56 protein-coding genes and 1 riboswitch (2 of these 57 only partly in view) are annotated in these 55,904 nt (G+C 69.0%); of the genes, 25 read left to right on the top strand and 31 right to left on the bottom strand.

Annotated elements, in window-relative coordinates; genetic code table 11:
* A protein-coding gene (locus tag AVL48_RS13420) for an epoxide hydrolase family protein (RefSeq protein WP_061983302.1) crosses the window boundary here: on the bottom strand, positions 1-185 show its 5' portion. Its footprint begins 973 nt before the window's first position; 185 of the gene's 1,158 nt are visible here — the first part of the coding sequence; the start codon lies at positions 183-185; its stop codon lies beyond the left edge, outside the window.
* 67 nt (positions 186-252) lie between these two features.
* Here AVL48_RS13420 and AVL48_RS13415 point away from each other — a divergent pair, with 67 nt between their 5' ends.
* The gene (locus AVL48_RS13415) at positions 253-645 is read left to right on the top strand and encodes an NUDIX hydrolase (protein ID WP_061983301.1); all 393 of its coding nucleotides are present in this window, start codon (positions 253-255) and stop codon (positions 643-645) included.
* A gap of 5 nt (positions 646-650) precedes the next feature.
* Here the strand turns inward: AVL48_RS13415 and AVL48_RS13410 are convergent, their stop codons facing one another.
* Entirely contained in the window at positions 651-1,859 is a 1,209-nt protein-coding gene (locus AVL48_RS13410) for an MFS transporter (protein WP_061983300.1), read from the bottom strand.
* A gap of 80 nt (positions 1,860-1,939) precedes the next feature.
* On the opposite strand from AVL48_RS13410, the gene pdxR reads away from it, so the two are divergent.
* From pdxR to AVL48_RS13390, 4 genes are all read left to right on the top strand, one after another.
* Complete coding sequence (gene pdxR / locus AVL48_RS13405; RefSeq protein WP_061983299.1) at positions 1,940-3,367, top strand: MocR-like pyridoxine biosynthesis transcription factor PdxR; 1,428 nt, start codon at positions 1,940-1,942, stop codon at positions 3,365-3,367.
* Between the two features lie 155 nt (positions 3,368-3,522).
* Positions 3,523-3,966: a single-stranded DNA-binding protein gene (locus AVL48_RS13400; protein ID WP_061983298.1), complete on the top strand. Its 444-nt coding sequence runs from the start codon at positions 3,523-3,525 to the stop codon at positions 3,964-3,966.
* A 99-nt stretch (positions 3,967-4,065) separates the two neighbouring features.
* Positions 4,066-4,374: a cupin domain-containing protein gene (locus AVL48_RS13395; protein WP_061983297.1), complete on the top strand. Its 309-nt coding sequence runs from the start codon at positions 4,066-4,068 to the stop codon at positions 4,372-4,374.
* A gap of 92 nt (positions 4,375-4,466) precedes the next feature.
* Entirely contained in the window at positions 4,467-5,093 is a 627-nt protein-coding gene (locus AVL48_RS13390) for a TetR/AcrR family transcriptional regulator (protein ID WP_061983296.1), read from the top strand.
* Here the strand turns inward: AVL48_RS13390 and AVL48_RS13385 are convergent.
* From AVL48_RS13385 to AVL48_RS13375, 3 genes are all read right to left on the bottom strand, one after another.
* Positions 5,083-6,033 (bottom strand): hypothetical protein, encoded by a 951-nt coding sequence (locus tag AVL48_RS13385; RefSeq protein ID WP_061983295.1) that lies wholly within the window; start codon positions 6,031-6,033, stop codon positions 5,083-5,085. The two genes, AVL48_RS13390 and AVL48_RS13385, sit on opposite strands and share 11 nt — an antisense overlap.
* Positions 6,034-6,255: 222 nt before the next feature.
* Positions 6,256-7,122, bottom strand: a complete 867-nt coding sequence (locus tag AVL48_RS13380) for a hypothetical protein (RefSeq protein WP_061983294.1) — start codon at positions 7,120-7,122, stop codon at positions 6,256-6,258.
* 19 nt (positions 7,123-7,141) lie between these two features.
* On the bottom strand, positions 7,142-8,329 hold the full coding sequence (locus tag AVL48_RS13375; protein ID WP_082857630.1) for an OmpA family protein: 1,188 nt from the start codon (positions 8,327-8,329) through the stop codon (positions 7,142-7,144).
* 288 nt (positions 8,330-8,617) lie between these two features.
* On the opposite strand from AVL48_RS13375, the gene AVL48_RS13370 reads away from it, so the two are divergent.
* From AVL48_RS13370 to AVL48_RS13360, 3 genes are read left to right on the top strand one after another with little or no spacing between them, the layout of a single operon-like run.
* The gene (locus tag AVL48_RS13370) at positions 8,618-10,108 is read left to right on the top strand and encodes a PfkB family carbohydrate kinase (RefSeq protein WP_061983293.1); all 1,491 of its coding nucleotides are present in this window, start codon (positions 8,618-8,620) and stop codon (positions 10,106-10,108) included.
* Positions 10,101-10,700, top strand: coding sequence for a GTP cyclohydrolase II (locus AVL48_RS13365; protein ID WP_061983292.1), 600 nt, complete (start codon positions 10,101-10,103; stop codon positions 10,698-10,700). The genes AVL48_RS13370 and AVL48_RS13365 overlap by 8 nt, the downstream gene beginning before the upstream one ends.
* Positions 10,701-10,722: 22 nt before the next feature.
* On the top strand, positions 10,723-11,604 hold the full coding sequence (locus tag AVL48_RS13360) for a coiled-coil domain-containing protein (protein WP_061983291.1): 882 nt from the start codon (positions 10,723-10,725) through the stop codon (positions 11,602-11,604).
* Here AVL48_RS13360 and AVL48_RS13355 read toward each other — a convergent pair.
* On the bottom strand, positions 11,601-12,182 hold the full coding sequence (locus tag AVL48_RS13355) for a DUF2269 family protein (RefSeq protein WP_063816542.1): 582 nt from the start codon (positions 12,180-12,182) through the stop codon (positions 11,601-11,603). The genes AVL48_RS13360 and AVL48_RS13355 overlap by 4 nt on opposite strands.
* A gap of 57 nt (positions 12,183-12,239) precedes the next feature.
* Positions 12,240-12,752 carry a mycothiol transferase gene (locus tag AVL48_RS13350; protein WP_061983289.1) on the bottom strand — a complete coding sequence of 171 codons (513 nt, stop codon included), beginning with the start codon at positions 12,750-12,752 and terminating at the stop codon, positions 12,240-12,242.
* Positions 12,753-12,851: 99 nt separating this feature from the next.
* Between AVL48_RS13350 and AVL48_RS13345 the strand changes: the two genes are divergently transcribed.
* Genes AVL48_RS13345 through recQ form a run of 3 tightly spaced genes read left to right on the top strand, consistent with a single transcriptional unit; the run spans position 12,852 to position 15,923 of the window.
* Positions 12,852-13,199: an ArsR/SmtB family transcription factor gene (locus tag AVL48_RS13345; protein ID WP_061983288.1), complete on the top strand. Its 348-nt coding sequence runs from the start codon at positions 12,852-12,854 to the stop codon at positions 13,197-13,199.
* Positions 13,200-13,208: 9 nt separating this feature from the next.
* Positions 13,209-14,039, top strand: coding sequence for an SMI1/KNR4 family protein (locus tag AVL48_RS13340; RefSeq protein ID WP_061983287.1), 831 nt, complete (start codon positions 13,209-13,211; stop codon positions 14,037-14,039).
* Positions 14,040-14,087: 48 nt separating this feature from the next.
* Positions 14,088-15,923 carry a DNA helicase RecQ gene (recQ, locus tag AVL48_RS13335; RefSeq protein WP_061983286.1) on the top strand — a complete coding sequence of 612 codons (1,836 nt, stop codon included), beginning with the start codon at positions 14,088-14,090 and terminating at the stop codon, positions 15,921-15,923.
* 4 nt (positions 15,924-15,927) lie between these two features.
* On the opposite strand, the gene AVL48_RS13330 is transcribed toward recQ, so the two are convergent.
* Positions 15,928-16,149, bottom strand: a complete 222-nt coding sequence (locus AVL48_RS13330) for an antitoxin (RefSeq protein WP_061983285.1) — start codon at positions 16,147-16,149, stop codon at positions 15,928-15,930.
* Between the two features lie 161 nt (positions 16,150-16,310).
* On the opposite strand from AVL48_RS13330, the gene add reads away from it, so the two are divergent.
* Positions 16,311-17,285, top strand: a complete 975-nt coding sequence (gene add / locus AVL48_RS13325; RefSeq protein ID WP_061983284.1) for an adenosine deaminase — start codon at positions 16,311-16,313, stop codon at positions 17,283-17,285.
* Between the two features lie 69 nt (positions 17,286-17,354).
* Here add and AVL48_RS13320 read toward each other — a convergent pair whose 3' ends face one another.
* Positions 17,355-18,782 carry a cellulase family glycosylhydrolase gene (locus AVL48_RS13320; RefSeq protein WP_061983283.1) on the bottom strand — a complete coding sequence of 476 codons (1,428 nt, stop codon included), beginning with the start codon at positions 18,780-18,782 and terminating at the stop codon, positions 17,355-17,357.
* A gap of 275 nt (positions 18,783-19,057) precedes the next feature.
* Between AVL48_RS13320 and AVL48_RS13315 the strand changes: the two genes are divergently transcribed.
* On the top strand, positions 19,058-19,879 hold the full coding sequence (locus AVL48_RS13315) for a lytic transglycosylase domain-containing protein (RefSeq protein ID WP_244162307.1): 822 nt from the start codon (positions 19,058-19,060) through the stop codon (positions 19,877-19,879).
* Here the strand turns inward: AVL48_RS13315 and AVL48_RS13310 are convergent.
* Genes AVL48_RS13310 through AVL48_RS13300 form a run of 3 tightly spaced genes read right to left on the bottom strand, consistent with a single transcriptional unit; the run spans position 19,876 to position 23,570 of the window.
* Positions 19,876-21,225, bottom strand: coding sequence for a vWA domain-containing protein (locus AVL48_RS13310; protein WP_061983282.1), 1,350 nt, complete (start codon positions 21,223-21,225; stop codon positions 19,876-19,878). The genes AVL48_RS13315 and AVL48_RS13310 overlap by 4 nt on opposite strands.
* A complete protein-coding gene (locus tag AVL48_RS13305) occupies positions 21,222-22,103 on the bottom strand; it encodes an AAA family ATPase (protein WP_061983281.1) in 882 nt (293 codons plus the stop codon). The genes AVL48_RS13310 and AVL48_RS13305 overlap by 4 nt, the downstream gene beginning before the upstream one ends.
* A 21-nt stretch (positions 22,104-22,124) precedes the next feature.
* Positions 22,125-23,570: an MFS transporter gene (locus AVL48_RS13300; RefSeq protein ID WP_061983280.1), complete on the bottom strand. Its 1,446-nt coding sequence runs from the start codon at positions 23,568-23,570 to the stop codon at positions 22,125-22,127.
* Positions 23,571-23,632: 62 nt separating this feature from the next.
* Here AVL48_RS13300 and AVL48_RS13295 point away from each other — a divergent pair, with 62 nt between their 5' ends.
* From AVL48_RS13295 to AVL48_RS13285, 3 genes are read left to right on the top strand one after another with little or no spacing between them, the layout of a single operon-like run.
* The gene (locus AVL48_RS13295; protein WP_341865659.1) at positions 23,633-24,604 is read left to right on the top strand and encodes a helix-turn-helix transcriptional regulator; all 972 of its coding nucleotides are present in this window, start codon (positions 23,633-23,635) and stop codon (positions 24,602-24,604) included.
* A complete protein-coding gene (mgrA, locus tag AVL48_RS13290; RefSeq protein WP_061983279.1) occupies positions 24,601-25,632 on the top strand; it encodes an L-glyceraldehyde 3-phosphate reductase in 1,032 nt (343 codons plus the stop codon). Before AVL48_RS13295 ends, mgrA begins: the two co-directional genes overlap by 4 nt.
* Before the next feature lie 52 nt (positions 25,633-25,684).
* Positions 25,685-26,431: a class I SAM-dependent methyltransferase gene (locus tag AVL48_RS13285; protein WP_061983278.1), complete on the top strand. Its 747-nt coding sequence runs from the start codon at positions 25,685-25,687 to the stop codon at positions 26,429-26,431.
* A gap of 99 nt (positions 26,432-26,530) precedes the next feature.
* Here the strand turns inward: AVL48_RS13285 and AVL48_RS13280 are convergent, their stop codons facing one another.
* The 5 genes from AVL48_RS13280 to sigC all read right to left on the bottom strand — a co-directional run bounded on the left by AVL48_RS13280 (position 26,531) and on the right by sigC (position 32,278).
* Entirely contained in the window at positions 26,531-27,343 is an 813-nt protein-coding gene (locus AVL48_RS13280) for an aldo/keto reductase (protein ID WP_061983277.1), read from the bottom strand.
* A 10-nt stretch (positions 27,344-27,353) separates the two neighbouring features.
* Positions 27,354-28,595 (bottom strand): PucR family transcriptional regulator, encoded by a 1,242-nt coding sequence (locus tag AVL48_RS13275; protein ID WP_061983276.1) that lies wholly within the window; start codon positions 28,593-28,595, stop codon positions 27,354-27,356.
* 140 nt (positions 28,596-28,735) lie between these two features.
* Complete coding sequence (locus AVL48_RS13270) at positions 28,736-29,191, bottom strand: (2Fe-2S)-binding protein (protein WP_061983275.1); 456 nt, start codon at positions 29,189-29,191, stop codon at positions 28,736-28,738.
* Between the two features lie 25 nt (positions 29,192-29,216).
* Positions 29,217-31,463, bottom strand: coding sequence for a xanthine dehydrogenase family protein molybdopterin-binding subunit (locus AVL48_RS13265; RefSeq protein ID WP_061983274.1), 2,247 nt, complete (start codon positions 31,461-31,463; stop codon positions 29,217-29,219).
* A 245-nt stretch (positions 31,464-31,708) separates the two neighbouring features.
* The gene (gene sigC / locus AVL48_RS13260; protein ID WP_061983273.1) at positions 31,709-32,278 is read right to left on the bottom strand and encodes an RNA polymerase sigma factor SigC; all 570 of its coding nucleotides are present in this window, start codon (positions 32,276-32,278) and stop codon (positions 31,709-31,711) included.
* Between the two features lie 58 nt (positions 32,279-32,336).
* Between sigC and AVL48_RS13255 the strand changes: the two genes are divergently transcribed.
* Together AVL48_RS13255 and AVL48_RS13250 are read left to right on the top strand one after the other, a co-directional pair.
* Entirely contained in the window at positions 32,337-33,065 is a 729-nt protein-coding gene (locus tag AVL48_RS13255) for a zf-HC2 domain-containing protein (protein ID WP_061983272.1), read from the top strand.
* Positions 33,066-33,283: 218 nt separating this feature from the next.
* On the top strand, positions 33,284-34,486 hold the full coding sequence (locus AVL48_RS13250; RefSeq protein WP_061983271.1) for an ROK family transcriptional regulator: 1,203 nt from the start codon (positions 33,284-33,286) through the stop codon (positions 34,484-34,486).
* Here the strand turns inward: AVL48_RS13250 and AVL48_RS13245 are convergent.
* Positions 34,483-34,956 carry a pyridoxamine 5'-phosphate oxidase family protein gene (locus AVL48_RS13245; RefSeq protein WP_061983270.1) on the bottom strand — a complete coding sequence of 158 codons (474 nt, stop codon included), beginning with the start codon at positions 34,954-34,956 and terminating at the stop codon, positions 34,483-34,485. The genes AVL48_RS13250 and AVL48_RS13245 overlap by 4 nt on opposite strands.
* Between AVL48_RS13245 and AVL48_RS13240 the strand changes: the two genes are divergently transcribed.
* Both AVL48_RS13240 and AVL48_RS13235 read left to right on the top strand, forming a co-directional pair.
* Positions 34,955-35,437: a MarR family winged helix-turn-helix transcriptional regulator gene (locus tag AVL48_RS13240; RefSeq protein ID WP_061983269.1), complete on the top strand. Its 483-nt coding sequence runs from the start codon at positions 34,955-34,957 to the stop codon at positions 35,435-35,437. The two genes, AVL48_RS13245 and AVL48_RS13240, sit on opposite strands and share 2 nt — an antisense overlap.
* Positions 35,438-35,491: 54 nt before the next feature.
* Positions 35,492-35,857, top strand: a complete 366-nt coding sequence (locus AVL48_RS13235; RefSeq protein ID WP_061983268.1) for a nuclear transport factor 2 family protein — start codon at positions 35,492-35,494, stop codon at positions 35,855-35,857.
* A 1-nt stretch (position 35,858) separates the two neighbouring features.
* Here the strand turns inward: AVL48_RS13235 and AVL48_RS13230 are convergent, their stop codons facing one another.
* Positions 35,859-36,365 carry a PaaI family thioesterase gene (locus AVL48_RS13230; RefSeq protein ID WP_061983267.1) on the bottom strand — a complete coding sequence of 169 codons (507 nt, stop codon included), beginning with the start codon at positions 36,363-36,365 and terminating at the stop codon, positions 35,859-35,861.
* Between the two features lie 72 nt (positions 36,366-36,437).
* Between AVL48_RS13230 and AVL48_RS13225 the strand changes: the two genes are divergently transcribed.
* From AVL48_RS13225 to AVL48_RS13210, 4 genes are read left to right on the top strand one after another with little or no spacing between them, the layout of a single operon-like run.
* A complete protein-coding gene (locus tag AVL48_RS13225; protein WP_244162308.1) occupies positions 36,438-37,007 on the top strand; it encodes a TetR/AcrR family transcriptional regulator in 570 nt (189 codons plus the stop codon).
* Between the two features lie 51 nt (positions 37,008-37,058).
* Positions 37,059-37,370, top strand: coding sequence for an ArsR/SmtB family transcription factor (locus tag AVL48_RS13220; protein ID WP_061983347.1), 312 nt, complete (start codon positions 37,059-37,061; stop codon positions 37,368-37,370).
* 11 nt (positions 37,371-37,381) lie between these two features.
* Entirely contained in the window at positions 37,382-38,116 is a 735-nt protein-coding gene (locus AVL48_RS13215) for an HAD family hydrolase (RefSeq protein ID WP_061983265.1), read from the top strand.
* A gap of 56 nt (positions 38,117-38,172) precedes the next feature.
* The gene (locus tag AVL48_RS13210) at positions 38,173-40,473 is read left to right on the top strand and encodes a glycoside hydrolase family 65 protein (RefSeq protein ID WP_425266080.1); all 2,301 of its coding nucleotides are present in this window, start codon (positions 38,173-38,175) and stop codon (positions 40,471-40,473) included.
* A 4-nt stretch (positions 40,474-40,477) separates the two neighbouring features.
* Here AVL48_RS13210 and AVL48_RS13205 read toward each other — a convergent pair whose 3' ends face one another.
* The 4 genes from AVL48_RS13205 to AVL48_RS13190 all read right to left on the bottom strand — a co-directional run bounded on the left by AVL48_RS13205 (position 40,478) and on the right by AVL48_RS13190 (position 46,307).
* The gene (locus tag AVL48_RS13205) at positions 40,478-40,657 is read right to left on the bottom strand and encodes a hypothetical protein (protein WP_061983263.1); all 180 of its coding nucleotides are present in this window, start codon (positions 40,655-40,657) and stop codon (positions 40,478-40,480) included.
* Positions 40,658-40,696: 39 nt separating this feature from the next.
* Positions 40,697-41,653, bottom strand: a complete 957-nt coding sequence (locus AVL48_RS13200; protein ID WP_061983262.1) for a Ppx/GppA phosphatase family protein — start codon at positions 41,651-41,653, stop codon at positions 40,697-40,699.
* 221 nt (positions 41,654-41,874) lie between these two features.
* Positions 41,875-42,915, bottom strand: coding sequence for an LLM class F420-dependent oxidoreductase (locus tag AVL48_RS13195; RefSeq protein WP_061983261.1), 1,041 nt, complete (start codon positions 42,913-42,915; stop codon positions 41,875-41,877).
* Between the two features lie 80 nt (positions 42,916-42,995).
* On the bottom strand, positions 42,996-46,307 hold the full coding sequence (locus AVL48_RS13190) for a DUF885 domain-containing protein (protein ID WP_061983260.1): 3,312 nt from the start codon (positions 46,305-46,307) through the stop codon (positions 42,996-42,998).
* 133 nt (positions 46,308-46,440) lie between these two features.
* Between AVL48_RS13190 and AVL48_RS13185 the strand changes: the two genes are divergently transcribed.
* Entirely contained in the window at positions 46,441-47,463 is a 1,023-nt protein-coding gene (locus tag AVL48_RS13185) for an Lrp/AsnC family transcriptional regulator (protein ID WP_061983259.1), read from the top strand.
* 96 nt (positions 47,464-47,559) lie between these two features.
* On the opposite strand, the gene AVL48_RS13180 is transcribed toward AVL48_RS13185, so the two are convergent.
* From AVL48_RS13180 to AVL48_RS13145, 8 genes are all read right to left on the bottom strand, one after another.
* Positions 47,560-48,486, bottom strand: coding sequence for an RluA family pseudouridine synthase (locus AVL48_RS13180; protein ID WP_061983258.1), 927 nt, complete (start codon positions 48,484-48,486; stop codon positions 47,560-47,562).
* A complete protein-coding gene (lspA, locus tag AVL48_RS13175; RefSeq protein WP_061983257.1) occupies positions 48,483-49,046 on the bottom strand; it encodes a signal peptidase II in 564 nt (187 codons plus the stop codon). The genes AVL48_RS13180 and lspA overlap by 4 nt, the downstream gene beginning before the upstream one ends.
* Positions 49,047-49,070: 24 nt before the next feature.
* Positions 49,071-49,691, bottom strand: a complete 621-nt coding sequence (locus tag AVL48_RS38275) for a hypothetical protein (protein ID WP_061983256.1) — start codon at positions 49,689-49,691, stop codon at positions 49,071-49,073.
* A gap of 19 nt (positions 49,692-49,710) precedes the next feature.
* Positions 49,711-51,075, bottom strand: coding sequence for an aminotransferase class V-fold PLP-dependent enzyme (locus AVL48_RS13165; protein ID WP_061983255.1), 1,365 nt, complete (start codon positions 51,073-51,075; stop codon positions 49,711-49,713).
* 32 nt (positions 51,076-51,107) lie between these two features.
* Positions 51,108-51,222, bottom strand: a riboswitch (SAM riboswitch).
* Between the two features lie 162 nt (positions 51,223-51,384).
* Positions 51,385-52,062 (bottom strand): M23 family metallopeptidase, encoded by a 678-nt coding sequence (locus tag AVL48_RS13160; RefSeq protein WP_061983254.1) that lies wholly within the window; start codon positions 52,060-52,062, stop codon positions 51,385-51,387.
* Between the two features lie 142 nt (positions 52,063-52,204).
* Entirely contained in the window at positions 52,205-53,683 is a 1,479-nt protein-coding gene (locus AVL48_RS13155) for a potassium/proton antiporter (protein WP_061983253.1), read from the bottom strand.
* A 113-nt stretch (positions 53,684-53,796) separates the two neighbouring features.
* The gene (locus tag AVL48_RS13150) at positions 53,797-54,480 is read right to left on the bottom strand and encodes an ArsR/SmtB family transcription factor (protein ID WP_061983252.1); all 684 of its coding nucleotides are present in this window, start codon (positions 54,478-54,480) and stop codon (positions 53,797-53,799) included.
* Positions 54,481-54,523: 43 nt separating this feature from the next.
* Positions 54,524-55,904: the 3' portion of a penicillin-binding transpeptidase domain-containing protein gene (locus AVL48_RS13145; RefSeq protein WP_061983251.1), read on the bottom strand. It continues 224 nt past the right edge of the window; 1,381 of the gene's 1,605 nt are visible here — the last part of the coding sequence; the start codon falls outside the window, past its right edge; its stop codon occupies positions 54,524-54,526.

Below are 55,904 nucleotides of genomic sequence, written 5' to 3'. Positions count from 1 at the left end.
CGCCAGTCGTAGCCGTCGCGCCAATACTCGGCGAGACCGCGCAGCCACGCGACCGGCACCCCGGTGTCCCAACCGTCGCCAGGGAGCGGAGCCGGCCAGCGCGCGCTGTCGAGTTTCGCGTGCAGTTCGTCCAGCTGCTCCTGAGGGATGTCGAGGCGGAAGGGGCGGATCTCCGTGTTTTCCATGAGACTCACGCTACGAATAATCGCGGACAGGTTCGGTCCTCAATCGAAAAGTCCTTAAGATGCGCTGGTGACGGACAAGTACTTGGCCTACGGCAGGCTCAGCCGCGGCGGGAGGATCCTGTTCCTCCGGCGGCGGCCGGGTTCCTTTCTCGGTGGCCGCTGGGAACTGCCGGGCGGCACCGTCGAGCCGGGAGAGCCGCCGTCGGACACCGCGGTCCGCGAGTGCGCCGAGGAGACCGGGCTGGCCGTGCGGGTCACCGGCGAACGTGGTGCCCACAGCTGGGACGACGTCGAAGGCAGGCCGATGCGGATCCACGCCACGGTGTACGCGCTCGCCGAAGACGAGCCGGGCGAGGTCGTGCTCAATCCGGACGAGCACGACGCCTTCGCCTGGTACACCCCGGAAGAGGCCGCGGGACTCGAGCTCGCCGCGCATTTCCGGCGGCCACTCGAAGACTGAGGCGCTCAAACCCCGGCGAGCACCGGAGCGGCGGCGGCGCTCCTGGTCCGCTCGGCCCAGCGGACCGCGGGGCCGATGAGCGCGCCCGCCAGCAGGAACAGCCCGCCCAGCACGACCCAGCCCGCCGCGCCGCCCACCAGGATGAGGCCGGTCAGCAGCACCGGACCGAGCATGCGGGCGATGGCCGTCCCGGCACCGAAGAGTCCTTGGTACTGGCCCTGTTTGCCGTCGGGCGCGAGACCGAAGGCGATTTCCCACGAGCCCGCCGCCTGGGCCATCTCCCCCACCACCTGCAGGGCGGCACCCGCGAGCAGGACCAGCGCCGCCATCCAGGCCGAACCGCTCATGGCGGAGATCGAGAAGAGCAAGCAGGAGAGGAAGAGCAGCGCCCCCGCGTACCGGGCGTAGCGAGAGGCGCTGCGCAATCCGGTCACACCACGCGCCACCCGCACCTGGAAGACCACGACACTGGCGGTGTTGAGCACCAGCATCGCCGAAACCAGCCAGCCGGGGGCCGCGGTTCGCGTCGAGATCCACAGCGGCAGGACCAGGCTGAACAGCGGCATGTAGAGCAGCATGATCATGTTGAGCAACGCCAGCAGGGCGTACGGGCGGTCGCGGAGAACGGCCACGGACGGTTCGCCGGCCCGCGCGGGAGCCGGAGCGACCGAAGGCACCTTTCGGAGGACCAGAGCCGCCGCGACGAAGCTGAGCGCGTCGATGACGAAGACGGTCAGGAAGGCCTCTCGCGTACCGATGGCGAGTGCGATCCCGCCGAGGGCCGCCCCGGTCGCGATCCCGGCGTTGGACATCGCCTGCAACCGGGCGCGGAACGTGGTGCGCCCGGCCGGGTCGACCAGGCCGGCGAGCAGTGCCTGCCGTGCCGCGCCGAGACCGCATTGAAAGCAGGCGTAAACGCAGGCCGCGATCACGAAGGCCACGACCGAACCGACGAAGAGGAACGCGCTGACGGACGCCGCCGTCCCCAGCCCCAGGAATACGGCCGTCCCCTTCGGCCCGCGCCGGTCGGCCAGCTGTCCCAGCGCGATCCCGGCGACCGAGCCGACCGCCCAGCCCACGGTGAGGCCGAGGCCGACCTGCGCGGGCGAGAGCCCGACGATCAGCGTGAAGTACAGGGCCGAACTGACGTAGTAGGCGCCGTCGCCGACGGAGCTGATCAGCTGGGCCAAAGCCAGTCGTTTCGTGGACTCCATGCCCTCAAGTTAAGGGCCACATTGGCTATATCCCAGCGCCAATTCCGCACGATTTGATTGGGCCAATGTAGGCTCAGCCGGTGCCGTTCCACATCAGCCTCGACGGCCACACCGACCTGGCCGCGCGGATCTACCGTCAACTCCGCGACGGCATCCTCGACGGACGCCTGCCGCCCGGGGAACGCCTGCCGCCGACCAGGGAACTGGCCGTCGAACTCGACGTCTCGCGCAACACCGTCGCGGTCGCCTACGAACGGCTCGCCGCGGAAGGCTTCCTCAGCGGGCAGGTCGGGCGCGGGACGTTCGTCAGCGCGGATCCCGTGGCGCGGGTGGATCGCGCCGCCCCGGCGGGCGCGGGAGTGCGGCCGTCCGCCCGCTGGCGTGCGCTCCCGCCCCCGCTCGGCGCCGACCGATCCGTGCCCGAGTTCGATTTCCGCGTCGGCGCCCCGGACCCTGCCCTGTTCCCGCTGCGGACCTGGCGGCGGCTGGTCGGTCAGGCGCTGCGGCCCTCGCTGCTCCCGCGCTCGGGATACGCCGATCCGGCCGGGCTCGAAGCACTGCGGGTCGCGATCGCCCGGCATATCGGCGCCGCCCGGTCGGTGCGGGCGAGCGGCGAGGACGTCCTGATCACCCAAGGGGCGCAACAGGCTCTCGATCTGGCCGGCCGGGTCCTGATCGAACCCGGCACGCGCGTCGCCGTCGAAGACCCTGGTTATCCGCCGGCCGAGCGGCTTTTCGCCGCCCTCGGCGCCCTAGTCGTCAAGGTGCCCGTGGACGCCGAAGGCCTCGACGTCACGGCACTCACCCGCGGCACCCGCTTGATCTACACGACGCCCTCGCACCAGTTCCCGCTCGGCACTCCGATGTCACTCGCCAGGAGGACGGCGTTGCTGGCGTGGGCGGAGCGGAACGACGCGGTGATCGTCGAGGACGATTACGACAGCGAGTACCGGTTCTCCGACAGGCCGCTCGAACCGCTCCAAAGCCTGGACCACCATGGCCGCGTCCTCTACGTCGGATCGTTCTCGAAGACGCTGCTGCCCTTGCTGCGGCTCGGTTTCCTGGTCGCGCCCGCTTCGCTGCGCCCGGCCTTGCGGCACGCGAAGCAACTGACGGACTGGCACGGCGACCTCGTCACCCAATCCGCCATGGCGAGTTTCATCGACGAGGGACTGCTCTCCCGGCACGTCCGCAAGGCCACTCGGGAGTATTCGGCGCGACGCGACCGGATTCTGACCTTCGTGCGCGACGAACTGCGGGACGTGCTGGAGATCGTGCCTTCGAGCGCCGGGCTTCATCTGTGCGCGCCGGTCGCTCCACATGCGACGGTCATTGTGGACGAAGCCGTCACGGCGGCGGCCCGCGCCGGGGTGACCTTCGAAAGCCTGTCCAGGTACGGGGGAACACGCGAAGGGCTGGTGATCGGTTATGGGCTGGTCGGTTCCGAGCGGATCGGCGAAGGGCTTTCCCGGCTCGCCGAGTGCGTTTCAGCCGCGCATATGTCGTGACAGGGAATCTCGGGACATCTTTCGGCTCGAAAGACCCTTTCATCACATCCCGGTACCGCGGACGTGGAGAAACTGTCGTACCCCGGTGGTCTCCTCTTCCCAGGCGACAGCGGGCCCCGGCCGGGGCCCGCGCGCGGAAACGAGGAGGAAGTCCCATGGCCGGAGAGACGGTGCTCACGGTGATCGGCAATCTGACGACCGACCCGGAACTGAGGTTCACTCCGTCGGGGGCGGCGGTCGCGAACTTCACGGTCGCGTCGACCCCGCGCGTGCTGGACCGCGCGAGCGGGGAATGGCGCGACGGCGACCCGCTGTTCCTGCGGTGCTCACTCTGGAAGCAGGCCGCGGAGAACCTCACCGAATCACTCACCCGAGGGACCAGGGTGATCGTGCAGGGCAGGTTGAAGCAGCGATCGTTCGAAACGAAGGAGGGCGAGAAACGGACGGTGGTGGAACTCGACGTCGACGAGATCGGTCCGTCCCTGCGCTATGCCACGGCGAAGGTGAACAAGGCGGGCCGCAGTTCGGGTGGCGCCCCGTCGGACGGCGCTTGGGAGCGAACGCCGGTGACCGCCGGCAGCCCGGAGCCGCCCTTCTGAACGTGCCGTGTGGAGAGTGATTCGGGTCGTTCCGAAGACCCGAATCACTCACGGCCTTCACGCTCGCCCGCCCGCCTCGGCCGGGGTTAGGGTGGTGGAATGAGCGACGACGCCCTGGAAACCGTCGAAGGCCGCGACATCGGCTCCGGGATCTCGATCATCCGCGAGCGGACCGACGTCGAGGGATCCGGGCCCAGACTGCACCGGCATCCGTACGGCGAAACGTTCGTCATCCTCCGCGGCCGGGCGAGGTTCACGATCGGCGCCGCCGAACGCGAGGGTGGCGCGGGCGAGGTCCTCGTCGTACCCGCGGACACCCCGCACAAGTTCGCCGTGATCGGACCGGAAGTCTACGAAGCCGTCCACATCCACGAAAGCGACCATTTCATCACCGAGTGGCTCGAATGAATTCTGTCGCACACAAGAAAACCGTTCCGGCGCTAGACTCCGACGACGTGCTCGTGGCCGGCGGGCACCCGAGGCGACGGGAACCGGGATCTGTGACCGACGTGGCGGACCGTAGCGGTGACCAAACCCGTCGGGTGGACAGGTTCGACCAACGACGCGCGCAGCTGGCGATGTCGGCATTGGTCACGTTGTCCGAACTCGGCTATGCCCGGACGAGCCTGCGGGAGATCGCGCAGAACTCCGAGTTCTCCCACGGCGTGCTGCACTATTACTTCCGGAACAAGGTCGAGCTGATCACCTACTGCGTCAAGCAGTACAAAACTGAATGCGTCGCCCGGTACGACCGGATAGTCGAGACCGCGCAAACGGCCGAAGAACTGAAGCTGGCCTTCAGCACCGCGATGGTGGCCACGCTGCGCGAAGACGCCCGACTGCACCGGCTCTGGTACGACCTGCGCAACCAGAGCCTGTTCGAAAAGGTGTTCCGGGCCGACGTCCTTGCCATCGACGAGACCCTCGAAGGGATGATCTGGCGAATCGTCGCCCGGTACGCGGAGCTGCTCGGCAAGCCGCTGGCGCTGACTCCGTCCACGACGTACGCGCTTTTCGACGGCCTGTTCCAGCAAGGCCTGCTGAAGTACCTCGCCGGCCGGGAAGACGCGGCGAAGTGCCTTCAGGAGTCGGTCGAGCAGGTCCTGGCGCGGATTTTCACCACTTGACGGTCGGATACCAGATGAGGCCGGTCCGGCCCAGCACCCGCAGATCCCAGTACAGCAGGGTGAACGTGCCGGCGACCAGCAGCGCGGCGCCGGTCACCACGGCGATCCTGGTGGGCTTCGCGAGCATCCACCGCTGCAGTCGCCCACCCGTGCCGTGGGTGAGCACGAGGAACAGCAGCGCCATCACCAGGATGTTGCCGACCGACTGCAGCGCGAACGCCGCGGCACCGTAGAAGACGTTGTGGCTTTCGGCCGCGCTGCGGAACATGATCCGGAACAACGGGAAGGGGCGGCCGATCAGGAAACCGCCGATGAGCGCGCCCATCAGGACGAGCGGAGCGGGCGGGAAGCGGCGCGTGAGGTCGGCGATCGGATTGCGGATGATGCCGACGGAAGCCAAGCCCAGCACGATGAACACGACCCCGATCACGCCGTAGACGATCATCGACTGGATGTTGCGCGGACTGAGCCCGCCCGACGAGGAAGCGATCGAGAACTGCGGCATCCGGGTGCCGACGAGCGCGACGATGACGCCGTACACCACGGAAACGGTCAACATGCCCGCCGCAATCCAGCCCAGCGGCCTCAACGTGTTCACGAACTTGGGCCGTCCGCTGGTCTCTCCGCCGACGAGCGGGGCGACGGCACCGAAAGCGGCGATGTTGCAGGCGGTGAACGTTCCGGCGAGTCCGGAGACGAACGCGAAGAACGTCCCGGCCAGCACTCCGCCGATCGGGGTCTCTTTGGCGCTGTGTCCCAGCAGGGTGTTGGCCACGCTGTCACCGATCACACTGTCCACAAAGGGCGCGGACCAGAGCACCGTCAGCAGGAATCCGGCGAGGACGGACCAGCACACCACTCGCCACCGGTGTTCCGGATACGGTCCGGAACCGAGGAAATGCGCTTGCGGGGCAACGGGGACGCGATCGGTGACGGACACTCGGGCCTCCAGCGGCAGATGACTTCCCCGGGATCCGCGATCCCTGGTACCCATCGTTGTTCCGCCACCGGAGGCGCGCCACCTCCAAAGTGCCGATCCCTGGTTGGTCCGATCGCGGGCGGGGAGTCCGGATTCACCGCCTCGGCGGGTGCCACCGAGCGAGCCGAGCCGCTACGGCGGCCCCTCGCGGGAGGCTGGGCCGTGTCCTGTGCAGGACACAGCCTAGGTGTCCACCGTGGCGCGGAACGGATACTCGCCTTCGAGCCGCTGCAGTTGCGCCGTCAGCTCGCCGACGCGGACCTCGTACTCGCGGCGCAGCGATTCGCAGCGCATGATCATCGCGCTGTAGCACCGTAGATCGTCCTGTTCCAGCGAACCGTCACGGAACGCCGTCCAGAACACCAGCGCGGCCGAAATGAGCATCACGAAGGCGACCAGCACCGCCAGCAGGAAGGCGAGACTGTCGAGTCCGCTCAGCTCGCCTTCGGTGTAGACGCGGACGAACATCACCGCCGCGATCAGCCCCACCAGCACCACCGCGGCCAGCATGCTGAGCTTCGACCCGCGGGACAGCGTGCGCCAGGTGAGCCGTCGCCGGTCGTCCTTGTTCTCTCGCTGGTTGTGCCCGAGGTGGTACAGCGCGGTCGCGGCACCACCGGTGGCCAGCACCGAGATCACGAAGCTGATCACCAGTGGCAGACCGAGCGGGTTCGTCCAGTCGACGTTGAACACCGAACTCGCCAGCCAGAGCATCACCGGGAAGTCGACCACCACCAGCCCGAAGAGGGTGAGTGCCTTCGCCGACCGCGACACCCGGTAGTGCCGCAGGCTGCCGCGCAGTTCGTCGGTGTCGATCTGCTCGGTCAGCATCTCCGCGCGGTGTTTGGCCTCGTGGACGGTCATGAACTGCCCACGTGGCCCGATCACCGGGGTGCGCAGAACGCGGTCGGCGGCGAGTTTCAATTCCGTGATCCGCGCGCCCAGCCTCCCCCGCGTCCCGGCGGCCGCCCGCTGGTAGTCGTCGTGATATTCCTCCACCGCCACCCGGGGACGGGGCAGCTGGGGCGTGATCCGGTCCAAGCCGTCCATGACTGTTTCCTCCCTCTTCTCAGTACGTGATGTCGACCCGGCGCATCTTCACGGCGACACCTTCGTCGAAGGCACCGCCGGACATCGCCGTCATCCCTGGCGCGGTTCCCCCTCCACTCGAATCGATCGGACCTTCCACTCCGGCCGCGCGCAACGCGCCCGCCACCGCGTTCGCGCGCGCGGCCGACAGTTCCGCCCTGCCCTGTTCGGTCGAACCCGGCGGATCCGCGGTGAACCCGCGAACGACCACCTTCGCCGTCGGCCGCTCGGCGCGCTTCGCGACGATCCTCGCCGACAGTTCCGCCAGAACCCCTTGTGCCGCGGGAGAAAGCGCGGCCGAGTCCCCGGCGAAACCGAGGACGTCGTCGGACAACGTCGTCTTGGTCGTCCCGTCCGGCCCGGTGACCGAGACGATCCCCGGTACCGGGACCTCCGGTGTCGGGACGGTCCCGTTCGGTGGCCCCGCCTCGGGCCTCGCGTCGTCGATGAGGCATTCGGCGGCGCCGGCCGCGCGGCAGATCTCCCGCCAGTACGCGGCGAGCCGTTCCCTGGTCGGCAGGGAGAGCGGCACCTGACGGCCCGCGGTTGCGCCGAGCCCGGTCATCACGAACCGATGGCCGTCGAGCCGCGGCAGGAGGCCGCGTGTCTTCAGTTCCGCCGCCAGCGCGGCGGGTTCGAGCTGCCATCCGGTGCGCCGCAGGTCGAACCCGCCCGCGGTCGACAGTCCGCTGCTGAGCACGACGAGCGTCCCGTGCCCGGCGCCGCGGACGGCGTTGTCGATGCCCGACAGCAGGTCGACGCCGGAGTGCGTGGCCGCGAGTCCGCCGACGGATTCGGCTACCCGCCGGACGTTGCCCTCGATGAGGCTTTCACGCTGCAGCCCGTGCTCGACGGCGCCGTTGGCCCGGCGCGGCGTCAGCGGAAAGGTCCGCGCGGTGTCGCCGTCCGCCGTGGTCACGATGGCGAGGCTGCCTTTGCCGTTCTTCCCGTCGGTGGCGTCCCGGCTGTGGGCGGCCTCCGCGAGCAGGCTCTCGATTTCCCGGGGCAACGACGGACGAGGCTCGTTCGAGCTGGCCGAGGCGAGGATGACGATGCGCTCGCCATCGCCCCCGGCTGCTCCCGCCCGGCTTCCACAGGCGCTGACCAGCGAAGTCACCAGCGCGGTGAGCAACAAGAAGATCGGTGGTGCGGCTTGCGAACGCTTCATGACGACCTCCCCGACTTTGAAGGCAAGGTCAGTGTGACAGTTGCCGGTAACAAGCGTCAATTGCCAATCGATGTAGGCAACTGACAGATATGAATCTGAGAGATATCCACCCCTTCTCCGAGCCACACTGGTTCGAATGAGTGAAGAACCGCTGCAGGGAGTCGCGACCGACCCACCAGGGCACGGCGGTATGCTCCCCGAGAACTACGAGGAGTAATGTGCGGCAATAGCCACACAGTAGGCCCAGCGCGATGGCAACTGCCGATGCGAACGGAGTAATCTATTCCGATGAGTGGTCCGGTGCCCGGCGTGGACGGTGTCCGCAGTGCCCTCGTGAGGCTGCGGACGCGGACCGGACTGAGCGCGGAAAGGTTGCGCTCCACCGAGGTCGGGGTCCGCCCGATCCTCGATCTCCCGGTCGTCCGGCAAATCGTCAACACCACGGACAAATCCGAACCCGAGGCCGCGCTGGAAGCGGTGCGGAGGATCGCCGGTCAGCTCCCCACCGAAGACCTCGTGATCGTCGACATGGCCCTCTCCCTCGGCCTGCTCGCGAAGCGGTTCCCCGACGAGCCCGAGATCGAAACCTTGTACGCGGCAGATGTCGGTGAACGCCGCGAGCGTCTCGTGGAGCTGTGGGAGCCGATCCATCGGTTACTCGGCGTGAGCATCCCGGAGCGCCATCTGACCGTGCGGGCGCTCCGGTCCACCCTCGAAAGTGCCGCCCTCGCCAAACTGGCCGAACTCTGTGTCAGCAGCTCGGTTCTCGACGTGGCCTTCCCGGAACCCAGCACCGCGAAGGACGCCACGACCCGCGCGGCGACCGTGAGCGTGATCGGCTCGGCCGTGGTGGACCACATCTACGTCGTGGACCACATCCCCTCCCCCGGGTCGTCGACCCCGCTGATCTCCTACGAGACCCATCCAGGCGGCAAAGGCCTCAACCACGCGGTCGCCAACGCCCGGCTGGGCATGGACGTGCACATGATCACCGCGGTGGGAGACGACGCGCCCGGCCAGATGCTCCTGGACTACATGACCGCCGAGGGCATGCGGCTGAACCTGGTCAAGGTGGTACCGAACGCCAAGACGCCGGTGGTCGGGGTGTTCATGACCCGCAACGGCGGCGCGGTCCTGCTGCCGTGGATGAACGAAGGCGAGATCCGGCTCGATCCGGCCGACTTCCACACCCACTCGCTGCGCAATGTCCTCGAAGCGTCGGACGCCGTCGTGATCACCTTCGAACAGCCCATCGCGGCCACCCGCGAGGTGCTGCGAGTGGTCAGCAGCCTCGAGAAGAAGCCCCTGATCGTGGTCCGGCCGTCCCCGCCGATCGCCAGCCCCCAGTTCCTCTACGAACATTTCTCCGACATCGACTACCTGGTCGGCACCCAGTGGGAGCTGCGCGAGCTTCTTTCGGGGGCCAGCGACGAGATCACGACGGAGTCGCTGGCCGCGAGCCTGCTCCTGCTCGGCGTGCACGGCGTCTGCATCACCGAAGAATTCGGCTGCATGGTGCGGTCGGAACATCTGCGGGCGGACATCGCCCGCTTCCCGACCGCCTTACGGGACACCCCCGGAGCGCGGGAGGCCTTCAGCGCGGCGCTGATCCACCGCTTGCTGCAGAAAGATCGCAAAATCGACCAGTCCGATCTCGAATGGGCGACCGCTGCCATGACCGCGGCCCAGTCGTTCGGCGGGGTCGCGGATTCGATGCCATTGGCGCAACAGGTGGACCGCGTCCTCAAGGTTACCCCGGAGCACGAGACCGATGACTGAACAACTCTTCGTCGAGCATTCACTCAACCGGACCGGTGGCACCGGCTTCCGGGTCCGGGTCCTCGACAACGAACCGGCCGCGGACAATCCCCCGGTGGCCGCGATCTACGGCGAACCGGCGGACGATTGCCTGGTCCGGATCCATTCGCGCTGCGTCTACTCCGAGATCCTCGGCTCGGTCGACTGCGACTGCCACGACCAGGTGCAACAGGCGAAGGAACTGATCACCGCCGCCGGTACGGGCGTGATCATCTACCTCGACCAGGAGGGACGAGGAGCGGGCCTGCTCGCCAAGGCACGCGGGTACGTCTACAGCCAGCTGCACCAGGCCGACACGTTCACCAGCTACCGCGCGCTGCACCTTCCCGCCGACTCCCGCGACTACGCGGCCGCCGCCGATCTGCTGGAAAGCCTGGACTTGACCCGGGTGACCCTGCTGACCAACAATCCCGAAAAGGTGAAGGCACTGGAGTCCCGTGGGATCATCGTCAAACGCGAGCCGTCGATCGTGCCGGTGAGTGACTCGGCTCGCGCGTACCTGGAGGCCAAGCGCGAGCAAGGCCACCTGATCCCGAGCCTGACCGACAGCTGAGCCACCGGTTCCGCGGAGGACGATGGACTTCGACAAGGTCGCGGACGAACTCTACGCCGGCGATCCGGCCGAGTTCGTCACGGTGCGCAACCAGCGGGCGAAAGAAGCCAAAGCGGCGGGTGAAGCCGCCTTGGCCGAACGTATCCGCGCGCTGCGGAAGCCCACACTCGCGGCCACGATCCTCAACCGCCGGGCCGGTTCCCCCGAGCTGAAGGAATTGGCACAGCTGGGCGAAGAGCTGCGCAAGGCGCATTCGGCGCTGGCCGGAGCGGAACTGCGCAAACTCACCCGGCGGCGTCAGGAACTGGTGAACCAGGTCCTGCACGACGAACGCTCGATGAGCGAGCCGGTCGCCCGTGAGGTCGAAGCGACTCTCGAAGCCGTCGTGGCCGACCCGGAAGTGGCGGCGCTGGCCTTGGCCGGACGGCTGAGCACCGGCGCGGACAGCGCGGGCGACCAGTGGCTGACGAGCGGCTTCACGCCGCGGCCGAAGCGGGAACCCGCCCCGGAACGGGAAAAGCCCGCCACCGTGTCGCATTTGGACGATCGACGGAAGGCGAAGCGGAAGGCCGCCGCCGACGCCGCGTCGAAGGCCGAACAGGAGCGGACCGCGAAGGCCCGCGAAGAAGCCGAGCGCGAACAGAAGCGGGTAGCGGAGTTCAACCGGCTCCGACGCGAAGCCGCCGATCTCGCGAAAGCCCGCAAGCAAGCGGAAATCGACCTCTCCCGGGCCGAACGTCGTGCCGAGAAGAGCACCGAGAAGGCGAACGATCTCCGACGGCGGCTCGCCGACGCCGAACTCGAGGAAGAGGCGGCGAATGGCGAGGCCACCGCCGCCCAGGCCACTTTGGACGATCTGCGCTCCGAAGCGAAGCGGATCGATGAGGCACTCGAACGGTTCTAGAGTCGCCGCGTTTGGTCGGCTGATTGCGGCACGCGATCGCGCCTGGTGGTCGCCCTTCGCCCATACGGCGTCTTCCCGCCCGGCTTGTACACCGACAGCACGGTCATGGTCAGGTACATCGTCGTGGACACGATGATCGGGTAGAACCCGTCCGGACGCCGTCCCATCTCGACGAACACTCCGTCCATAGTGGACTCGGTGAGCGCGGCCAGTTCCCGGAGCCCCGGGAGCAGCGAGAACAGGGTCAGCCCCACCGCGATCAGGGTCAGCACCAGTTTGATCGCGACCCATTTATACCGGATCAGCCCCCATTTCGTGCCGACGCCGAGCACGAGCCCGCTGACCAGGGCGATCAGGCTCACCGGCAGCAGCAGGTATCCGCCGATCCGGTCCATCACGAGGATGGCCGCGTGCTGGAGGCGGGGGTCGCCGGTGAAGACGGAGATGAAGGTCAGTACCGCGTTCACCACGGTGATCCCGAGCCAGCCGACGGACGAGACGACATGGACGACGAGGACGAGTTTCCGCCACCGGGGCGTGAGCTTCGTCGGCGGTCGCCGCACTGTGGAAGTACTCATGCGGCCAGTGTTTCCGCGCGCCGAGCCTCCGTCGTCCGTCGTGGAGCGGCACCTGTCCTACGTATCGCGGAGTACGAGTCCCCGGACGTACGCGGCCTGCCCGGCGTGCTGCAGATCGTCGGAAAGAACGCTGACCAGGCGTACCCCGAGGGTGACGGGCGGATCCCACGCCTCGTCGACGATACGGTCGAGAGCGGCTTCGTCGAGACCGGCCACCCAAGCCGTCGTCGCTTCGTGCACTTCGTCGTAGTACCCGGTCAGCAGATCGGCGGAGTCGACCCGGACCGCGTCGACGTCCTCGGGGCGATGCCCGTACCCGATGTCGGCCGCCGGGAACGGCAGCTCGAACCGGTCCAGCCAGCCTCGCGAGGTCCAGATCTGCTCGGTGCCCATGAGGTCGGCGACATGATCGTCCTGCACCCGTGCCAGGTGCCAGACCAGCCAGGCGATCGTGTTCGCGCCCGGCGCCGGGCTCGCGACCAGCTGCTCGGCACTGAGCCCCTCGACGGCCTCGTGCACGACCTCTCGGATGCGGCCGAACTCGTCGGCCAGCACTTCGGCCAGTTTCATCGAATCCCCTTCCGGCGTCTCCAGCCCACGATGCCACCGCCAGGTGACCCCTGCCTTGCCATCTTGACTTATATAAGTCCAGGCCGTGATAGTGGCGGGATGCACGCGTTCGACGTCCTCGGGGATCCGGTGCGCCGCCGGATCCTGGAACTGCTGGCGGGCGGGGAACAGAGTTCCGGCGACGTGACCACGGTGGTCCGCGCCGAGTTCGGGATCTCGCAGCCCGCGGTCTCCCAGCATCTGCGCGTCCTGCGCGAGAACGGCTTCACCACCGTCCGCGCCGAGGGCACGCGGCGGCTGTACTCGGTGGATCCGGGGCCACTCAAGGAGATCGACGGCTGGCTGGAGCAGTACCGGCGCTTCTGGACCGGGCCGCTCGACGCGCTCGCCACCGAGATCGCCCGCGGCCGCCGCGAACGCCGGAAGGCCGCCGAAGACGACGGCTAAGCTCGCCGCATGCGCAAGTCGTGGGGGCGCGCGGTGGTGGTCGCCGTCGCGAGCGTCGTCATCGTGTCGGGACTCGTTTTCGCGGTCACGGCGCGCGGCGGGCAGGGCAGGGGTGCGCAGTGGCTCTCGGCCGAGCAGGCGCCCCGGACCACGCCGCGCGCGCAGTCTTATTCGACCGCCGCACCCGCGCCAACGACCCGGCCGACATTGACCGTCGACAGTGGCTGCCGTCTGGGACAGGGCCCGGCCGAGCTCACCCCGGTGCCGGAGGCGACCACCCGACGGGTGAACGCCGCCTGGGACCGCGTCGAACGGTGGCTCGCGGCCAACGCGCCGACGACGGCGGCGGCCCTCCGTCCGGCCGCGACGATCGCACGGATCGCCGAAACACAGCGGAAGGCCGGCGTCGCCCTCCCCGCCGAACTCGTCGCCTTCCTGCTGCGGCACGACGGCGTCTCGGGCCTTGGCGAAAGCTTCGCTTTGCCCCCGTTCCACCGCCTCGCGTCCACGGAAACCGTCGCGGACGAGGCGAAAGTCCTGTGCGAAGTGCTGCTCTCGAGCGGATCGGACGACAGCGTCGGTTCCTGGTGGCACGGGCAGTTCGTGCCCGTCGCCGTCAACGGCGGCGGCGACGGGCTGTTTCTCGACCAGCGGGCCGGCACCGGGCGCCTCGGCTCGTGGGACCACGAGGGCTCAGTACGCTTCGAGGGCTGGCCGGGGACGCTCACCGAACTTCTCGAACAGACCGCGGCCGCGCTCGAAACCGGCGGGACGGTCCTCGACGGCTACCGGCCGGTCGTCACCGGAAACCGGGCGCTGGACTGGGATTTCCCGCGCTGAGGAGCGCGGGCGCGGGCACTGTCGGACCCCGCCCCTAGAATCGGCCGGGTGGCAGCCCCCGACATCGGTACCTCGGAAGCCCTCGAAACGCTGAACCGGGTTTTCGGTTACGACAGCTTCCGCGGCGAACAGCACGCCATCGTCGAACACGTCATCGCAGGCGGTGACGCGCTCGTTCTCATGCCCACCGGCGGCGGGAAGTCACTGTGCTACCAGATCCCCGCCCTCGTCCGGCCCGGTGTCGGCGTCGTCGTGTCACCGCTGATCGCGTTGATGCAGGACCAGGTGGACGCGCTGCGCAACCTCGGCGTGCGCGCGGGTTTCCTCAACTCGACACAGGACTACGCCGAGCGCAACCGGGTCGAGGCCGCGTTCCTCTCCGGCGAACTCGACCTGCTGTACCTGGCACCGGAACGGCTCTCGGTCGAGTCGACGGTGCGGCTGCTCGATCGCGGCAAGATCTCGTTGTTCGCCATCGACGAGGCGCACTGCGTCTCCCAGTGGGGGCACGACTTCCGGCCCGACTACCTGATGCTGTCCGCGGTGCACGAACGCTGGCCGGACGTGCCGAGGATCGCGCTCACCGCCACCGCCACCAAGGCGACGCACGCCGAGATCGCCTCCCGGCTCAACCTCGAGAACGCGCGGCATTTCGTCGCGAGCTTCGACCGGCCGAACATCCAGTACCGGATCGTCGGCAAGAACTCACCGCAGCGCCAGTTGCTGGAACTGCTGCGCACCGAGCACCAGGGTGACGCGGGGATCGTCTACTGCCTGTCGCGGAACTCGGTGGAGAAGACCGCGGACTTCCTCGTGGAGAACGGGATCCCGGCGGTGCCCTATCACGCCGGGCTGGACGCGCGGACAAGGGCTGAGCACCAGTCGCGGTTCCTGCGCGAAGACGGGCTGATCGTCGTCGCGACGATCGCGTTCGGCATGGGCATCGACAAGCCGGACGTGCGGTTCGTCGCGCATCTGGACCTGCCGAAGTCGATCGAGGGCTACTACCAGGAGACAGGCCGCGCGGGCCGGGACGGGCTGCCGTCGACGGCGTGGCTGGCGTACGGCCTCCAAGACGTCGTGCAGCAGCGCAAGATGATCGACATGTCGGAGGGGTCCGAGGCGTACAAGCGGCAGCTGAGCGCCCACCTCAACGCGATGCTGGCGCTGTGCGAGACGGTCGAATGCCGTCGTGTGCAGGTGCTGAGCTACTTCGGGCAGCGGAGCGAGCCGTGCGGCAACTGCGACACCTGTCTGGCGCCGCCGGAGACCTGGGACGGCACGATCCCGGCACAGAAACTGCTCTCCACCATCGTCCGGCTGCAGAACGAGCGGCGGCAGAAGTTCGGCGCGGGACAGATCATCGACATCCTGCTCGGCAAGTCGACGCCGAAGGTGACGCAGCACCGGCACGATTCGCTGAAGGTCTTCGGGATCGGCACGGAACTGAAAGAACCCGAGTGGCGGGCCGTCGTGCGGCAGTTGCTCGCGCAGGGACTCGCCGCCGTCGAGGGCGACTACGGCTCGCTCGTGCTCACCGAGGGCAGCGCCGAGGTCCTGAACGGACAGCGGAAGGTCCAGCTGCGGCGCGAGCCGGAGCGGGCGGCCAAGGCGGCGGCCCGGTCCGGCGCGAAGAAGGCCGCTGCCGCCGACATGCCCGCCGAGGCGGCGCCGGTGTTCGAGCTGCTGCGTTCGTGGCGGGCCGCGGCGGCGAAGGAGCAGGGAGTGCCCGCGTACGTGATCTTCCACGACGCGACCCTGCGCCAGATCGCCACCAAACGGCCCGCCACGCTGCAGGAGCTGAGTACGGTCAGCGGCGTCGGTGAGAACAAGCTCGCGAAATACGGCGAGCAGATCCTCGAGACGCTTTCAGCGGAGAACTAACGGCTCAGTGCTCGTAGGGGCGACGGGGGGACGGCCGTCCGGTCATCCCGTCGACCTTGCGCACCGCGCCGTCGATCTGGCTGTGGTACTTGCCCTTCGTCTTGTGGTCGACGAAGGTCGCGGCCTTGTTCACGACCTTGGAGACCTTCTCAGGGTTCTTCCGCACGTAGGCTCGCACGGCCCCGGCGGTGCCGGCCAGGGCGGTCAACTTCCGCAGTAGAGGCACTGTGGTCCCTTTCCTAGGGGTCGTCTGGTGTCTGGTCAACGACCGGTTGTGGTCATCGGGTTCCCCGTAGCGCGCCAAATCACTCATTTCGGATTGGTGTGCTGGTCGGACGGTCGAAAAAGGGGGCGCGCGCCCGGCGGACGGCCAGTAGGTTCGGGCTCATGCGGGATCTTTCGCTGCTGCCCAAAGCCCATCTGCACGTCCATCTGGAAAGCACCATCCGGCCGGACACGCTCCGTGATCTCGGCGACGCGAACGGTGTCGCCGTCCCCGCCGAACAACCCGTGTTCGACGGATTCCGCGCGTTCGGTGACTACAACGGCCTGCTGCGGTCCTGTCTGCAACGGTCGGAGGACTTCGAACGGGTGGCGCGCGAGTTCTGCGCGGACCAGGTCGCGGACGGCGTCCGCTACGCCGAAGTCACCTTCACGGCGGCGTCGCACGGCGAACGGCTCGACGAGCCGGACATGCCGCTCGCGTCCGTCCTCAAAGGACTCTCGATCGGCGCGGCCGAGCATGGGCTCACCACCCGGGTGATCCTGGACCATTCGCGCCGCCGGTCGGTCGAACGCGCCCGGCGCACCCTCGACCTCGCCCGCCGGTATGCCCAGGACGGGGTGATCGCGATCGGCCTGGCGGGCGAGGAGAAGTATCCGCTCGCACCGTTCGCGGGGATCTGCGACGAGGCCGAGGAGGCCGGGCTGCACCTGATCCACCACGCCGGGGAGGACGCCGGCCCGGACAGCATCCGCGAAGCACTCGACCTCGGGCACAGCGAACGGATCGGCCACGGCATCCGGATACTGGAGGACGTCGCGCTGGTCGCCGAGGTACGGGAGCGCGGTATCGCGCTGGAGGTCTGCCCGTCGTCGAACGTGACGCTCGGGCTCGTGCCGTCGTTCGAAGAGCATCCACTTCCCCGGCTGGTCGACGCCGGGCTCGTGGTCACCCTCAGCACCGACGTCCCGTCGATCACCGGGACCACGCTGACCGACGAGTTCCTGCGGACGCGGGAGGCGTTCGACTACGACGACCTCGCGCTCGCGCGTCTCGCCAGGGCGTCCGTCGACGCGTCCTTCGCGCCCGCCGAGCTGAAGCGCTCGATCCACCAGGACATCGACGCCTGGCTCGCCTGACGCGTTTCGTCCTCTACTCGCGGTAGTTGCACACGCAAGAACCGCAAGTAGAGGACGAAACGCGGGGGGTCAGCCGGTCGGGAAGTCGTCCGGAGTGCGGATGCGGTCGCGCACCCAGACCCCGGCCGGCTTCAGCATCGACGTGCCGGTGAAGGAGTTTCCGGCGCAGGTTCCGCTCTTGAACACCGCGCCGGAGCGGGAGTCGTCGGAGAAGTTCCAGTTGGTCCAGCCGATCTTCTTGGCGGCCAGCAGATCGAGGTACTTCTGCGAGTAGGCGAAGTCGTTCCCGCCGTCACCCGTGTAGGTCTGGGTGCCGAATTCCGTGATGAACACCGGGATCCGGTCGGCGGTCCGCGCCAGCGCGTCGTAGTGCTCGTCCTGATGCGACGCGGCGTAGAAGTGGAACGTGTACATGATGTTGGTGGCGTTGACCGGGTTGTTCAGGATGTCGTTCTCGTCGCGTCCGTCGGAGATGCCGAACGTCGACCAGCCGTGGGTGCCGAGGAAGACGACACTGTCCGGATCCTGCGCGCGGATCACCGGGATGATCTGCTCCGCGTAGCTCTTCACCCGCGCCCACGTGACGTTGTTCGGCTCGTTGGCGACGTCGTAGATGATGTTGACCTTGTCCTTGTGCCGCTGGGCGATCTCGGCGAAAAAGGTCTTGGCGAGGCTCAGGTTCGCGTTGGGGTCACCGGGATCGAGCTGATGCCAGTCGACGAGGACGTACATCCCGCGCTTCGTGGCCTCCTCGATGTAGTTGTGCATCATGTCGGTGTACTTGCGCGGATTGCTTTCGTAGCCGCCTTCCTGGATGTACATGGCGACCCGCAGGATGTCGGCCTTCCAGTCGGTGGCCAGCGCGTCCAGCGAAGCGGTCTTGACGCATTGGCTGTACCACTGGATCCCGTGCGTGCTCATCCCGCGCAGCTGGATGGGCTTGCCGTACTGGTTGCACAGTTTGACCCCGCAGACATGGAGCTTTCCGTTGATCTCCACGGGGGTTCCGGTGACGGGGCCGCCACCGCCGCCGTCGACGGACAGCGAGTCGGCGTTGGGGCCGCCGTTCGCGGTGACGGCGGTGGTGCGGATCTTGTTGGTGCCCGCGGCCAGGTTCACCGTCGCGGTGACGGTGCGCCAGGTCGTCCACGCGCCGGTGCCCGCGAACGCGAGGTCGTCGGCGGCGAGCGTGCCGTTGACGGTGACGTCGAGCGGGCGGTTGGCCGTGGTCCCATTGGCGTAGCGGAAGGTCAGCGTGTGCTGTCCCGCCTGCGCCGCGGTGACGGTGTATTCGACGTAGCTGCCGGTGACGTTGTCGTAGTTGACGAAACCGCTACCGGTGAATCCCGCGTGGTTGGCTTCGACCACGCCTTGGGAGATCACCGCGTTCTCGGCTTCGTACTGGACCGCGGCCGCGGAAGCGGGCTGGGCGGAGAACGGGAGCGAGGCGGCCGCGAGCACCGTGACCAGCGCCGCGCACCATCTTGTGCGTACCACTTTGAGCCTCCTTCAGAAGCTTCAGTGCGTTCCGTGGAGCCGGGCGCGGCGAGCCCTCGTTAAGAAACCTTCCTAACGCGGACTAGTGTCACCACCCGGACGAACCGCTGTCAACCGGGTGAACAGCGTGAACTGGGCGTTCCGGGTACCCGGCCTCCGCATTTCGTCCTCTGAATGCGGTAGTTGCATGTGCAAGTACCGCATTCAGAGGACGAAACGCACCGGTGACGGCGGGCTTCACAACTTCTCCACAAGCGTCACGTACCGTGGAACCGGTGACCGCTTCGTCCCCTTCGACCCTGGATCTGATGGACCAGTGGCAACCAGCGCCCAAGAGGCGCGGACCGCGTGGCTGCGTGATGCTCGCGCTGCTGGTCGTGGGCGCCCTCGTGGCCGGGGCCGTGTGGGTGGTGGTCAGCCTCGGCGACCGCGAGCCGGGGCCGGTCAAGCCCGAATTCGTCGTCCCCGACCTCAAGCCCGCCCCGCGTTCGGCGATCCCCGGTGACGCCGGACCACTGCCCGCGGAGCCCGCGAAGGACGCCTGGATCGCAAAGGTGTCGGAGAACACGGACATCCCTTCGCGCGCGCTGCGTGCTTATGTGAACGCGGCCGAGAAGACCGCGTCGACCACGCCTCGCTGCGGAATCACCTGGGCGACCATCGCCGGGATCGGCCGGACCGAGTCCCAGCACGCCCGGCACGACGGCTCCCGCGCCGGCGAAGACGGCGTCGTGACGCCGCCGATCATCGGCATCCCGCTCGACGGCTCGCCCGGCGTGCTGGCGGTCGTCGACACCGACAAGGGCGCCCTCGACGGCGACCCCAAGTGGGATCGCGCGGTCGGCCCCATGCAGTTCCTGCCCGCCACCTGGAAGCGGTACGGCGTCCGCGCGAGCGGTGACGGCGCCGCGCCGGACCCGCAGAACATCGACGACGCCGCGATGACGACGGCGCGCTACCTGTGTGCGAAGGGTGGCGACCTCGGCAAGCCCACCGGCTGGTGGAACGCGGTGCTTACCTACAACAACTCCGCCCAGTACGGGCAGGAAGTGTTCAGCAACGCCGACGCCTACGGGAAAGCCGCCCTGAAGCCCTAAGCGGGCAGGAGCCTGGTCACCAGTCGCGTCAATTGGTGCACGTTCCGGCATTCGTGCATCTCGACGACCTCGGCGTAGGCGTGCGCCTCCGAGTCTCCCGTGGACCACAGCGCGGTCCGCTCGGGATTGAGCCAGTACGTGTGCCTCGCCGCGGCGGCGATTCCCTTCACGGCGGCCAGATTCGGGTCGCCGCCGTTGGTCCTGGCGTCACCGAGGATGAGCACGGACGTCTTGGGGCCGATGGCGTCCGAGTACCGCTCGACGAACTCCCCCAGCGCGTGCCCGTAGTCGCTGTGCCCGTCCCATCGGGTGAGTTCGGCGTCGGCGAGGATGCGCGCGCCGAGGTCCTCGGGGTCGGCCGCGCCGGTGTCGACGAGGTGGGTGATCTCGTCGCACGCGTCGATGAACGCGAACACCCGCACCTTGCTGAACTGGTCCCGCAGAGCCTGGACGAGCAGCATGGTGAAGTTGGCGAATCCGGCCACCGAACCCGACATGTCGCACAACAGCACGATTTCCGGCCGCCCCGGCCGGTGCCGCCGGTACGACGGCCGCATCGGGACGCCGCCGGTGGACAGCGAACGCCGCAGCGTCCGGCGCAGGTCGATCCGCCCGCGCGCGTGCCGTCGGCGGCGAGCGGCCAGGCGGGTGGCGAGCTTGCGTGACAAGGGCTGCACGACGCGGCGGAGTTCGGCGAGCTGCGCGCGGCTGGCGAGCAGGAAGTCGACACGGTCGGCGGCGGGCGGGACCGCGTGCCGCGAAACCCGTTCGCGGCCACGGACTTCGGCGACCCTGCGCCGCGCTTCGGTCCGCACCATTCCACGGAAGCCTTCGACCCGGCGGCGGACATCGTCGCGGTCCAGCCGGTCGGTGAAATCGGCCGAAGCCCCCGCGCGGATCGCTTCCAGCACGCGTACCACGAGCGTCTGCGGTTGAAGCCGTTCCAGCGTCTGGTGCGCCGACCAGCCGCCGGAGCCCGCGGTGCCGCCGTACTCCCCCAGCATGTCGACGGCGAGCCCGGCCAGCTGCGTCAGTTCCGCCTGGTCGCCGGCGGCCAGCGCGGAGGCGAGCCGATCGCGCAGGGCGGCGAGATCTTCGACGGGATCCTGCGACGGCGCGCCGATCCCGAGCGGGAAGTAGATGTCGAATGTCGCGTCGAACACCGCGCGCTGACCGCCACGCCGGACCAGTGCCGCGGCGAGCCCTTCCCGCATCTGCTCACGGGAGGCCAGCCCCAGCACTTCGAGTGCCGCGGCGGCGTCGACCGTCTCACTGGGACCCGCCGGGATCCCGTGTTCCCGCAACGCTTCCACGAATTCGACGAGCCTGCCCGGCACGCCGCTCACGAGTCGAGGACCTTGCCGAGTTCCAGCCGCGTGTCCGCCTTCACGACGTCTTCCTGATGTTTGAGGATGACGCCGAGGCTCGCGCGCACGACGTCTTCGCCGAGGCTGTCGGCGCCGAGCGCCAGCAGCGTTCGGGCCCAGTCGATGGTCTCCGCGACCGACGGCGCCTTCCGCAGTTCCATCGCCCGCAGCGCGGTGATCACCTTGATCACCGACGCCGCGAGCGCGTCGTCGACGCCAGGCACTTTGAGGCGCACGATGCGCTGTTCCAGTGCCGCGTCGGGGAAATCGATGTGCAGAAACAGGCAACGCCGCCGCAGCGCCTCGGACAGTTCCCGGGTCGCGTTCGACGTCAGTACCACGAACGGCTTGCGCCCGGCGCTGATCGTGCCGAGTTCCGGGACGGTGATCTGGAAATCGCCGAGGACCTCCAGCAGCAGGCCCTCGATCTCGACATCGGCCTTGTCGGTCTCGTCGATGAGCAGGACGGTCGGCTCGTCGCCCTTGATCGCCGTCAGCAGCGGCCGCGCCAGCAGGAATTCCTCACCGAAGATGTCGTTGCGGGCTTCGTCCCACGTCTCGTCCTTGCCGGCGGTGATCCGGAGAAGCTGCTTCGCGTGATTCCACTCGTACAGCGCGCGGGACTCGTCGACACCCTCGTAGCACTGAAGCCGCACCAGCCGTGAGCCGCTCGCCTCCGCGACCGCCTTGGCCAGTTCGGTCTTGCCGACCCCGGCGGGGCCCTCGATCAGCAACGGCTTGCCGAGGGCGTCCGCGAGGAACACCGTGGTGGCGACGGCCGCGGAGGCCAGGTAGCCGGTGTCGGCGAGCTTCGCCGTCACGTCTTCGACGGATGTGAAGTACCCGGTCCCAGCCACGCGGCCTCCCAGCTCGATCGCCTACCCGGCCGACTCTACGTCGCGGATCCGCTTGGGCAGCAGGAACCCGACCGCGAAGGTCAGCAACACCATCACCGCGACCACCCAGAACGTCCGCTGCGCCGCGTCCGTCGGGTCGGCGGTCCCGGCGTCGAAGAAGACCGTACCGAGCAGGGCCATCCCCAGCGCGCCACCGACCTGCTGAAGTGAGGTCAGCGCGCCCGACGCCGATCCGGCCTCCGACGGTTCCACTCCGGACAGCGCGATCTCGAAGTACGGCCCCATGATCAGCCCGGATCCGATCCCGACCACCAGCAGCGCGGGGGCGATCAGCCAGGGCCCGGTCTCCGGACCGAGCAGCAGCAACAGGGCGACCACGCCCGCGGTCATGATCAGCGCGCCGGTGTGCAGCACCTTGCGGCCGTGTTTGCGCACCACCTGCACCAGGCCCATCCCGACGATCATCCCGAGTGACATCGGCACACCGGTCAGCCCGGCCTTGAGCGGCGAAAAACCGAGCCCGAGCTGCAGGTACAGCGTGAACACGAGGCCGAAACCGGAGAACGCCGCGAAGTAGATCGTCCCGGTCGCCATCCCGGCGAGGAAGCTGCGCTTGCGGAACAGGCTGGGCTCGACCAGCGGGTCGCCACCGCGGAGACTCTTGCGCTTTTCGAACCACGCGAAGATCCCGAACACGCCGATCGCGGCCGCCATCATCGCGAACGTCCACAGCGGCCAGCCGTACTCGCGCCCCTGCACCAGCGGGAAGACGATCAGCAGCGCCCCGGTCGTGGCGAGCAGCGCGCCGGGGATGTCGAGGGTCAGTGAACCGCCGGGACGGGACTCCGGGAGGAACTTCAGCGCGGCGAGCACGGCCAGCGCGCCGATGGGGAGGTTGATCAGGAAGATCATCCGCCAGCCGGTGCCGAAGAGGTCGGCGTCGACCAGCCAGCCCGCGAGGATCGGGCCGCCGATCGCGGCGAGCCCCATGACGGGACCGAACATGCCGAAGGCGGACTGCAGCTCCTTGCCGGAGAACATCTCCTTCATCATGCCGAGGCCCTGCGGGATCATCGCGGCGCCGAACAGGCCCTGCACCACCCGTGCGGCGATGATCATCTCGGGGCTCACGGCGATCGCGCAGAACAGCGAACCGACGACGAAGCCGATCGCGCCGATCAGGAACATGCGCTTGCGGCCGAAGATGTCACCGAGCCGTCCGCCGGTGAGCAGGCCGGACACCATCGCGAGGGTGTAGGCGACGCCGAGCCACTGGATCATCGCCGTCCCGCCGCCGAGCGAAGCCCGCATGACCGGCCCGGCGATGCTCGTGACCGTCATGTCGAGCAACTCCATGACCGAACCGGTCAGGATCACGAACAGCGCGGGCCAGCGCCAGCGATACGGCGTTGCCGCGAGGGTGTTTTCCGAGGTCACGACGCTCGGGGTGTCCACTGTCATCGTCATGGGGACAACGCTAAAGTTAATTCCGGCCACTTTTTGACCGGAATCGGAGCGAATCTGGATTCATGGCGAACACGAGTGCGCGGATGCTGCGGCTGCTGTCCCTGCTGCAGACACACCGCTTCTGGTCGGGAACCGAGCTGAGCGACAAGCTCGAAGTGAGCGAGCGGACGCTGAGACGCGACGTCGAACGGCTCCGTGAGCTGGGTTATCCGGTCAACGCGAGCCGCGGCGTCGCGGGTGGCTACCAGCTGAGATCGGGCACGGTCATGCCGCCGCTGCTGCTGGACGACGAGGAAGCCGTGGCGATCGCGGTGGGCCTGCGGACGGCGGCGAGCGGCTCGGTCGAGGGTATCGAGGAGACGTCGGTCCGGGCGTTGACGAAGGTCGTCCAGGTGATGCCGCCCCGGCTGCGCAGACGCGTCGACGCGCTCCAGGCGTACACGACGCCGGCGGCGGTCACGGGTCCCCGCGTCAACGCGGCCAGCCTGACGGTGATCGCGCAGGCCTGCCGGGACGACGAGCGGCTGAAGTTCGACTACGCGGCGCGCGGCGGCGAGGAGTCCGCGCGGCTGGTCGAGCCGCACCGGCTCGTCTCACTCGGCCGCCGGTGGTACCTGGTGGCGTGGGACCTCGATCGGGTCGACTGGCGCACCTTCCGCGTCGACAGGCTCAGCGAGCCGCGCACCACCGGTGCCCGCTACCGGCCGCGGGAGATCCCCGGCGGCGACGCGGTCAAGTTCGTCGAGGCCCAGATCAAGGCCAGGCCGACCACGCATACGTTGGTCGTCCGGGTCGACGCGCCGAAAGCCGAGGTCGAGGCGGCGGTGCGCTACCTCGGCGGCGCGCTCGAAGCCGTCGACGAGACGTCTTGCCGTCTCACGATGAACGTCGACACCTTCGACTGGCCCGTACTGATCCTCGCCGCCATCGGCGCTCCCTTCGAGGTCGAACGGCCTTCGGCCTTCAAAGATCACCTTGGCTCGGTCGCCGCGCTCTTCTCAAGGGCGTCCGGACAGCTAGCATCGGGCTCGTGAGCACCTATGTCGCGGCCGAGGGCCGATACGAGAGCATCCCGTACCGCCGTACCGGGCGCAGCGGCCTCAAACTGCCCGCGATCTCGCTGGGCCTGTGGCACAACTTCGGGCACGACAAACCGCTGGGCACGCAGCGGGACATCGCGCGGCGGGCGTTCGACCTGGGCATCACCCATTTCGACCTCGCCAACAACTACGGGCCGCCGTACGGCTCGGCCGAGGAGAACTTCGGCAGGCTGCTGGCGTCGGACTTCAAGCCGTACCGCGACGAACTGGTCATCTCGACCAAGGCCGGCTATGACATGTGGCCCGGCCCGTACGGCGAATGGGGTTCGCGCAAGTACCTGCTGTCCTCTTTGGACCAATCGCTCGGCCGGATGGGCCTGGACTACGTCGACATCTTCTACTCACACCGCTTCGACCCGGAGACGCCGCTCGAAGAGACCGTCGGCGCGCTCGACACCGCCGTCCGCTCCGGACGCGCGCTGTACGTCGGCATCTCGTCGTACTCGTCGGAGAAGACCGCCGAAGCCGCCCGGCTCCTGCGGGAACTGGGCACGCCGCTGCTGATCCACCAGCCGTCGTACTCGATGTTCAACCGGTGGCTCGAAGGTGACAAACTGCTCGACACCCTCGAAGCCGAAGGCGCGGGCTGCATCGCGTTCTCGCCGCTGGCGCAGGGCATGCTGACGAGCCGCTACCTCAACGGCATTCCGGAGAATTCCCGCGCCGCGCAAGGGAAATCGCTCAACCCGGACACGATCACCGAAAACACCCTCGGGAAGATCCGGGCGTTGAACGAGATCGCTCAGCGACGCGGGCAGACGCTGGCCCAGCTCGCGCTCGCGTGGGGGCTGCGCGATCCGCGGATGACGTCGGTGCTGATCGGCGCGAGCAGTGTCGCGCAGCTGGAGGACAACGTCGGCGCGCTGAAGAACCTGCATTTCACCAACGAAGAACTGGCCGAGATCGACCGCTACGCCACCGAAGCCGACATCAACCTGTGGAAGCGGTCCACCGACGCCTGAGACCACCCGAAATCGCGTTGCCCCACCCGGCCGGAGAGCCGAGACTGCGGACATGACGTTCGAAGAGCTGCTCGCCGAAGGAGAGGCCGTCCCGATCGAAGGCTGGGACTTCTCGTGGTTCGAAGGCAGGGCCACGGAGGAACGGCCACCGTGGGGCTACTCACGACTGCTCGGCGAACGGATGGCGGCGGCTTCGGCCGGGCTAGACCTGCAGACCGGCGGCGGCGAGGTGCTCGCGGGCATCCCGAAACCGCCGCCGGTCCTCGCCGCGACCGAAGGCTGGCCGCCGAACGTCGAGGTCGCCAGGAAGACCCTCGCTCCACTGGGCGGCGAGGTCGTCGAGGCCGAGTACGACGCGCCTTTGCCCTTTCCCGACGAGTCCTTCGACCTGGTGAGCAGCCGCCATCCGATCGCGAACCCGTGGCGGGAGATCGCGCGCGTGCTGCGACCGGGTGGCATCTTCCTGTCGCAACAGATCGGTGCCGGGACCGTCCGCGAACTGAAGGAGTTCTTCCTCGGCCCGCAGGACTACGGCGACTGGACACCCGACGTGCTGCGCGTCGAGGCGGAAGCCGTCGGACTGCGGGTCGAACGGCTGGAACCGGCGAAACTGCGCATGGAGTTCTTCGACCTCGCCGCGGTGGTGCACTTCCTGCGGAAGGTGATCTGGATCGTGCCGGGGTTCGAGGTGGAGACCTACCGCGACAAGCTCGCGGAACTCCATCGGATGATCGAGACCGACGGGAAGTTCGTCGCGCATTCGCGGCGGGTGCTGGTGGAGGCCGTCAAACCCTCGTGAGTGTTCGGGTCTCACTAACGAGCCCAGTCTTAGGTACTTACCCGGGACCTGCGGCTTGCTCGCGTGAAGTACAGCACGGTCGCTAACGACGGAAAAACCTCACGAGCCCAAGCGCTTCAGCTGCTCAGCCGTCAGCTTGACCTCCGCCGCGGCGACGTTCTCCTCCAGATGCGAGAGCTTCGCCGTTCCCGGGATCGGCAGGATCACCGGCGACCGCGCGAGCAGCCACGCGAGCCCCACCTGCGCCGTGGTCACCCCCAGTTCGGAAGCGACGGCCGCGAGCGCGACAGTGGCGGAAGACGCGGCGCCCAGCACCGGCCGCCAAGGCAGGAAAGCGATCCCTGCCGCCTCGCACGCGTCCAGCACCGCTTCGTACGAGCGGTCCAAGAGGCTGTAGCGGTTCTGCACACTCGCGATGTCCACGATCTCCCGTGCCCGCGCGAGTTCGCCGGCGGTGACCTCGGACAGCCCGACCCGGCCGATCTTGCCCTCGTCACGCAAGTCCCTCAGCGCGCCGAGCTGGTCGGCCAGCGGAGTCTCCGGGTCGATGCGGTGCAGTTGCAGCAGCTCGATCCGCTCGACACGCAGCCGTCTCAGGCCTTCGTCGACCTGCACCCGCAGCGATTCCGGCCGTGCGTCGTACTTCCAGTCGTCCCCGGTCCGCACGACACCGACCTTGGTGGTGACCACTACGTCTTCCGGGTACGGGTACAGCGCTTCGGCGAGTAGTTCCTCGTTCGCGCCCCCACCGTAGAGGTGCGCGGTGTCGATCAGCGTGACGCCGAGTTCGACCGCGCGCCGCGCGACGGCGATCGCGTTCTCGCGCGCGGGACCGGATTCGGTCGGCAGGTGCATGGCGCCGAACCCGAGGCGGCGCACGGGCAGGTCTCCGCCGATGGCGAACTGTTCCATGAGGACGAACCTAGCGCAGCGGATCCCGCGGCGAGGGCAGATGCGAGGTGTCCGGGAACATGTGGAGCGCGCGCAGAGCCGCGCCGAGCTCGGCGATGTCCGCCGGATCACTCAGCGAACGGCCCAATTCCTCGGAGATCCGCTTCAGCCGGTGCCGGATCGTGTTGGGGTGACAGAACATCCGCTCCGAGGTCAGTTTCGTGGAGCCCTGGCATTCGAACCACGCCCGCAACGTCAGCAGCAGCACGTTCCGGTCGTCGCCGGGCAGGTCCAGGATCGGCCGTAGCACGTGATGCGCGAGCTGCACCGACGCCTCCGGCGCGCTGGCGACCAGACCGGCGAGCGGGGATTCGTTGAACTGCACCATTCCCGTCGTCCCCGGCAGCATGCTGGAAAGCGCGACCCTCGCCAGGTGCAGCGCGCGGGAGGTGTTCCCGAGGCCGGTGAACACCGGGCTGACCCCGATCCGGCCGGTCTGGTTCTCCCGCAGCAGCTCGATGATCACCTGGGGCGCCGCCGGATCCCGCATCGACACGACACCGACCTGGAGGTCCGGGGTGAGCCGCCACGCGGACGCGTGCTGCCGTTCGCGGAGCCGGTTCTCGATCTGCGGCAACGGTTCGTGTCCGACGCGCGGCGTTTCCGCGGCCACGACCACGTAGGTGCCGTCGAGCGAGAGTTCGAGCACGCGCGCGATGTCCCACAGGGTGCCTTCGGTGGCCGCCCCGCCGGCGAACAGCGCTTCGACCAACGCCGAGCGTCTGCTTTGGTGCGTCAGCATGACTTCGGCGGTGGTGTCACGGTAGGTCGTCGTCAACGCCTCGGCGTAATCGTCGATCAGTGCCCAGATCGCCGAGGTCGCGGCCACGAGCCCGCGAAGATCCTGATGCTCCTCCGACGCGGTCAGTTCGACGAACCGGTTCCACACCTCGGTGAGGCCGATCCGATACGCCCGCAGCAGTTCCGGCAACGGCGCGCCCTGCAACGCCCGCGCGCGTCCGGTCGCCCGGGCCTGCGCGAGATCGGGTTCCTCCGTGCCGCGCAGGGTCCGCATGACGAACTCGAGGTTGCTCCGCACCGACGTCCGCAACTCGGCGAGCGAGACGAACTGCGCGTCGCGGTACACCGGCATCTCGGCACGGATCTGCTCGACGGTGCTTTCGATGAGCCCGGGAAGCTGCTTTTCCACCTCGACGGCGAGTTCGGCGACGACGGCGGCCGAGCCTTCGCGGAGCACAGTTCGGTAGTGCATGGACGTCCTCCGGGGCAGGGGCTCCTCGTCGAGTCCCTGGGCACGCCATCTAACACGACTTCCCCGGAGGTGGCCTGTCGAAGGCGAAAGGCCCCGCCGGTGCGGCGCGGACACGGGTTTTTCACCGCACCGGCGGGATTTCACATCTTCGCGGCCGCGCTCTTGATGGCCTCGCGGATCCGGAAATAAGTGCCGCACCGGCAGACGTTCTGGATGGCGTCGATGTCGGCGTCGGTCGGGTTCTTCGTCTTCTTCAGCAACGCCACCGCGGCCATGATCTGACCCGGCTGACAGTAACCGCACTGCGCGACGTCCTGCTCCAGCCAAGCCTCCTGCACCGGGTGCAGGTCATCCCCGTCGGCGAGGCCTTCGATGGTGGTGACGTCGCGGCCGGAGCACTCGGACACCGGCGTCACGCACGGGTTGAACGCCTCGCCGTCGAGGTGGCTGGTGCAGGCCTTGCAGACGTTGATCCCGCAGCCGTACTTGGGGCCGCGGACGCCGAGCTTGTCGCGCAGCGCCCACAGCATGGGCAGATCCGCGGGCGCGTCGACGGTGACGGTCTTCCCGTTCACCGTGAAGGTGTAGTTGGGCATCGGAACTCCTCGGCGGGAAGGAAAGTCAGCGGGGGAAGGGTTCGAAGTCGACCGGGAAGTCGACCGGGAAGCTGCGTGGTTTGATGCCGGTGGCCCGCGCGTACGCGTTCCCGATGGCGCCGACCGGCGCGGGTACGCCGAGTTCACCGGCACCGCCGATCTCACCCGTCCCGGGCATCACGACCACCTTGACGTCCATCGGCGAGTTCTTCTGCCGCGCGTAGTGGAACTGCGAGTAGCTGCCCTCCAGCGGCAGGCCCTTGTCGATGTGCAGCCCGGCGGTCAGCGTCGTCGAGATGCCGTCGGTCAGACCGCCGAGCATCTGCGCTTCGAGCCCGCGCGGGTTGATCGGCTTGCCGACGTCGACCGCGATGGTCGCCTTGGTGACACGCGGCTTCTTCGGGTCGCGCCCGTCGAGTTCGACGAGGCAGGCGGTGTACGACTTGTACTCGCCGTGCACGGCGACGCCCTGCGCGAAACCCTTGGGCATCTTCTTGCCCCATTCGCCGAGTTCTGCGACCTTGTCCAGCACGGCGCGCTGCCGTTCGTCCTTGATGAACTCGCGCCGGAACTCCACCGGGTCCTTACCGAGCTTGGCGGCGATCTCGTCGACCATGATCTCTTCCGCGCCGCGCGTGCTCGACGAGTACACCGACCGCCAGGCACCGGTGTGGAAGTCGACCGGGACCTCGTTGAGCAGCTGCGTCGTGACGCCGAAGTTGTACGGCGACTTCACCGTCAGCAGGAAAACCGTCTGCGCGAAGCTCAGGTTCCCGCCGACCGGCAGCTTCGCGGCGAAGGCCGTGAGGACCTCGCCGAGCCCGTGTCCCCAGTCGGTCTCGACGCTGGCGACACGATGCTCGAAGGTGAGGACCTGGCCGAGCGCGAAGGTGGCACGGATCTTGTGGTGGCTCGCGGCACGGGCGCGGCCGTGGCGCATGTCGTCGATCCGGCTCCACATCAGCCGCACCGGCCGCTTGAACGCCTTGGACGCACGCGCGGCCTCGATGGCGCCGTCGGAGAACAGCCGTCGGCCGAAGGAACCGCCCGCCTGCTGGACGTGCACGGTGACCTTGTTCTCCGGCAGCCCGAGTTCTTGGGCGATGTTCTGCTTCGCAAGGATCGGGACCTTCAACCCGGACCAGATGGTCGCGCTGTCCTCGCGGACGTCGGCGACCGCGGAGTTGGTCTCCAGCGGCGCGTGACTGGCGAAGGCGAAGTCGAATTCGCCGTCGACGTACTGGGTCAGCAGCGGCGGCACGACGAACGGCAGCGCGGCGGCCCGCAGCTTCTTCTTGATCGTCGCGTTGTTCTCACCGTCGACGGTGCCGGCGTTCCAGGTGACGTCGAGCGCGTTCTTGCCGTCGAGCGCCTGGCCGAAGGTCTCCGCCAGCACCGCGACCCCGGTCTGGATCACGGCGATGTCGATGATTCCGGGCATCGCCCGCACGGCGGCCTCGTTGTTGACCTTCTTGACCGTGCCGTTGATCGTCGGCGGGCGGCGGACCATCACCGGCTTCGCCCCGGGGATGTCCAGGTCGAGGGTGTACTTGAGCTGCCCGGTGACCATCGCGCGGGCGTCCTTGCGGGACTGCGGGGTGCCGACCAGCCTGTGCGCGGACTCCGCCTTCGGGGTCACGGTGAGCTTCCCCAGGTCGGCGCGGGCGGCGGGTTTGGACAGCGCGCCGTAGGTCAGCCGCCGTCCGTCCGCGGCGATCACCGAGCCGTCCCTTGTGGACAGACGCTCGGCGTGGACGCCCCACTGCCTCGCCGCGGTCGCGACCAGCCGGGCCTTGGCGGCGGCCGCGGCGGTGCGCACCGGCGTGTACAGCGAGCGCATCGTGTTGGAACCGCCGGTCAGCTGATTGAACAGCAGTTCCGAACGGGCGTCGGAGAGCACGACGTCGACGCGGTCGAGCGGCAGGTCCAGCTCCTCGGCGACCAGCATCGCGTTCGCCGTCGTGATGCCCTGGCCGACCTCGGTCCGCGGGAGTTCCAACCGGACGCTGCCGTCTTCGCGGACTTCCAGCACGAGCAGGTTGGCGGTGGGCGCGTTCGAGAGGATCAGGACGTCGCCGAGGTCGAGGATCTCGGCCGGACCGGGCAGGGTCGGGATGACGGCTTCGGCCTCTTCGGGCGCGAAGCCGTCGATGCCGATCTTCGTGGCGATCGTGAGCGTGGGGGCGGCGACGAGGAAGCTCAGGAACCGGCGACGGCCGAGGCCGCCGGAATCCGGAGCCTCGCCGTGGGTTCCAGTGGTGGGACTGGCCATCGGGAAGATCCCTTCGAGAGCGCGCGGAGAAGGCGGGGACCCTCGCGCGGCCTGGGGTCGGATGGCGACACGCTAGGCATCGGCATTCGGCCTAGTCAACGCGGAGTAGTCGTGCCCGGCCATTTGTGTGACCAGATGACAGCCACCGCCCCGAAATGTGTGGCGTGCCACAGCGCGGCCCGCATTTAGTCCTCTGAACGCGGTAGTTGGCAGCGCGAACTACCGCACTTAGAGGACGAAACGCGTCAGATGGAGTCGCGCTCCCGGCCCGCTTCGAGCAGGTCTTCGCGGGCGCGGGCGATCCGCGAGCGCACGGTACCGACCGGGCAGCCGCAGATTTCGGCGGCTTCGGCGTACGAGAGCCCCAGAACCTGGGTGAGGACGAGGACCTCACGCCGCTCCGGGTCGAGACCGTCGAGCAGCATCCGCAGCTCCACCAGATCCTCGAACCCCGCGACGCCCTCCGCGTGACGCGCCCCGCGCCGCTCGGCGGTCGCTTCCCAATCGACGTCGGCGAGTTTCGGGCGCGCCGAGGCCGCCCGGATGCGGTCGACGACCACGCGCCGGGCGATCGACAGGAGCCAGGTCCGCGAGGAGGACCGGCCGGCGAACCGGCGGAGGCTGCCGAACGCGCGCAGGTACGTCTCCTGGGTGAGGTCGTCGGCGGCGCCGACGTCGGCGAGGTGCGCGACGAACCGCCAGACGTCGGCCTGCGTGGCCCGCACCCAGTCCTCGAGCGCCCGCCGGTCACCGCGGGCGGCGGCGAGCGCGAGCGCGGTCACCCGCTCGTCGTCGTGGTTACGCGGCCCGGCCATAGGAGAAACGTAGCAGCGCGCCGGGAACCGTGGCAGGCCCGCGCCCGACAAGTGAGACGTGAAGTGCGAGACCTGCCGCGAGGCCCTGTCTGCCCGGCTCGACGGCGAAACCGAACCCGCCCCACCTGAGGCGGTCGACCGGCATGTGGCCGGTTGCGCCGCCTGCCGGTCGTGGCTCGCTCGCGCGGAGCGGCTGCACCGGACGATCCTGCTGCGGCCGGCGCCACCGGTCCCGGACCTCACCGCCGTCATCCTGGACCGCACCCCCGCCCCGCCGCGCGAAGGCTGGCCCGCCAGGATCGCGCTCGCCCTGGTCGCGATCGCCCAGCTCGGCCTCGCCTTCGCCCAACTACTGGGCGTCGAGGACCACGCGGCGGGACACAGCGCGGAATCCCTGGTCGGGCACCTCGCGCACGAGAGCAGCGCGTGGAACCTCGCCGTCGGCGTCGGCCTCGGCTGGGCGGCCGTCCGCACGAAGGCGGCGGCCGGGCAGCTGCCGGCGCTGACCGGGTTCGTCGCCCTGCTCCTGGCGTTGTCGGCGGGCGACCTCGTCTCGGGGCAGGTCACCGCCGGGCGGGTGCTCACCCACGGGCTGGTCGTCCTCGGACTGGTCCTGCTGTTCGTGGTGAACCGTCAGCATCGCCTGCGCGACCTCCCCAGTCCGGCGACGACGGCCGGCAACCCCGGCTCCGTCACCGCGGAAACCGGCGGCGAAACCGGCGAAACCCCCGAACGCCCCCGCCAGCACAGGGGATTCCGGCGGCCGGCGAGCCGTCACGTCGCCTGACCGAAACCTGCGCCGCTTGGTCTAGACCATTATCGATCACTGGGAGCACCCGTCCGAATACCGGGTGAATCACCGGTTTTCGCGCGCGGCGTGCGCGATGCGCGCCCCCGAGCCGTTTATCGTCGCCGAGGACCACCGAATGTAAACCTTCTTGCCCATTCCGGGCCGGAGCCGGATAACTTTGGTGGAACACTTTGGTTCGACAGGAGGCGAAGCTCGTGATTGGCGCAGAAAGTCCGCCCGTCGGCACCCCGGCCGGGATGCGGAAGATCAATCAGCGCGCCGTGCTGGACCTCCTGCGCCGCAGCGGCCCCGCCACCCGGCCGCAAGTCGCCAAGGACACCGGTCTCTCCAAGCCGACGGTGAGCCAAGCGTTGCTGGCTCTCGAAGCGGCGGGCCTCGCCAGGGCGACCGGGCACACCTCGACCGGCACCGGCCGGTCCGCCGTGCTCTACGAGGCGGATCCCACGGCCGGATACGTCCTCGGTGTCGACATCGGACGCGAACACCTCCGTGTCGCCGTCTCGGACCTCGGCCACACCGTCGTCGCCCGCCGTGACGAACGGAACACCTCGCGTTCCGGCACCGCGCTCGTCAGCGCCGTGGGCGCGCTCGCGGCGGCGACAGTGCGCGAAGCGGGGCTGAGCCAGGCGGACATCGTCGTGCGCGTCCTCGGCTCGCCCGGGGTCGCCGACCCGGCCAAACGCTGCTTCCGGCACGCGCCGAACCTGCCCGGCTGGGGCAAGGCAGGCCTGCTCGACGAACTCGAAGGCGTTCTCGGCCCGGACCTCATGGTGGAGAACGACGCGAACCTCACCGCCGTCGGTGAATGGGAACGCGGTGCCGCGCGCGGCGCGTCCGTGTTCGGCTGCATCACCATCGGCACCGGTGTCGGCATGGGCGTGATGGTCAACGGCGAGGTCTTCCGCGGCGCGACGGGCGCCGCGGGCGAAATCGGCTACCTGCCCTACGGCCAGTCACACGCGGCGGGTGAAGGCGAAGACGCGCCGCCGGTCCGTGGTCATCTCGAAGAGGCGACGGCGGCGCAGTCCGTGGTCCGCGGCGCCCGCGAACTCGGCCTCGGCACGGCGAAATCGGCCCGCGAGGTCTTCCGGCTCGCCCGCGATGGCGACGAACTCGCCTTGCGTGCCGTCGAGGCCGAAGCGGACAGGCTCGCGTACACGGTCGCGTCGGTGGCCGCGGTGATCGACCCCGAACTGATCGTGCTCGGCGGCGGCATCGGCACCGCGGCCGATCTGCTGCTCGACCCGATCGACCGCGCGCTGCGCTCGTTCACCCCGCTCGTCCCGTCGGTCGTCCAGGGCGAACTGGGCGACGACGGCGTCCTGACCGGTGCGATCAGCGTCGGCCTGCGCGCCGCCGAGGGCCTGGTCTTCGAACGGAAGGTCGGTGCGGCCTAAGCGGCCGGGTCCGCCAGCCGCCAGGCCTTGCCGCCGGTACTTATCCGCCACGGCACCAGCCTCAGCACGGTGATGTCCGGATCCAGTGGATCTTCGCCGCCCATGATCCTCGGGTCGAAGCCCAGCGGCTCCGGCGTTTCCTCGGCCAGCCGCCACAGATGTCGCCGCGTTTCCTCGTCGTCGGCATAACCGGCGCCGCATTCGGCGACGGCGACCTCGTGCGCCGGATCCCAGTACGAACACGAGACGAACGGCGTCCGCGCGAGATGCGTCTTCTTCAGCGGAGTGGGCCGGGTGAACAGGTGCCCGACGAGTTCGCCGTCCCGCTGTTCCCAGATCGGGTGCACCACCCTCGACCTCGGCCGCCCTCGGCGGTCGACCGTCGCCAGCGTGCACCAGACGATCCGATGGGCGACCCGGACGAACTCCTCCAGCAGTTCACGCGGCGGGATGCTAGATTCCACAACCATGGTTGTGGATCCTAACCCCGCAGATCTCGACCTGTCACTGATCTCGCTGTTCGCGGGCTGGGCGATGAGCGGCGAGATCCAGCGACGGCTGACCGCCGACGGGATCGGCGGAACCCGGTTCAACGACGGCGTGGTGTTCCAGCACGTGCTCGCCGGACCGCTGTCTATCTCCGCGCTGGCCGGACGGATGGGCGTGACCCAGCAGGCGGCCTCGAAGGTGGTCGCCGAGCTCGAACGCCGGGGGCTGCTCCGGCGCGTACCCGATCCCGCCGACGCGCGGACCCGGTGGTTGCACCTGACCGAAACGGCCGAACGCGCCGTCGAAGGGGCACGAAAACATCGGGCGGCGCTGGAAAAGGAACTCACCGCGGAATTCGGCGAAGAGCGGGTCGCGGACGCGAGGGAATTGCTGGCCCGGATCGTCGATCGTTACGGCGAACCGGAAGCGATCCGCGGCCGCCGGGTCCGCCCGCCGCTTTGAGGCATTACCTCCGCGGTAATCGACGGCGGCGTGGCCAAGCGAAACGATGCCCGTATGACAACGACCCAGAAGATCGTCCTCGACTGCTTCGAGAACTTGTTCGTACACAAGGACTTCGCCGCCGCGGGCGCGAACGTGCACCCGGATTTCCGCACCCACAGCCCTGGCCTTCCCTCCGGCCGTGACGCTTTCGTGGCGGCGATGCGGAATTCGCCGCTGATCGACGCGGAAGTCTCCGTCAAACGCGTGATCGCCGACGACGACCACGCCGTCGTGCACCTGCACGTGGTCCCGTCCGGCGACGAACGCGGCGCGGCCGTCGTCGACATCGTCCGCGTCGAAAACGGGCTCATTGTGGAACATTGGGACGTCAAGCAGCCCGTACCGCCCGCCGCGGAAGTGCCGAACGGGATGTTCTGAGTCAGGGAGCGATGATCAGGCAGGTGCTCGACGCGGTCGCGAGCACCTTGCCCTCCGCGTCCCGGATGTCGCCCTCGGCGAACGCCACCCGCGAACCGGCCTTCACGATCCAGCCGTGCGCGCGGATCTCCCCCACCGAGCCGGAAATGGCGCGCAGGAAGTTCACCTTCAACTCGACCGAGGTGTAGCCGACCCCGGCGGGCAGGGTCGAATGCACCGCGCACGCCACCGCCGAATCCAGGAGGGTCGCCGCGACCCCGCCGTGCACCGTGCCGATCGGGTTGTACAGCGACTCGTCCGGCGTCGCGGCGAGTACGACGTCGCCCTGGGCCACGCTCACCCAGCGCATCCCGAAATGCGCCGAGATCGGCGGAGGCGGGATGCGGCCCTCGGCGATGCCGGTCAGGTAGTCCAGCCCGGACAGTGCACGGCCGAGCCGCGCGGTGGGCAACGGATCCTGCCAGGTCACGGTCTTCTGCCTGGTCTGGCCGGTGACGTCGACGGTCATGACTGCCTCCTAAGACGGTCGTCCTAGCCTTTCCCAAGACGATCGTCCTAGTCAAGGGCTATGCTCGGAGACGTGTCCGATGCCACCACCCGTGAGCGGATGATTTCGACCGCGATGACGCTCTTCCGTCGCGAGGGCTACCAGGCGACCTCGTGGCGGCGGCTGGTCGAGCATGCCGGGACGCCGTGGGGCTCGGCGTACCACCACTTCCCCGGTGGCAAGGAGCAGCTCGCGGTCGCCGCCATCGAGCTCGGCACCGCCGTCGTGGCCAAGACGGTCCGCCGCGCCTTCGAACGCAACGAGACCATCGAGGACGCCGTGAGCTGGTGGTATCGCAAGGCGGGCGAGGCGCTGGCCACCGACGGCTACCGCGGCGGCTGCCCGCTCGCCACGATCACGCTGGAGATGGCACACGCCTCCCCCGCGATCACCAAGGCGTGCGAGGACGCGTTCGCCGCCTGGCACGCGCTGCTGGTCGACTTGCTCGGCGCCCACGGTGCCGACGGCGAAAGGGCCGAAGACCTCGCGACGGCCATCGTGACCAACCTCGAAGGCGCTTTGCTCGTCAGCCGGGTCCGCCGGTCGCCCGATCCGCTGGACCGGGCCGCGCGGCACGTCGCACTCGTGGTCCGCGCCGCATAACATCGGCGGGTGAGCATCGAGCCGGACCGGGTGGACGCCGCCGTCGAAGGCATGGGTGACCGCGAGGCGATCACCGAATGGGCACAACGGTTCTCGCTCGTCGCGGATCCGTCACGGCTCGCGCTGCTCGTCTCGATCCATTACGCGCGCGAAATCAGCGTGACCGATCTCTCCGCGGCCACCGGTATGACCGACACCGCGGTCTCGCAGGCGTTGCGGCTGTTGCGCGCGCACGGCCTGGTGACGGCGCGCCGCGATGGCCGGATCGTGCGCTACAGCCTCGCCGACGCGACCGTCCACGAACTGATCCACCTGGTGCGGCCGCATCCCGAAAGCCGAGCGGGCACCGCCGAGCGCGGGTAGCGTGGCCAGACATGATCGGTCTGCCCGACACCATCACGGCCTGCCTCTTCGACCTCGACGGCGTGCTGACCGGAACCGCGGCCCAGCACCGCGAAGCGTGGAAACGCACGTTCGACGACTTCCTGCGCGCCCGCGACGGCGACGCGTTCTCCCCGTTCACCGACGCCGACTACGCCTCTTACGTCGACGGAAGGCCGAGGGCCGACGGCGTCCGCACCTTCCTCGCCTCGCGTGGCATCGACTTGCCCGAGGGAAACCCCGACGACGATGTCGACGCCGCGACCGTCAACGGCGTCGGGAATCGCAAGAACCAGCTGGTCCTCGCGATCATCGAGGAAGAAGGCGTCACGCCGTATCCGGGTTCCGTGCGATACCTGGAGGCGGCGAAGGCGGCCGGCTTGCGCATCGGCGTGGTCACCTCGTCGGCCAACGGCGCGAAGGTGCTCGACGCCGCCGACCTGACCAGGTTCGTCGAAGCGCGGATCGACGGGATCGTGATCGTCGAAAGGGGTCTTCGCGGCAAACCCGCCCCCGACTCTTTCCTCGCCGGGGCCGAGGCTTTCGGCGTCTCCCCGGAGCACGCGGCCGTGTTCGAGGACGCGCTCGCGGGGGTACAGGCCGGTAAGGAAGGCCGATTCGGTTACGTGGTCGGGGTGAATCGCGCGCATCAGGCGGGCGAACTGCTCGCCCACGGTGCCGACGTCGTGGTGGACGACCTCGCCGAACTGCTGGAGGACGAGAAGTGACCGACCCGCTTTTCCGCGGCTACGAGGTGGCGCCCTGGGAGCTGCGCTGGCGCGGCATGGACGTCGACGCCCTGCAGCGCACCGAATCGGCGTTCGCGTTGTCCAACGGGCATATCGGCCTGCGCGGGACACTGGAGGAAGCCGAACCCCGCGGTCTGCCGGGCACCTATCTCAACGGGTTCTACGAGCAGCACGATCTTCCCTACGCGGAAGCCGGTTACGGTTACCCGGAAGAAGGACAGACCGTCGTCAACGTGACCGACGGCAAGATCATCCGGCTGCTCGTCGAGGACGAACCGCTCGACATGCGGTACGGCCAGGCGACCGACCACGACCGCGTGCTCGACTTCCGCAAGGGCACGCTCGCGCGCGACACGGTGTGGTCTTCGCCGACCGGGCGCCGGGTGCGCGTGAAGACCGAACGCCTGGTCTCCTTCACCCAGCGCTCCGTCGCCGCGATCCGGTACGAGGTCGAACCGCTCGACGACGAGCTCCAGCTGGTGGTGCAGTCGGATCTGCTCGCCAACGAGCCGATCGAGTCCGACACCCGTGATCCGCGGGTCGCGGCGGCACTGGAATCCCCGCTGATCGCGGAGTTCCACCACGCCGAGGGGTATCACGCCGTGCTGGTGCACCAGACCCGCCAGTCCGGGCTGCGGATGGCCGCGGCGATGGATCACAAGATCGACGTCACCGACGGCGTCCGCACGCACATCCAGGCCGAAGAGGACCTCGCGCGGCTCACCGTCGCCGTCGACGTGCCGAAGGGCGGACGGCTGCGGATCACCAAGTACCTGGCCTACGGCTGGTCCGCGCAGCGTTCGCTGCCCGCCGTGCGCGCGCAGGTCGAAGCCGCGCTGGCGGGGGCGCGGCAGACCGGCTGGAAGGGGCTGCTCGCCGAGCAGAAGGAGTTCCTCGACGACTTCTGGGAGACCTCGGACATCGAGATCGAGGGCGACCCGGAACTGCAGCAAGCGGTGCGGTTCGCGCTCTTCCATCTCCTGCAGGCCGGGGCCCGGGGCGAGACGAGGGCCTTGGCGGGCAAGGGGTTGACCGGCCCCGGTTACGACGGGCACGCGTTCTGGGACACCGAAACCTTCGTATTGCCCGTCCTCACCTACAGCATGCCGGACGCCGCCCGCGACGCGCTTCGCTGGCGCCACTCCACTTTGGACAAAGCGAGGGAAAGGGCGGCGCAGCTGGGCTTGCGCGGCGCGGCGTTCCCCTGGCGGTCCATCAACGGCGCGGAGTGTTCGGCCTACTGGCCGGCGGGCACGGCGGCGTTCCACGTCAGCGCGGACATCTCCGACGCCGTCGTGCGCTACCTCAACGCCACCGGCGACGACGAGTTCATGCGGACCGAGGGCGCGGAACTGCTCCTCGAAACCGCACGGATGTGGTTGTCACTGGGGCATTTCGACCGCCGCGGCCGGTTCCGGATCGACGGCGTCACCGGGCCGGACGAATACTCCGCGGTGGCGGACAACAACGTGTACACGAACCTGATGGCGCAGCGGAACCTGTTCTACGCCGCCGAAATCTGCGGACAGCACGAGGACGTCGCCGAAGCGTTCGGGGTCGACGCGGACGAAGTCGCGTTGTGGCGCAAAGCGGCCGAAGCGATGCTGATCCCCTACGACGAGGACCTCGGCGTCCACCCGCAATCCGAAGGCTTCCTGGAGCACGACGAGTGGGACTTCGAGGCCACCGACGCGGATTTCTACCCGCTGCTGCTGAACTTCCCGTACTTCGATCTGTACCGCAAGCAGGTGGTCAAACAGGCGGACCTGGTGCTCGCGCTGCACCTCTGCGGGGATTCCTTCACCCCGGAGCAGAAAGCGCGCGACTTCGCCTACTACGAGGCGCGGACGGTGCGGGATTCCTCGCTGTCGGCGGGAACGCAGGCCGTGATGGCGGCCGAGGTCGGGCATCTCGAACTGGCGTATGACTACCTCGCCGAAGCCGCGCTCACCGACCTCCACGACGTGCACAACAACGTCCGCAACGGCCTGCACATGGCGTCACTGGCGGGCGCGTGGCAAGGCACCGTCGCCGGGTTCGGCGGGCTGCGCGACCACGGCGGGCGGCTGACCTTCGCGCCGCGACTGCCGCCGCAGCTACAGCGGATCGCGTTCCGGCTGACCTTCCGCGGCACCCGGTTCCAGGTCGAGATCGACGGCGAAGGCGTGACGTATCACGTGATCACCGGGGACCCGTTGGAACTGATGCACCACGGCGAGACGTTCACCGTCACCGCGGAACCGGTGCGGCTGCCGATCCCGCCCATCGACCCCGGCCCGGCGCCGGTGCAGCCCGCGGGCCGCGCTCCGGTGCGGCGGCGGCCGAAGCACGAGTGACCGCTCAGTCCGGGGGCTCGACCGGCACCTCACCGCTGCCCGGAACGCCGTCGACGTCCCCGGTCCCGTGCGGGCCGATGTCGCGGTTGGGCGCGCTCGGCACGTCGGTCTTCGGCTGGACCTTGCGAAGGTCGTCGAGTTCTTCTTCTTCGTCTTGCCCGAAGTTCTTCTTGCTTTCCCTCATGTGTCCGGCGTACCCGCTCTCGGCCGAAAACGCCAGTTTTCAGGCGGCTTTCGCCGGCTTGCCGTCGAGACCGACCAGGCCGTCGCGCATGGTGAGCAGCAGGCCGTCCCTGGTCGACCACGGGCAGATGGCGACCTGGCCACCGGCCAGCGTCAGCAACGCCTCCGCGACGACCGCGCCTGCCAGTGCCTGGTGGGAGCGCTGTCGCGAAATGCCCGGCAGTTCGGCGCGGCGTTTCGCCGGCAGCTTCGCGAGCCTCGGGATCCACGCGCGGAGGTCGTCGAGGTGCAGTTCCCGTGCCCGGGACGGCCGGTCGCCCGCGAGCCTGGCGAGTTGCCGCAGCACCTTGGAGCAGCCGACGGCGCGGTGATCGCGGATCTCCGGGAGCACGTCCCGCATCGCGTCGCGGACCTCGTCGAGGACATGGTCGCGCATGGCCCGGACGACCTTCGGCGACGGGCATTCGGTGGACATCCAGTCGCGCGTCAGCGAGCGGGCGCCGAGCGGCAGCGAATGCGCGAACCCGGCCTCCTCCGCGTTGCCCGCGGCGAGTTCGACGGTCCCGCCGCCGATGTCGAGCACCAGCAACCCGCCCGCGGAAGCGCCGTACCACCGGCGCGCTCCGACATAGGCCAGTTCCGCCTCGCGGCGGCCGGTGAGGAACTGCAGTGTGACGCCGGTGGCCTTGGCGACGTCGGCGACGACCTGCTTCACGTTGGCGGCGTCGCGGATCGATGACGTCGCAAGCGGGTACACGTTCTCGACGCCGTGCTTGGCCGCCATGGTCATGCCTGCCTCGACCGCGGACGAAACCGCGTCGATGCCCCGCCGGGTCAGCTTGCCGTCGTCGTCCAGTTCCCGGTCGAGCCGAAGGCGCGTCTGATGGCTCAGCACCGGATCGAGCGGTGTTCCGCCCCTGGCCAATACGACCAGCCGAGCGCTGAACGACCCGACGTCCAGGACGGCGGCGGCCGGTTCCCCGATCTTTCTGCGCACGCGAGGACACCTCACCTTCGTCGCGAACGTATTCCCCGAGCTTTCGCTTTCACTCCTGATAATGGCCGATTTTCCTGCCGTTCAGGCGTGCTTTACGTTCTCTTCTCACCGCGATGCCGCTTTTTGACCACGGCGGGGATACGTCGGCGCAGGTCGAGGATACCGTATCGATACAGGTGAGAGCTTCGACTCCCTCAGTGCGTCGGAAAACTTCGAACGAACTAGCCGATGAGTTCGCGCAACTTCGACACCTGGGCGACGCGGGCTTCACGCCCCGGAAGCAGCGGGTTGACCACCAGTGTCGTCGCACCGGCCTCCCGGAACGCGGCGAGCCGCTCCTTGACGTAGCCCTCGGGCCCGATCAGCGAGATCGCCCTGATCAGTTCCGTCGGCACCGCCGCGGCGGCTTCGTCCTTCTTGCCGTCCAGGTAGAGGTCCTGGATGAGCTTCGCTTCGGCCTCATAGCCGTAGCGCTGCGCGAGGCTGTTGTAGAAGTTCTTGCCGCGCGCGCCCATCCCACCGATGTAGAGCGCCAGCATGCCGCGCAGGTGGTCCAGCAGCCCGTCGACGTCGTCACCGATCGCCAGCGCCGTCCCGACGAAGGTGTCCAGCTCGCCCAGCGACGGGTCCCGCTTCGCCTTGCCCTCGGCCAGCGACGCGCCCCAGACCTCGGCCGCCTTCTCGGGGTGGAAGAAGATCGGCTCCCAGCCTTCGGCGAGTTCGGCGGTCAGCGCGACGTTCTTCGGGCCGATCGAGGCCAGCAGGATCGGGATCCGCTCCCGAACCGGGTGATTGATCAGCTTCAGCGGCTTGCCGAGGCCGGTGCCCTGCTCGGGTGGCAGCGGGATCGAGTAGTGCGTGCCGGAGTGCACCACCTTCTCCCGCCGCCACACCTGACGGCAGATGTCGATGATCTCGCGGGTCCGGCCGAGCGGCGCGTCGTACTTCACGCCGTGGAAACCCTCGATGACCTGCGGACCCGACGCGCCGATGCCGAGGGTGAACCGGCCGTCGGAGACGAAGTCGAGCCCGGCGGCGGTCATCGCGGTCAACGTCGGGGTCCGCGTGTAGATCTGGAAGATCCCGGAGGCGATCTGGACCCGCTCGGTCTTCGCCGCGACGTAGCCGAGCTGGCTGACCGCGTCGAAGGAGTAGGCCTCGGGGACGAAGACGATGTCCAGCCCGGCCTTCTCCAGCTCGACGATGTCCGCCACGCTGTCGGCGAAACCACCGGCGTAGCTGATCGCGGTCCCGATCCTCATCGGCATCTCCCTCGTACGTTACTGAGCGCTCGCTTAGCGACAGTATGCGCCGGGACGCCGTCTTTCGCCTGTGTCCCGGCTCACTGGGCGGCCACCCATTCCTTCACGACGTTGTCCAGCACACGCAGCGGCAGGATCCCGTTGCCGAGAACGACCTCGTGGAAGCCCTTGATGTCGAACCGGTCGCCGAGGGCGGCCTCGGCCTCGGCGCGGATCCGCTCGATCTCCAGGCGGCCGACCATGTACGACAGCGCCTGCGCGGGCACCGCGGCGTAGCGGTCGATCTCGGCCTCGATCTCCACGCGGGCCATCGGCGTGTTCTCGGCCAGGAAGTCGACGGCGCGCTGACGACTCCAGCCGAGCGCGTGCATGCCGGTGTCGACGACCAGCCGCCCGGCACGCATCGAATCCTGGGTGAGCATGCCGAACCTGGTCAGGTCACTGGAGTACAGGCCCATCTCGTCGGCGAGACGCTCCGAGTAGAGCCCCCAGCCTTCGACGTAGGCGTTGACATCGGCGTGTCCGCGCAGCATCGGCAGGCCCTTGAGCTTGTGCGCGATGCAGATCTGGAAATGGTGTCCCGGAACGGCTTCGTGGAACGCGATCGCCTCGCTCGTGTGCTTGGGCCGCTGCTCGGCCTCGTAGGTGTTCGCGTAGTAGGTACCCGGCCGCGACCCGTCGAGCGCCGCCTCGATGTAGTACGCCAGCGTTCCGCCGGGCGCCTCCGCGGGCGGGACCGGCTCGACCTGGCAGCGCTCCTCGGGAATGGTCGAGAACCACCGCGGGGCGACGGCTTCGGCGCGGGTGATGGCCGCGCGGGCGGCGTCGAGCAGTTCGTCGCCGTCGCGCCAGCGCAGGGCGGGGTCGGTACGGAGCCGCTCGAAAATCTCTTCGAGGTCCTTCGTGCCGAAGACCTTCTCGCCCAGCTCGCGGTACTGGTCGGCCAGTTTCGCGATCATCTCGAGCCCGGTGTCGTGCAGCTCCTGCGCGGTGCGCTCGGTGGAGGTGTGCGCGCGGATCAACGCGGCGTACTTCTCCTGCCCGCCGGGAAGCGCGCACAACCCCGGCTCTTCCGCGCTCTTCGCCACGGGACGCAGTTCGGTGGCGAGGAAGTCGCGGTAGCGGGTGTAGGCGGGGCGGACCACCTCGGTCAGCAAGCGGTCCCGTTCGGCCTCATAGCCTTCCACGGAAACGGAGGCGGTGAGCGCCAGCGGGTCACCCGCCACGTCACCGAGATACCGCTCCACGTAAGCGATCCCGCCTTCGACGAGGAAGTCGGGTGGCACCAGTCCCTCGGCCGCCGCCGCGCGCTGGCGCGTGATCAGGGCGTCCAGATAGTCACCCATGCCGTCCAGGCGCTTCAGGTAACCCCGGACCCGTTCTTCGTCGTTGAGCGTCAGCACCGCGAGTTCGTTGAGCATGAACAACGCGGGCGAGGCCAGCCCGTCGCTGACCGAGAACTCGGCGGCGCGGGCGTCGACCACGTCGATCATCGCCTTCGCCTGCTGGATCACGACCTCGCGGGTGACCGCCTCTGCCGGGGAAAGCCCGGCCACGTCCAGGGCTTCGGCCCGTTCGGCGATCGACACCGCCGACGCGCGCTGCGCCGCCGCGGCCGCCGCGCTCGGGTCGGGCAGCGCGCCGTGGTCGCAGGGCAGGCCGAGCAGGGATTGCCACAGCGGGAGCTCTTCGAACTTGAGCGCCATGAGCTCTTCGGCGAGACCGTTGGGGGTGTCGCCGTGGCCGGCGACCCAGTCGCGGACCACGCCGTCCAGCACCGAAAGCGGCAATGATCCCCCGCCGAGCACGACGTCGTGGAAGGCCTTGATGTCGAATCGGCTGCCCAGCGTGAGCTCGGCCTCCTGGCGGATGCGCTGGATCTCCAGCCGCCCCACCATGTACGACAGCGCCTGACCGGGGAAGGCGATGTAACGGTCCACTTCGGACTCGATCTCGACCGGCGCCATCGGCGTGTTCTCGGTGAGGAAGTCGATGGCCTGGCGGCGGCTCCAGCCCAGCGCGTGCAGCCCGGTGTCGACCACGAGCCGTCCGGCGCGCATCGAATCCATGGTCAGCATGCCGAGTTTCGCGACGTCGTCGGAGTACAGCCCCATCTCGTCGGCGAGTCGCTCGGTGTAGAGCCCCCAGCCCTCGGCGTACGCGGTGAAGTCGCCGATCCGGCGCAGCAGCGGGAGTTCGGTCAGTCCCTGCGCGAGACTCAGCTGGAAGTGGTGGCCGGGAATGGCCTCGTGGAACGCCGTGGCCTCGGCCGCGTGCCGGAACCGCTCCTCCGCCTTGTGGGTGTTGGCGAAGTAGATCCCCGGCCGGGAGCCGTCGACGGCGGGCCACATGTAGTACGCGGCCGGCGCGCCGGGCGCGGATTCGGCGGGGACCGGTTCGACCGTCCACGGCTGCGGCGGGATCCGGCCGAACCACTTCGGCGCCTCGGCCTCGGCCCTGGTGATGGCCGAGCGGGCGGAGTCGAGCAGTTCTTCGGCGCTGGACCAGCGCAATGCCGGGTCGGTGCGGAGCTTGGTGAAGATCTCGCCGAGGTCGGTGGTGCCGAAGACCCGGGAGCCGTACTCGCGGTACTCGGCGGCGAGGTCCGCGATCACGTCGAGCCCGGTCTGGTGCAGCTCACGCGGGGTGCGGACGGTGGTGGTGTGCATTTCGGCGAGGAGGGCGTAGATGCGCTCGCCGTCGGGCAGCCAGCAGACGCCGGGCTTGTCCTCGGGACGGCCGTGCGGCGCGATCTCCTTCGCGAGCACCTCGCGGTACTCGGCGATCGCCGGCCGGACGACGTCGCGCAGCAGGCCGGCGCGGCGGGTCTCGAAGTCGTCGTCGGGCGCGGGCTGGCGCAGCAGCGGATCGGCCGACGGCTCGGCGAGGTGACGGTCGAGGTAGGCGACGGCGGCGTCGACGAGGTAGGCGACCGGGACCAGGCCGCGGGCCACGCCGTCACGATGCCGCTGGGCGGCCTGCCGCAGGTACTCCGGGATGGCGGCGATCCGGCCGAGATGGGCTTCCGCCTGCGCGCCCGTGCCGACCGACATCATCGGCAGCACGGTGAGCACCTCGGCGGCAGGCGAGATGAACAGGTCGCTGACGGTGAACTCGACGAACCGCGAATCCAGCAGCGCGATCCTCGCCCGCGCCATCGCGATCAGGACGTCCCGGGTGGTCTTCTCCTCCGCGCTCAGTCCGTCGGTGCCGAGGGCTTCGGCCCGCTCGGCGAGACCGGCCAGCTTCGCGCGGAAGGCGTCTCCCGCCTCCTCGCTGAGGTCGGTGAGGCCGGTCGATTCCGGACGGAAGCCCTGCAAGGCGGGCATGACCGGCTCGGCGTCGAAGAGGGCTTCGACGAACTCGTCGGCGAGGGCGGAGACTTCGCTCATGTTTCTTCCCCAGGGGATCGGTGGAGGCGGTATCCCCGACCCTAATGGAGAGCGCGTCCTACCGAAGCCGGGTTTCGCGGCACGCGGACGGCCTTCGCACGGCGCCGGAGGCGAGGCGGTAGCGTTCCCGGACGTGGCCGTGACCGATCCCGTGGATACCCGCCTGCTCGCCGCCCTCGCGGACATGGGCAAGGCGGCCGTGCACGAACTCGCGGCCAAGGTCGGCATGGATCCGCGCGAGGTCGCGTACCGTCTGGTCGCCCTCTCCGGCAGCGGATTGCCGCTGCTCGTGGGTGTGGAAAGCGACCCGAACGGACTGCGGGCCGCCATCGCGAGTTCGCCGCCTTCCTGGGCGCAGCAGCCGCCACAGCCTCAACAGCCCCAGCGTCCGCCGGGCCACTCCGGACCGCACAACGTCCAGGGCACGCCGTCCGGTCCGTACAACGTGCAGGGCACCCCATCGGGTCCGTACAACGTCCAGGGAACGCCGTCAGGGCCGTACAACGTGCACGGCACGCCGTCGGGCCGCTATCCCGGGCCGCCGTCGGCCCCGGTGCGTCAGCCGATGGCCCCGCCTCCGCAGCCACAACAACGTCCGCCCGCACCGCAGCAGCAGCAGTTCGCGCCCCCGCTGCCGCCGCCCGACCCGGTGATGAGCACCTGGGGTGTCCCGCAGACCGCGTCCTGGGCCCGCGGCGACGAGCCGCAGGCCGCGCCGCCGCAGGCCCCGGAGGGCAAGAAGGGCCGGACAGGCGACGTCATGGAGACCCAAGGGCTGGAGGGCGAGCAGCTCGCCGTCCAGTTGCTCGAGGTCCAAGACCCGGCGGACTACCTGTTCAGCGCGGCAGGTTATTCGCTGGAGGCCGGTGAACGGTCGGTCGTGGTGCACACCGAGATCACCAACCGCGGGAACACCCCGTTCGTGTCCCTTCCGGACAACTACCTCGAACTGCTCACCGCGGACGGCAAGCCGATCGCGAAGGCGCCGGTCTCCCTGACCTCGCGTCCGCCGCACAAGATCGGCGTCCGGCCGGGCGAGACCCTCGGCGGCCACACCGTCTACGTGCTGCCGGACACCACCCGCGTGGTCGCCGTCCGGTGGTCACCCCGCCCGGAACCGGACGAGCGCACCCTCACCTGGTCGATCGACGACTAGCACCCCGCCCGCCCTGACTACCGCATTTAGAGGACTGAACGCGGTAGTTGCGCGCGCAAGGACCGCATTTCGTCCTCTAAATGCGGATTCGGGGGGTTAATTCTCGTCCTGGAGGATGCGCAGCGCGTTGGCCAGGTCGTCCGGGTACTCCGACTCGAACTCGACCCAGCGCCCGTCGGCGGGGTGGGCGAAACCGAGCGTCTTCGCGTGCAGCCACTGCCGGGACAGCCCGAGCTTGCGCGCCAGCACCGGGTCGGCGCCGTAGGTCAGGTCACCGACGCACGGGTGCTTGAGCGCCGAGAAGTGCACGCGGATCTGGTGCGTGCGGCCGGTCTCCAGCTTGATCTGGGCGAGCGACGCGGCACGGAAGGCCTCGACGACCTCGTAATGCGTGACGCTGGGGCGCCCGCCCTGTACGACGGCGAACTTGTAGTCGTGCCGGGGGTGCCGGTCGATCGGCGCGTCGATGGTGCCGCGCGTCGGGTCCGGATGGCCTTGGACGATCGCGTGGTAACCCTTGTCGACAGTGCGTTCCTTGAACGCCCGCTTCAGCACGGTGTACGCGTGCTCGCTCTTGGCCACCACCATCACGCCGGTGGTGCCCGCGTCCAGCCGGTGCACGACACCCTGGCGTTCGGCCGCGCCGGAGGTCGAGATTCGCAGCCCGCTGGCGGCGAGCCCGCCCACCACGGTCGGGCCGGTCCAGCCGGGGCTCGGGTGCACGGCGACGCCGACCGGCTTCGAGATCACCACGATGTCGTCATCGTCGTGCAGGATCTTCATGCCCTCGACGGGCTCCGCGACGACCTCGATCGGCGAGGCCGGATCGGGCAGCGTCACTTCGAGCAGTCCGCCGGCGGCCAGCCGGTCCGACTTCCCGGCCGTCCTGCCGTCGAGCAGGATCTCGCCGGATTCGGCCAGCTCCGCCACGACGGTGCGGGAAAGCCCCAGCAGTTTCGCCAGCCCCGCGTCGACGCGCATTCCGTCGAGCCCGTCGGGAACGGGCAGCATGCGCGCGCTCATTCTGTTGCCGCCTTCTTCTTGTCCTTTGTAGATGTTCCGTCGTAGTCCTTGCCCAGCAGGGAAAGGATGACGATGAGCACGCCGCCGACGCAGATGGCGGAGTCGGCGACGTTGAAGATCGCCCAGCCCTGCCCGTTCGGCGCGAACGCGGAGATCATGTCGACCACGTGCCCCCGCAGCGGGCCCGGCGCGCGGAAGATCCGGTCGGTCAGGTTGCCGAGCGCGCCGGCCAGCACCAGGCCGAGGCCGATCGCCCAGCCGACCGAACGCAGCCGCCGCGCCAGCCAGACGATGGCGACCACGACCGCGGCCGCGACCAGCGCGAGCACCCAGGTCAGCCCGGTCGCCATCGAGAAGGCGGCACCGGGGTTGCGCACCAGCTGGAAGTAGACCAGCCCGCCGAGGAACTCGACCGGTTGCTTGCCCTCCAGCGTGGACACCGCGAGCTGCTTGGTGAGCAGGTCGATCCCCCACAGCACGGCGGCGACGACGAACACCACGGCGACGCGCTTCCTGGGCAACGGCGGCGACGGCGGCGCGGTCTCGGGCTCTGTACTCACTCCCCCATTCTCCACGGAGCGTGCTCAGGTCTGTCCGGCGGCCGCCTTCGGCCTGCTCAACAGCGCCGCGAACGCCCCGGCGAGCACGACCAGTGACGACAGCAGCAGTGCGAGCTGTCCTTGGGCGAGCACGACCGCGCAGAACACGAAGGCCGCCGCCACGACCAGCACCAGCACGCTGCGGTCCAGCCAGGCGAGCACGACCAGACCCAGCGTCAGCAGGACCGCGCTCCGCGCGTCGCCGTCCATGTCGAATTCCCGATATCCGACCAGATCCGCCAGCACGATGCCGACCAGCCCGCCGACGGCGAGCGCGAGCACCTTCCACCACCGCGGGCCGTTCCCCGCCCGCCTGGCCTTGACGGCGTAGAAGAGCACAGTGCCGAGGTAGACCGCGAGTACGGCGAACAGCCAGCCGTCGTTCCGGCCGACGCCGTAGAACGACGCGTCCAACACCGCCGCGCTTTCGCGGCTCATTTCCACGCCGTACAGGTTCTGCGTCAGGAACTGCTGGCTGTTACCGGGCGCGTAGGCGAACCAGCCCTCCGTCCACGGCGGGCGGCCGAAGGACAGCGCCATCACGATCAGCTGGGCGAACCCCAGCGACGCCAACGGAAACCAGTAACGCGGCCGCTCGTTCCCCATGCCGGGTGAGGGTAGTGGGTCAGGCGCAGAACGGGGGAAGCTCCCGGGGATCGTTCTCCGGCACCCAGCGGCCCTCCGGCTTCTCGTACTGCCAGCGGGCGCCGCGGGCGACGATCTGGCGCAGCGCCAGCACGAGCCGGTCCACGTGCTCGGTGGTGCTGCCGAGGCCGAGGCTGACCCGGACGGCCTGCTGGCCGGCCGAACCGGCGGCGGAGATCAGCCGCTTGGTCGCGATATGCGCGCAGAACGCGCCGTCCCGCACCCCGATGCCGTACTCCGCGGACAGGACCGCGGCGAGCCAGCCCGGCTCGAAGCCGTCGACGACGAAGCTCAGCGTGCCGACCCGGTCGACCGGCGCGTCGAACAACCGCAGCTCGGCGAAGCCGGGGACACCGGCGAGACCGCGCCGCAGCCGGGCCAGCAGTTCGTCCTCGTGGGCGACGACCGCGTCCCAAGTCCCGGCCAGCGTCTCGCAAGCGACACCGAGGGCGTAAACGCCGACGGTGTTGGGGGAACCGGCTTCGTGCCGCTCGGCGCCGGAGTTCCAGACGACACCGAGGTCCTCTGAGTCGCGAGTGACCAGCTTCGTCGCACCGCCACCGGCGAGGTACGGCTGGGCGGCCCGCAGCCAGTCGGCGCGGCCGACCAGCGCACCGGCACCGAAAGGCGCGTACAGCTTGTGGCCCGACAGCGCGATGTAGTCGACGTCCAGCTCGCGCGCGGAGATCCGGCGGTGCGGCGCGAGCTGCGCGGCGTCGAGGGCGATCCGGGCGCCGTGCCGTCGCGCGACGGCGGCGATCTCCTTGACCGGCAACAGTTCCCCGGTCACGTTGGACGCGCCGGTGACGACGACCAGCCGCGGGCCCTGCGGGCAGTCCGCGAGCGCTTCGTCCACAGCGGACACCGCGGCGAGGCGGGTTCGTGGCGTCTTGATCCGGCGGACGTTCGGGCCCTTCCACGGCAGCAGGGCGGCGTGGTGGTCGGTGTCGAACACGACGACCGACGTGTGCTTCGGCAGGCTGCGGGCGAGCAGGTTGAAGGAATCGGTGGTGTTGCGGGTGAACACGACGGTGTCGGTCGATCGGGCGTCGACGAACTTCCGCAGGATTCCGCGCGTGCGCTCGTAAAGCTTGGTGGAGATCTGCGAGGCGAACCCGGCGCCGCGGTGCACGCTGGCGTACCAGGGCAAGAACTCGTCGACCGCGTCGCGCACCTTGTCCAGACAGGGAGCGCTCGCCGCGTGGTCGAGGTTGGCGTAACCGATGTCGCCGCCGGTGACCAGCGGGACCCGCAGCTCCGCACAGGCGACGGTCGGGATTTCGTTTGTGGCAACGGTTTCCGCGACGGTGGCGGGGGTGCTGGTGCGTTCGAGAGCGAGTGTCATCGTCATCCTCCGGGCCAGGGGACCCGACGAGGATCCCGCGCTTGCCCGTCGCACCGCGCGACGAGCCAGGTCCTCACCCGGGGCACCCCACCGCGGAAGGAGGGTTGCCGGTCAGCTAGCCGGGGCTTGACGCTGACACTCGTGACCTAGGGACGAAGTTAGCGGATGTCGTGGCGATCGAGCCACCCCTTGCCCGCATGTTGAGACGCCGCTCACGTACTCCGCAAGCGAAAAGAACCCCGCATTTCGTCCTCTGAATGCGATAGATGCACGCGCAAATACCGCATCCAGAGGACAGAACGCGAGACGTCAGACGCGGAAACGGCCGGGCAGGGACACGACGGAGCGGGAGGCGACCTCGGTCGCGGTACCCGAGTACTGATCGGCGCCCGCCGTGAACTGCCAGCCGCCGAAGGTCTTGCCGTCGATCGCTTCGCCGTAGGCCTCGGCGACCTTGGTCGAAACCTCGTCGTAGGACATCCCGTTCCAGTCGCCCGCGCCGACGCCGAAGTCGCGGGAGTCACCGCCCTTGGCGGCCGTGGGCAGGGTCCACAGGGTGAAGTGCACGTGCGCGCCGGTGCTGCTGCCGCCACAGGGCAGCGCGTTCCCGGTCCGGCCGAGGGTGTCACCGGGGACGACCCGCTGGCCGTCGGTGACCGAAATGCCCTCGAGGTGGTAGTACCCGGTCCGCCAGCCGCCGTCGTGGTCGACGGTCACCCAGTCACCGCCGTCGCAGTGCTGGATCCGGACGGTGCCCGCCAGCGGGACGCGGACGGTCTTGTCCGCCGGGCTGAAGTCGATGGCGTTCTTGACGCCGGAGGTGCCGTTGTCCGAGTGGATCCCCGCCGAGTAGACCGACTGGCCGGTGTCGAACGGCAAGCCGAACGCCGGAAACGCGCCCGCGGCAGAGGCGGGTGCCGACAGGATCACCCCTACGAGAACCGCCGCCGCCCCCAGACCGGCGAACTGCGCACGAAGCTTCGTCACCTTGCGTACTCCTTAACCCGTGGCACTCACCCATTCGATGGAGTGGATTGCCGGGAAAGTAATCCAAAAGGAGGACGAAAAGGAATAACCTGTGACGAATTTTCTGAAATCAACCGACGAACGACTGGTGCGGGTTCGTGACCTACTGGCCGGATTCGCCCTTCCACCTGGCGAGGCGACCGGCGCGGTCGACGGCACGGAGCCGTCGTTCGGCACCGTCACGGGCTTCGGAGGTGGTCACGACGAGTAACTGATCCCGTTCCTGGAGCCGGGTGTTCTTGTTGGGCGTGAACCCGGTGCCGTCGCGGACGAGCAGGCTGATCGTCGCCCCCACCGGAAGCCGCAGTTCCGCCAGGTAGACGCCGTGCATTTTGGACCCGGGATGGATGCGGACCTGCAGCAGCTCGGCACCCATTTCGTCGAGGGGCGCGGAGTCGACGTCGATCTCGTGCGCTTCGGAGTGCTGTGCCAGCCCGAGCACCTTGGCGAGCGGGGTCAAGGTCGCGCCTTGGAGCAGGGTCAGCACGATGACCAGGACGAACACCGCGTCGACGAGTTCCTGCGCGCCGGGCACCCCGGACGACAGCGGGATCAGCGCGAGCACGATCGGGACCGCCCCGCGCAAGCCGGCCCAGGACAGGAACACCTGTTCTCGCCATGGGATCTTGAACGGCAGTGCCGACAGCACGACCGACAGCGGACGAGCCAGCAACAACACGACCGCGCCCGCCACCAGCCCTTGGACCAGGCTCTCCAGGATCCTGCTCGGCGAGGCGAACAGGCCCAGCAGCACGAACAGCCCGATCTGCGCGAGCCAGCCGAGCCCTTCGGCGAAGGAAAGCGTGTCCGAGCGGTGCGGCAGCTTCGAATTACCCAGCACCAGCGCCGCGACATAGGTGGCGAGCAGGCCCGACGCGTGCGCGAGCTGCCCGCTCGAATAGGCGACGACGCACACCGCGACCGTGGCGAGCGGGTACAGACCGGTGGCCGGGAGCGCGGCCCGGCGCAGCGCCTGGGCGCCACCCCAGCCGAAGGCGAGGCCGATCACCAGTCCGGCGGCGAGTTCGTAGACCACCAGCAGCGGCAGCGACCAGTCCACCATCGTGCCCTCGGCAAGGACGACGACGGCGATGTAGGCCGGAGCGTCGTTGATCCCCGACTCGATTTCCAGCGCGCCGACGAGCCGCTTCCCGATCCCCGCCGATCTCAGCACCGAGAAGACGGCGGCGGCGTCGGTCGAGGCGAGCACCGCGCCCCACAGCAGCGCCATCCGCCAGTCGAGACCGAGCAGCCAGTGCAACGCGGCGCCGGTGACCGCGATGCTCACCGCGACGGCCACTGTGGACAGTGCGATTCCGATGCCCAGCGAGGGTTTGACGGCCGACCACCGGGTGGTGAGACCACCTTCGGACAGGATCATCACCAGCGCGGCGAGGCCGAGCGACTGGGTGAGCTCGGAGTTGTCGAACTGGATGCCGAACCCGGCTTCCCCGAGCAGGACCCCCATCCCCAGATAGAGCAGCAGAGAGGGAAGGCCGACCCGGATCGACACCCGGACGGCGATCACGGCCACGAGCAGGACGGCGCCGCCGGTACCCAGGATGAGCGGGAGCTGCTCCATGAGTCGCCTCCCGTCCGGCCGCCGTGAGGGCTCCAGAATAGTGAGGCGGTGCTCGTCACTCCTTCGTGTACCGCTTGACGGCGCGTCGACCGGCCTGTGTTACAGACTGTCCTTTAAGGACTGCGCAGGGCCACCAGGTCGACCCCGAGCACCGCGAACGGCTCTTCCGCCCCGGGGAGGACCTTCACCGCGCGGTTGCCCTCACGGGTCAACCAGCCGGCACTCACTCCGTGAGACAGTAACGCCGCCGGTACCCGGCCCGCCAGGTGTTCACGGCGCACCGTCCAATCCAGACAGTCGCGGAGCAGCGGACGGCGGCTCTCGGCGATCTCCACGCCCAGTTCACCCAGCACCTCACGACCTCGTCCGGTCAGCGTCAAGCCGTCCGCCTCGGCGATCAGGCCGGTGGCGAGCATCCCGTCCCGGATCGCGACGCCGACCTTCCCCGCGAGGTGGTCGTAGCAGGTCCGCGCGAATTCCAGCCGCCGCGCCCGGACCGACGAACGCAACCCCTTCACCGGACGGTGGGCGGCGTGCTGCGCCAGATGCTCGATCAGCTCCGCCACCCGGGGGTCGGCGATCCGGACGTAGCTGTGCCGCCCCTGCTTGACGCGCGCGACGAATCCGGCCTCGGCCAGTTTCGTCACGTGCTCGCTGGCCGTCGACGCGGCCACGTCGGCCGCGCCCGCGAGTTCGGTCACCGTCCAGGCGCGCCCGTCCAGCAGCGCGAGGCACATCGACGCGCGGCTCGGATCGGCGAGCACGGCCGCGACCTCGGCCAAGGCGATCGTTTCCATCGGCTCACCGTAGAAGACCGACGTTTCGGCGAAGGCCGAACCGTCAGCCTGCCAGGAACTTCGCCGCCAGCTGGACGGCGGGTTCGGAGTCGTTGGAACCTTCGAGCATGACCGCGAACGCCACGTCGCCGCGGTAGCCGACGAACCAGCCGTTGGCGCCGGCGCCGGAGCCGAACTGCGCCGTCCCGGTCTTGCCGAAGACGGCTCCGCTGCTCTTCAACGCCTTGGCGGTCCCGGTCGTGCAGACCTCGCGCATCATCGCCCGGATCTGGTTCAGCACCCCCGGCGACGGGGCCTGGTAACCGGTGTTGACCTTGGTCTCCAGCCCTTGCCACAGCTTCGGCACCACCGGCTTCCCCGCCGCGACGGTGGCGGCCATCAGCGCCGCACCCAAGGGGCTGACCTGCACCTTTCCCTGTCCGATGCCGGCTTCGACCTGTTCGTCGCCGCTGCTCGACGGCTCCACCTTCCCGGTCTCGGTGGCCAGACCGGGGATCTCGAAGTCGGCGTTGAGGCCGAACTGGTTCGCGGCCTTCGCGAGGCCGTCCGCGGGCAGCTGCCCGGCGAGCCGCCCGAAGGTCGTGTTGCACGACGCGGCGAACGCCGTCTTCACCGAGACGGTCCCGAGGTCGAACCCGTTGTCGTTCTTGAGCGTGCGGGTCCCGATCTGCTCGCTGCCGGGGCAGGCCACCGGCGAGTCGGCGGAGATCCCGCTTTGCTGTAGCGCCGCTGTCGCCGTGGCGATCTTGAAGGCCGACCCCGGCGAGTACAGCCCACTGAGCGCCTTCGGCTGGTTCCCGGCCGCGCCGTTCTGCGCGACCGCCAGGAGGTCGCCCGAGGTTTTCATCGCGACGATGATCGCCGGGCCTCCGAAGCCGTCGACGGCTTTCTGCGCGGCGCTCTGGGACGCCACGCTCAAGGTCGAAACCAGCGGCTGGTCAGTCTCCTTGGTCTGCCCGAAGAGCGTCTCGACCGGCTTGCCCGAGGCGTCGAGACGCGACACGGCGACCGAGGCCGCCGTTCCGGTGCCGCCGTTCTGCTCGGACGCGACCTTGGACAGCGCCCCCTGAAGGATCGGCGCGACGCCCGCCGCGTCCCCGCCGACGAGGGCCTTGCCGTCCCGGTCGGCCACGACCGGTTTGGCCGAAACGGGTGTAAGCGACAGCTGCTGACCGGCTTCGAGCTTCGGGTGGATCACCGACGGCGCCCAGCGGACCACCCACTTCCCGGCGTTGCGGACCAGCTCCAGCTTGCCTTCGTACTTCCAGACGTTGTCGCCCGCGAAGGTCCACGAAGCGTGGAAGGTGGCCGAAGTCGTGGTCGCTTCCCCCGGCGTCGTCGGAACCTCGCCGAGAACCGTCTTGACCGACGCCCCGCTGAGCGCGCCGCGAGTAGCCGACAGCGCGGCCGTAGCCGCAGCCGGG

Origin of the sequence: Amycolatopsis regifaucium, assembly GCF_001613935.1 — a bacterium.
Taxonomy (GTDB): Bacteria; Actinomycetota; Actinomycetes; order Mycobacteriales; family Pseudonocardiaceae; genus Amycolatopsis; species Amycolatopsis regifaucium.
The sequence above is the reverse complement of the archived record's forward strand: the minus strand, read 5'-3'. Positions and strand labels throughout refer to the sequence as shown.

What these genes read in the sequence shown, in the direction of transcription:
- AVL48_RS13295 (WP_341865659.1), top strand. Translation starts at nt 23,633, where the DNA reads ATGGCGAACACGAGTGCGCGGATGCTGCGGCTGCTGTCCCTGCTGCAG.
- AVL48_RS13155 (WP_061983253.1), bottom strand. Translation starts at nt 53,683, where the DNA reads ATGGAGCAGCTCCCGCTCATCCTGGGTACCGGCGGCGCCGTCCTGCTC.
- add (WP_061983284.1), top strand. Translation starts at nt 16,311, where the DNA reads ATGCGGGATCTTTCGCTGCTGCCCAAAGCCCATCTGCACGTCCATCTG.
- AVL48_RS13190 (WP_061983260.1), bottom strand. Translation starts at nt 46,307, where the DNA reads ATGAGCGAAGTCTCCGCCCTCGCCGACGAGTTCGTCGAAGCCCTCTTC.
- AVL48_RS13375 (WP_082857630.1), bottom strand. Translation starts at nt 8,329, where the DNA reads ATGAAGCGTTCGCAAGCCGCACCACCGATCTTCTTGTTGCTCACCGCG.
- AVL48_RS13275 (WP_061983276.1), bottom strand. Translation starts at nt 28,595, where the DNA reads ATGCACTACCGAACTGTGCTCCGCGAAGGCTCGGCCGCCGTCGTCGCC.
- AVL48_RS13345 (WP_061983288.1), top strand. Translation starts at nt 12,852, where the DNA reads ATGCACGCGTTCGACGTCCTCGGGGATCCGGTGCGCCGCCGGATCCTG.
- AVL48_RS13365 (WP_061983292.1), top strand. Translation starts at nt 10,101, where the DNA reads ATGACTGAACAACTCTTCGTCGAGCATTCACTCAACCGGACCGGTGGC.
- AVL48_RS13180 (WP_061983258.1), bottom strand. Translation starts at nt 48,486, where the DNA reads ATGAGCGCGCGCATGCTGCCCGTTCCCGACGGGCTCGACGGAATGCGC.
- AVL48_RS13355 (WP_063816542.1), bottom strand. Translation starts at nt 12,182, where the DNA reads ATGAGTACTTCCACAGTGCGGCGACCGCCGACGAAGCTCACGCCCCGG.
- AVL48_RS13150 (WP_061983252.1), bottom strand. Translation starts at nt 54,480, where the DNA reads ATGGAAACGATCGCCTTGGCCGAGGTCGCGGCCGTGCTCGCCGATCCG.
- AVL48_RS13215 (WP_061983265.1), top strand. Translation starts at nt 37,382, where the DNA reads ATGATCGGTCTGCCCGACACCATCACGGCCTGCCTCTTCGACCTCGAC.
- AVL48_RS13245 (WP_061983270.1), bottom strand. Translation starts at nt 34,956, where the DNA reads ATGGTTGTGGAATCTAGCATCCCGCCGCGTGAACTGCTGGAGGAGTTC.
- AVL48_RS13265 (WP_061983274.1), bottom strand. Translation starts at nt 31,463, where the DNA reads ATGGCCAGTCCCACCACTGGAACCCACGGCGAGGCTCCGGATTCCGGC.
- AVL48_RS13195 (WP_061983261.1), bottom strand. Translation starts at nt 42,915, where the DNA reads ATGAGGATCGGGACCGCGATCAGCTACGCCGGTGGTTTCGCCGACAGC.
- AVL48_RS38275 (WP_061983256.1), bottom strand. Translation starts at nt 49,691, where the DNA reads ATGGGGAACGAGCGGCCGCGTTACTGGTTTCCGTTGGCGTCGCTGGGG.
- AVL48_RS13380 (WP_061983294.1), bottom strand. Translation starts at nt 7,122, where the DNA reads ATGGACGGCTTGGACCGGATCACGCCCCAGCTGCCCCGTCCCCGGGTG.
- AVL48_RS13370 (WP_061983293.1), top strand. Translation starts at nt 8,618, where the DNA reads ATGAGTGGTCCGGTGCCCGGCGTGGACGGTGTCCGCAGTGCCCTCGTG.
- AVL48_RS13285 (WP_061983278.1), top strand. Translation starts at nt 25,685, where the DNA reads ATGACGTTCGAAGAGCTGCTCGCCGAAGGAGAGGCCGTCCCGATCGAA.
- AVL48_RS13350 (WP_061983289.1), bottom strand. Translation starts at nt 12,752, where the DNA reads ATGAAACTGGCCGAAGTGCTGGCCGACGAGTTCGGCCGCATCCGAGAG.
- AVL48_RS13165 (WP_061983255.1), bottom strand. Translation starts at nt 51,075, where the DNA reads ATGACACTCGCTCTCGAACGCACCAGCACCCCCGCCACCGTCGCGGAA.
- AVL48_RS13410 (WP_061983300.1), bottom strand. Translation starts at nt 1,859, where the DNA reads ATGGAGTCCACGAAACGACTGGCTTTGGCCCAGCTGATCAGCTCCGTC.
- AVL48_RS13270 (WP_061983275.1), bottom strand. Translation starts at nt 29,191, where the DNA reads ATGCCCAACTACACCTTCACGGTGAACGGGAAGACCGTCACCGTCGAC.
- AVL48_RS13230 (WP_061983267.1), bottom strand. Translation starts at nt 36,365, where the DNA reads ATGACCGTCGACGTCACCGGCCAGACCAGGCAGAAGACCGTGACCTGG.
- AVL48_RS13210 (WP_425266080.1), top strand. Translation starts at nt 38,173, where the DNA reads ATGGACGTCGACGCCCTGCAGCGCACCGAATCGGCGTTCGCGTTGTCC.
- AVL48_RS13360 (WP_061983291.1), top strand. Translation starts at nt 10,723, where the DNA reads ATGGACTTCGACAAGGTCGCGGACGAACTCTACGCCGGCGATCCGGCC.
- AVL48_RS13235 (WP_061983268.1), top strand. Translation starts at nt 35,492, where the DNA reads ATGACAACGACCCAGAAGATCGTCCTCGACTGCTTCGAGAACTTGTTC.
- sigC (WP_061983273.1), bottom strand. Translation starts at nt 32,278, where the DNA reads ATGGCCGGGCCGCGTAACCACGACGACGAGCGGGTGACCGCGCTCGCG.
- AVL48_RS13300 (WP_061983280.1), bottom strand. Translation starts at nt 23,570, where the DNA reads ATGACGATGACAGTGGACACCCCGAGCGTCGTGACCTCGGAAAACACC.
- AVL48_RS13240 (WP_061983269.1), top strand. Translation starts at nt 34,955, where the DNA reads ATGGTTGTGGATCCTAACCCCGCAGATCTCGACCTGTCACTGATCTCG.
- AVL48_RS13280 (WP_061983277.1), bottom strand. Translation starts at nt 27,343, where the DNA reads ATGGAACAGTTCGCCATCGGCGGAGACCTGCCCGTGCGCCGCCTCGGG.
- AVL48_RS13205 (WP_061983263.1), bottom strand. Translation starts at nt 40,657, where the DNA reads ATGAGGGAAAGCAAGAAGAACTTCGGGCAAGACGAAGAAGAAGAACTC.
- AVL48_RS13340 (WP_061983287.1), top strand. Translation starts at nt 13,209, where the DNA reads ATGCGCAAGTCGTGGGGGCGCGCGGTGGTGGTCGCCGTCGCGAGCGTC.
- AVL48_RS13400 (WP_061983298.1), top strand. Translation starts at nt 3,523, where the DNA reads ATGGCCGGAGAGACGGTGCTCACGGTGATCGGCAATCTGACGACCGAC.
- AVL48_RS13395 (WP_061983297.1), top strand. Translation starts at nt 4,066, where the DNA reads ATGAGCGACGACGCCCTGGAAACCGTCGAAGGCCGCGACATCGGCTCC.
- AVL48_RS13220 (WP_061983347.1), top strand. Translation starts at nt 37,059, where the DNA reads ATGGGTGACCGCGAGGCGATCACCGAATGGGCACAACGGTTCTCGCTC.